The following is a 56,125-nucleotide window of genomic DNA, read 5'->3' on the forward strand; positions in this document are numbered from 1 at the left end:
GGTGCTAACATGAGCGGTTCACCTGACATCGTCATCATCGGCTCAGGCGTCGGCGGCGCCACGGTCGCGGCCGGCCTGGCCGTGATCGGTGCGCAGATATTGATCCTCGAAGCCGGTGATCAGATCGCCGACCTTCCGGTCAACCGCGACCAGCGCGCGATCTTCCAGCGGGGACATTTTCGACCGAAGGAAACCTGGTACGAGGCAAGCGGCAAGGGGTTCAATCCCGGCAACTACTACAATGTCGGCGGGAATTCGAAGTTCTACGGCGCCGTGTTGTCACGTTATCGCAAGCAAGATTTCGACGTCATCCAGCACCGGGAGGGCGTGTCGCCGGCATGGCCGTTTCCGTATGAAGCCTTAGAGCCGTGGTACTGCCAGGCCGAACGCATGTATCAGGTCCGCGGCAGCCTTGGCGAAGACCCCACAGAACCGCACCACTCGGCTGCCTACGAGTACCCGCCCGTCCCGGACGAGGCGCCGATTGCCGATATCAGGGCGCGTCTCAAGCGGAAAGGCCTGCATCCGTTTTCTCTACCGCTCGGCCTCGATCTTGACGCCTGGCTCTCCAAAGCACGCACGCCGTGGGATGCGCACCCCAACGCCCGCGACGGCAAGATGGACGCCGAGACCGCAGCCCTTTCAGTGGCGCTGAGCCACGAGAACGTCCGGCTCGAAACCAATGCGCGCGTGACGAGGCTTGACACGGGAGCGGGGAGCCGGATCGACCGGGTGACCTATGTCAAGAACGGGGAGACGCTGACTGTTTCACCTGAGATCGTGATCCTTGCTGCCGGCGCAGTGCAATCGTCCGTTCTTTTGCTGCGCTCGAAAAACGACCGCTTCCCAAAGGGTCTGGCGAATTCTTCCGACCAAGTGGGCCGCAACTTCATGAACCACAATGCCTCCGCGGTCATCGGGGTCTCGCCGCGGTTCAGGAACACCTCCATCTACCAGAAGACTTTTGCCTTCAACGATTTCTATCTCTCCGACGGGGAGGGAGGGCCGCCCCTCGGCAACGTGCAACTCCTCGGTCGCATCTCTGAAAAGGTTCTCAAGGGCTCTCTGCCCCAGGCTCCGGAATGGCTCCTGCGCTTCATCACCGGCCATGCCATCGACTTCTATGCGATGAGCGAGGACGTTCCTAATCCCGAAAGCCGGGTCATGGTGGATGGAGATCGGATTATTCTCCAATGGCAACGAACCAACTGGGACGCTCATCTCGCGCTTGTCGCCAGGCTGAAGGCAATCCTGAAGTCGATCGGGTTTCCGATCGTGCTGGCGAGGCCCTTCGACAAGCGCACGCCCTCCCATCAGTGCGGAACGATCCGCATCGGAAACGATCCCGCGGCCGCGCCGCTCGACGCCTATTGCCGGTCTTATGATCACGAAAATCTCTTCGTCCTCGACGCCAGTTTCCTCCCCACATCGGCCGCTGTGAATCCTGCGCTTACTATCGCCGCCCAGGCACTGAGAGTGGCAGATCACATCGCGTCGAAGGACTTGCAGGCACGAGACGCGCTGGCAGACCGAACGGACAAAATAGGACAGTAAGATGAGTTTCGACTATATCATCACCGGCGCCGGCCCTGCAGGATGCGTGCTTGCAAATCGGCTGAGCGAAGATCCAGATGTCAACATCCTCCTGCTCGAGGCGGGTGGAGGCGACTGGAATCCGCTTTTTCACATGCCCGCGGGCTTCGCCAAGATGACCAAAGGCGTCGCCAGCTGGGGATGGGAAACCGTTCCCCAGAAACACATGAAAGGCCGGGTGCTTCGTTATACGCAGGCGAAAGTCATTGGTGGCGGCTCGTCCATCAACGCACAGCTCTACACGCGTGGAAACGCGGTGGATTATGACCTCTGGGCTCGTGAAGACGGCTGCGAGGGCTGGGACTATCGTTCGATCCTTCCCTATTTCAAACGTGCGGAAGACAACCAGCGCTTCGCCGACGACTACCACTCCTATGGCGGTCCGCTCGGCGTCTCGATGCCGGCTGCGCCGCTGCCGATCTGCGACGCCTATATCCGTGCAGGGCAGGAGCTCGGCATTCCCTACAATCACGACTTCAACGGACGCCAACAGGCAGGCGTGGGATTTTATCAGCTGACGCAGCGCAACCGTCGCCGGTCGTCGGCATCGCTCGCGTATCTCTCGCCGATCAAGGACCGGAAGAACCTGACGGTGAGGACGGGCACGCGCGTCGCGCGTATTATCGTGGAGGGAGCCCGTGCGACAGGCGTCGAGATCGTGACCTCGCACGGCCAGGAGATCGTGCGCGCCGACCGCGAAGTATTGGTTTCCTCCGGCGCCATCGGATCACCGAAGCTGCTTTTGCAGTCCGGCATAGGACCGGCCGACTATCTCAAGTCGGTGGGCGTCAAGGTGCTCCACGATCTGCCGGGTGTCGGCGGCAACCTCCAGGATCACCTGGATCTTTTCGTCATTGCCGAATGCACGGGCGATCACACTTATGATGGCGTCGCAAAGTTCCACCGGACACTTTGGGCCGGCATCCAATATGTCCTGTTCCGCACCGGTCCTGTCGCCTCGTCGCTCTTCGAGACCGGCGGCTTCTGGTATGCCGATCCTGAAGCCCGTTCTCCTGATATCCAGTTTCACCTCGGCCTGGGTTCGGGCATCGAAGCCGGCGTCGAACGGCTCAAGAATGCGGGCGTGACGCTTAACTCCGCCTATCTGCATCCGCGCTCGCGGGGCACGGTACGTCTGTCATCCTCGGACCCAGCTGCCGCTCCATTGATCGACCCCAACTACTGGTCCGATCCCCACGACAGGACGATGTCCCTGGAAGGGCTGAAGCTCGCTCGCGAGATCATGCAGCAGGCGGCGCTGAAGCCCTATGTCATGGCCGAAAGGCTACCCGGACCGAAGATCATGACCGACGAACAGCTTTTCGACTACGGCTGCGCCAACGCAAAGACCGACCATCATCCGGTCGGCACCTGCAAGATGGGGAGAGGACCCGACGCGGTTGTCGGGCTTGATCTCAAAGTCCATGGCTTGGAAGGCCTCAGGGTCTGCGACTCATCCGTCATGCCGCGCGTGCCGTCATGCAATACCAACGCGCCGACGATCATGGTCGGCGAAAAAGGCTCGGACCTCATTCGGGGCTTGCCGGCACTTTCCCCCACCATCTTCGCCTACGAACGTAACGATGCGAGGCCTCGGGCCCGCGTCGAAATCCGGTAAGCCATATCGAGAGGAGAGACGACAATGTCTGAAGTCAGAGTTGCAGTGCTTGGCGCCTCGGGCTGGATGGGAAAGGTCCACACGATGGCCTATCAGACCTTTCCGCACTTCTTCGGAGTGTCGGACGGAACGGCACGGATCGTCGCTCTCGTCGAAGGCCCCTCGAAGGCAGGCGGGGATCTTTCCCACAGGGCGCCGGGTGCAAGAATTCTTCAGGATTGGAATCTCGCGGTCGCTGATCCGGATGTCGATCTGATCGATATCTGCCTGCCTGACCACCTTCACTATCAGGTGGCCAAGGCGGCCTTGCTGGCCGACAAACATGTCTATTGCGAGAAGCCATTGGCAAACACCGCCGCCGAGGCGCGGGAACTGGCCGACATCGCCCGGGCGAAGGGTGTCATTACCCGCGTCGGACACGCCTTTCCTCGAAATCCCGTCCATGATCTGGCGAAAGACATCATTCAATCCGGCGAAATCGGCGAGATCAAGCTGTTCCGCGGCTGCCAGCACGTCGACATGTATGGCGATCCGAGCGCGCCCTTCATGTGGCGCGCCGATGGAAAGCTTGCACCGACCGGGATCGTCGGTGATACCGGCTCGCACATCTTCAGCTTCATGGATTTCCTGGTCGGCCGCGTCAGTTCCCTGATCGCCGACAATCTCATTGTGACGCCGCGCCGGCCTGTCGTTGAGGGCCTTGCCTATGGCGAGCAGGTGAAACTGACAGGCAATGAGACCTGGGCTGATATTACCAATCCTGATGCAACCAATCTGCTGTGCCGGTTCGAGAACGGCGCCGGCGGGGTCGTCGATTTCAGCCGTGTCGCGACCGGCCGCAAGTTCATGCAGACCTACGAAATTTATGGAACGAAAGGCAGCATCGCCTATACCTATGACGAGATAAACCGGCTGCGCTTCTACTCCAACGAAGACCGGACGGGGCGGCGCGGCTTTCGCGAGATCGACGTGGGTCCTGAGAACCCCACCTTCCGGGCCTTCCTTCCTCTGCCGAATTTCGGCCTGGGCTACAATGAAAGCAAGATCATCGAGGTGGCCGAGGTGATCCGCTCGATCGTTGCAAACAGGCCGATGTGGCCGACATTCGATACAGGTCATCACATCTGCCAGATTGTCGACGCATGCATGGAGTCCTCCCGGCAAAGGCGCTGGGTCGACATCCCGCTGGGTTGAACGCCGATGACCATAGACGTTCCGCAGGAAATTCTTGACGCACTGACCGATGTCGACATGCCGCGGCTCCCAACCGAGCCCGGACCTTCGGACGTGGTCCGGCTCGCCGGCGTCGAGGCGCCGATCTATCGAGCCGGTTGCGTCGTCGTCGGATCCGGCGCGGCAGGTCTGCGTGCGGCGGTGGAAATGAAGCGGCGCGGCGACGACGTCGTCGTTGTCAGCCAAAGCGCGTGGGGTGGAACCTCGGCCTGTTCTGGATCGGACAAGCAGACCCTGCACACGGCAAATACGGCCGATCAGGGCGACAATTACAACGCAATGGCGCGCGCCATCCGCAGCGGCGGCGCCATGGACGAGGACACGGCCTATGTCGAGGCGGTAGGCTCGTCACGGATGATGGCATCGCTCCAGTTCTTAGGTCTGCCGCTGCCGCAGGATCCGCTTGGCGGGACGCTCAGATATCAGACCGACCATGACGAGGTCGGCCGCGCCACCAGTTGTGGCCCGCGCACCTCGCGCCTGATGGTTAAGGTGTTGGCCGAGGAGGCGATCCGGCTCGGAGTGCCGTTTTACAACCAGACCACCGCGGTAAAGATCCTCACCGAGGGCGCTGGCGCTGACCGCCACGTCGTCGGCATTCTCGCTATGCGCGCTACCGACCGTACGGAGGAGAACCCGCTGGGCATCGCGCTGTTCGTCACCGGCGTGATCGTGCTCGCCGCCGGCGGCCCGGGCGAACTCTATCGCGACAGCGTATATCCCAACGGTTGCTTCGGCTCTCTCGGATTGGCGCTCGAGGCAGGCGTCGAACTCGTCAACCTGACCGAAAGCCAGTTTGGCATCGGAACACGCAGAGAAGGGTTCCCCTGGAACCTGTCCGGCACCTATGTCCAGGCGATCCCGCATATCTACTCGCTCGATTCAGACGGCGCCGAACGCCATTTCCTGGCAGAATACTACCGCAGCACGCAGGAGCTGGCGTCGAACGTCTTCCGCAAGGGCTATCAATGGCCATTTCACGCGACGCGCATGCTCGACTTCGGCTCAAGCCTGGTCGACCTTGCCATCTCCCGCGAAACCGCCGCAGGGCGGCGCGTCTTCATGGACTTGAATCGCAATCCCCTATCCGTGCCGGGCGACCTGCCGTTCAGCCTGGAAAGACTGGATGAAGACGTCCGCGACTATCTCGGCAAGGCCGGCGCCGACCAGGACATGCCGATCGATCGATTGAAGCATATGAACCCGCTCGCGATCGAACTCTATCGCCGCTACAAGATCGACATTGCCGAGGAGCCGCTGGAATTCGCCGTCAGCAACCAGCACATGAACGGCGGCATCATGGTCGACACCTGGGGCCGCAGCAGTCTCGGCGGCTGTTACGCGGTCGGAGAGGCAGCGGGCACACACGGCGTGACGAGGCCGGGTGGAGCAGCGCTCAATGCCGGGCAGGTCTTCGGTACCCGCGCGGCAGAGCACATCAGCGCGACCTGCAGGGCAAAGCGGTACCCCACGGGGGACATAACCGGTACAGCAGAGGCAGGTATCGCCGACCTCCTTGCCGTCCTTCGGACCGAGAGCCCGCTCACCGTCAAATCGATCCGTTCGCAAGTGCAGGCACGAATGAGCGACAAGGCCGGCATCCTCTGCGATCAGGAAAGTGTCAGCGGTGCCCTGATTGAAGCACGCAAGCTGAATGCTGAAATTCGCGCTAACGGCGTCGCCTACGGTCGAGCAGCGGAGGCGGTTCGCGGCGTGCAATGGCGGCATATGGCGCTTGCTTCGGAAGCCGTGCTCAGCGCGCTTGATTTCTTCATTCGCAACGGCGGCGGCAGCCGTGGCGCGCGCGCGATATGTCATGCGGAGGGCGAATCTCTTCCGCTGGCGAACTCAGGGCCGTTACAGGACTATCGCTTCCGAAAGGAACGCCAAGCGCACCGGGAACAGCAGATTATCGTGCGGCTCGATGGCAATGAGATCACGCTTTCCACACGTCCGAACCGCAGCTTTGACGAGAGCGCCAGATCCTTCTTCGAGCGGGACTGGCCGGCCTGGTTGACCGGCCGTATCTACGACCGCGGCACGGATGGATAAGGCTCCGCATCGCCCTCGCGGCGTGTGTTGATCAATCGGGATTCGGCACCGGCGGCGGAACACGGATGCGTTCGGTCTCGTCAGAACCTTCGGCGACGGCTTCCTCGCTTTTGCGCACGTTCCGCGGCGGGTCCTTTCCTTCGACCGGCTTCGGCGACAACTGGTCGTCGGCCTGGATTTCGTCGGTGTTCAGGTAGTTCTTGCTTTCGCCCATAGCGGTTACTTCCGGTTGGAGAATTGCGGGGCAGGGATGCGGTCCTTCCGGTCGGCGCGGCCTGTTTCCGGATCGGTATCGGTGACACCGTCGCCCGCCTCGCGGCTGCTGCCCATGCTGATTGGCGGCTTACGCTGGTCATCGACATTGGCCTCGGGCAATTCGTCGTCCTGAGTGTCCTCATTCAGTGACTTCGGCGGAAGCTTTGCGGAATTGGGGATGGAATTCGTAGGCATTGGACAATCTCCTTTACCAGCTAACTCCGACCGACATTGCAGGTTCCCTGGTTCCTCTGAGATCGACATCGCGGCTTACAGATCTGCTCCAGCTGCGGAAAAGTCGAGCTCGATCATGACGGGCGCGTGGTCGCTCGTATGCGCCCAGCTGCGGGGCTTTCTCCTGACGGTTGCCGATCGAAGCAACGGCGCGACTGCCGGACTGAGCAGGAAGTGGTCGATCCGAAGCCCTGCATCCCGTTCGAAGCTGTTCCGCCAGTATTTCCAGAAGGTGTAGATGTGCTCTCCCGGATGCAGATGTCTGACGGCATCGGTCCAGCCCTGAGCGACGAGATGAGCATAGGCTTTGCGCACTTCCGGCCTGAAGAGGGCGTCGTCCAGCCAGCGCTCAGGCTTGTAGACGTCGATCTCCGTCGGCATGACGTTGAAATCGCCGGCCAGAATCGAAGGTACATCGAGCTCCAGGAGTTCGGCGGCGTACTCCTGCAGACGGCGGAACCAGCGCAGCTTGTAATCGAACTTTGCGCCCGGAAACGGATTGCCGTTGGGAAGATACAGGCATCCGATCAGGATGCCGTCGACGGCAGCTTCGACATACCGGCTGTGGGTATCGTCAGGATCACCAGGAAGACCGCGACGCGTCAGTATCGGTGTCTTACCCTTCGCCAGGATGGCCACCCCGTTCCAGGATCTCTGTCCGTGCCAGATGGCGCCGTAGCCGGCCTGTTCGATCTCCTTTCGCGGAAACCTGGCATCGTCTGTCTTCAGTTCCTGGAGGTAGACCACATCAGGGGCGTCCTCCTTGAGCCAGCGCAGCAGGATTTCCAGCCGCCCGTTGATGCCGTTGACATTGTAGGTTGCGATTTTCATGAGCCCCCCGGAAGCCCGGGCGATGCCGGGCAAGATCTAAAAGCGCTCCTGAGTTTCCTCCTCAGGGAGTCCCCGTCCGCAATCGGCCCATTTTAGGCGGCTCTCCACACCATAGTGTCCCGCCGGGTTGATTTTCTCCGGGCGGTCGAGCGAGCCGACGGTCACCCGGATCAGTTCGTCGCCATCGTACTGAAGATAGAGTGGTGTTCCGCACTTGCCGCAGAAGCCGCGCGTGGCGATCGGCGACGATCGGTACGATTTGGGCGTACCGGCCGTCCAGGCAAGGTCGTCGATCCTCGCCTGGACCAGGACCGCGAAAGGGCCTCCGGTCGCCTTCTTGCACATGTCACAGTGGCAGTAACCCGAATGCGGCGGATCACCGGCGAATTCGTACCGGCAGGATCCGCAAAGACAGCCGCCAGTCCATCGCGCTGCCATGGCTGGCTCCTCAACGCGTCGCGCCAAAGACGAAGGCGATACCGGCGACGATCGCCGCGGCCGTCAGCGGCTGCCGGCGTATGCGATCCTCGAGATCATGGACGAATGTGCGGGCTTCGGCCTTTGCCAGGCGAGCCGATCCGGACGCCAGTTCCGATGCGGACTCAGCGACGCGGCTTGCTTCTCTCTGAAGAGATCGCATTCCTTGGCGATCGACACCGGAGGCGTCGGAGGAGCGGGCAGTGTCGCCCGTCGAGTTCAGAGCTTGATCGACAAATGGATATTGCTCGTCCAGTCTAGCGGGATCCGGCTCCCGCTTCACACGCTCAGCCGCTTCGACGTCGCTGCGTCCGGCGGGAATAGAAGTGTGAGTGGCAGACACCGGGTCGGACGCAGGAAAAGTATCCTCAATTGCTTTGTCGAGTTCGCCTTTTCGCGCCTGCTTCCGCTGCTCTGCCTGTTCTTTTCGCATTGACTGGACTGCGGGGGATTCGTTCGGGTTTGCCATGGAAGTTTCCTCTGTTGCACCTTGAACAAACAAAGCGGCGAAAAGCGGAGAAGTTCCATAGAATGCTTCGGCGCTTAACAGCGATGCACGAACAGCCCCTCGCAGAGGTGCGCTTGAGGTGCCACCATGCGACATTTTTCCGATAACAAGCATTACAATCGGCGAGCGGCGGACCAAAGTCTTGCCGCACCTACTACCTAGGTCGGTTGCATTCTTTACTCGGAACAGCGAAAAGTCTCATACGTCGTATTGCATGGGAAGCGGCAACGAACGGACGAATGAGGCTATGGCATGAGTATCCGGAAACGCGATTTTCTGAGGCTGGGCGGCAGTGCGGCCGTCGCTCTCATCGCTGCTGTATCACCAGTCAGTTTGAATTTCGGCGGTTCCCTTCCTGTTCTGGCGGCGGACTTTGCGCAGGCAAAGGACGGCAACAACGGTAATGGTGGAGGGAATGGCAACGGCGGCGGTAATGGCAATGGCAACGGGGGAGGGAATGGCAATGGTGGCGGCAGCGGCAACGGCAATAGCGGTTCGGGAAACGGCAATGGTGGAAATTCCGCCGGTGGTGGAAGATCGTCTTCCTCTAGCACAGGATCGTCAGCAAGATCGGGCGCGAGAGCGACAGCGGCGTCCGATGGCTCCATCGACGTCCGTCATTCGAACGGCATCACTGAAACCCTGCAACGCGGTCGCTACATTATGAAGGACTCGAAGGGCCGGACGATCATCAGTCGACAAGCAACGGCAAACGATACCCGCCGGATGAGCCGCTTTCTTCGCTGACGCATGATAGGCGGGTGATAATCCGTCTCAGCGCCGTTCGCGCCACTGTAGAGCCGCTTCGGTCCGGTTTGAGGCGCCGAGCTTGCTCAGGATTTGGGTCATATGGTGTTTCACAGTCTTTTCCTGCAGGTTGAGACGCAAGCCGATATGCTTGTTTGATAGGCCTTGAGCGACAAGATCCATCACCTCGCGTTCCCGTGGCGTCAGGCTGCTTTTGTCGGAGGTTCCGCCATTCAAGGAATTTTCCATGACTTTCGCCGACATCGTCGGCGATATATATCGCGAGCCACGCAGGACGGTTTGGATTGCTTCGGCGAGGCCACGTGAACCAACACCTTTCAGAACATAGCCCATCGCGCCCCGTTGCAGAGCTCCCAGTAAGGTGTCCACCTCCTCGGATACCGTCAACATCAGCACTTTCGTTGCGGGGCTCCGCGCAAGGACGTCACTGATCGCAGAAAGCCCGCCGCCGGGCATCGAGACATCGAGGAGCATGATGTCGGGGCGGTTGTCCGAAGCGATCATCGCCGCATCATCGCTGCTGGCCCCCTCGCCAACGACGATAAAGCCGCTGATTTCGGATAGGCTGCGCGTTACACCCTCGCGAAAAAGCGGATGATCATCCACGACGCCGATGGTGATTGATGTCATTCCTACTCTCCCACTTCCATTGGCTCAAAGATCATGGTCACGGTCGTTCCTCCTTCGCCTGTCTTGATGTCGAAGGAACCTCCCAGGCTGTCGACGCGCTCGCGCAAACCCACGAGGCCGAGGCTCGTTGGCCTCACCTCGGTCGGATCGAAGCCGTCGCCGTGATCGCTGACCTCGACACGGACATGACCCTTGTGCGAGACGGCTCTGACAGCCTGCTGAACGCCGCCGCCGTGGCGATAGGCGTTGTTCAAGGCTTCCTGAACGAAGCGATAGATACAGATCTTCACGGCTGGAGGAAGTTCCGGTCCGTCCTCGTCGATAACAGTTTCGACAGGTGTTTCGGTCTTGTGTTGATGCGCTTCGACGACCCGCGTGACGATCTCGGTGATCGAGGATTTTTCGATGTGTGGAAGCACCAGGCCTCTGCAGATATTGCGGATCTCCGTCATCGCTTCGGCAAGGCTCGAGCGTATCCAGGCAAGCTCCTTCTCACGCGCTTCGGGCTGGGTGGACGCATTGATCAACACGTCGCTGTCCAGGCGCAATGAGGCATAGGCGATGTGCTGGGCCGGACCGTCATGCAGATCGGCACCGATGCTGCGCAGATATGTTTCGTTCAGCGCCGCCGCACGCTGGGAGGCGCGCTGCAGGCGCCGCTGAAGTCCGCGGTTTTCCGCCAGCAGCGCAGAGAGTTCGGTGACCCGGTCTTTGAGATCCTTGCGCTGCGCCTCGATCGTGCGGCTACCCCGGAACACCAGAACGGAGAGAACAAGGAAAAAGGTCGCCGTGAGGGCGGCGACGGCGCCCCAGCTCCGGAGCCTTGCACGCGCCAGACTATCGCCCAGGCCTTCGGCTGTCTCGTAGAACTCAAGAACGGCGACCGCCTGTCCGGACCACGGCTGAAGCACCGGGTTATAGATCTCCATCAGCGGCTTGCCGAGCGCGCGCTCTGTGTCGCTTTCCGGATCGTTGGCGATTTCATAACGCGCGACGAGAGACCCTGCGAATGCCCTCTGCAGCTTGTCGCTGACCGCAAACTTCCTGCCCACCAGCTCCTTCTCGTTCGAATAGAGGATGGTGCCGTCGCTCCGCCACAGCTTGAACGAAACAAGGCGTTTGCCGAGTGCACCCTGACCGAGCGTCTCATCCAGAGCCTGAGCACTCGCTTCATCAAGCAATGACTCGGTTTGCATATCGGGAAGGAGCGGCGCGATCACGCTGTCCACATAAAGCGCTGTCGCCGCGCCCGAATTGTGGATGACGGTCTCCTCTATGAGGTGGCTCACGAAAAAGCCCACCACGAACATGGCGGCAATCGAAATGAGCCCACCCGCGATGAAGAACTGGGAGGCGAGTGAGCGGGCATTCCAGCGGCGAAGCCAATTCATTTTGATACCGATAATAGACTTGCCGATGAACCTACCGCGTCTTCAGAGTTTTCCAAACAGCGTCAGGGCAAATTCCTCGTGTCGAACACCTCGGCGCCTCTTATGCTCTGGGTCAACCCGACGGTATCGCCGGACATGGCTGCGCCGAAAACGTAGAGAAGGGCAGCCAGAACGACAACAAGTGCGAAGACGGACGCGTTGCAAGCGTCATTCACTCGGGATCTATGACTCTGGGGCATGTCGGATCTCCTTGGTCTCTTTCGAAACGGAGCGATCCCGATGCGCGTTCCACTCCAGGGACTTCGGTCGGACAGGGCTGGGACCAAGGTCTGACGCCCATAGACATCAACGGATTCAGTCATATTTCACGATCGACAGACCAAGGTTTGGAGGCTTGTACGTGACGATTTCCGCAGATATCGAAGGCGGCATCAGCGCCGAATCTGCCGTTTTTCCCGCGCCGTTCGAGGAAGACGTTGCCGACTTTTACGAGGCCTTTCTCGTGCCCATACTCTTCGAGCCTTATGCGTCGGAGATGGCGATCGTCGCTGAACGATTGAAACCATGCAGCGTTCTCGAGGTTGCTGCGGGGACCGGCGCCTTGACACGCGCTTTGCGGGCGACACTCGATCATGCAACGGAACTCGTTGCCACCGACCTCAGCCAGGCGATGATCGACGTCGGCGCACCATCGTTGACGATGTCGCGGACTCACTGGATGCACGCCGACGCGCAAAATCTCCCTTTCGCGCCTTCGATGTTCGATCTCGTCGTCTGCCAGTTCGGGGTGATGTTCTTTCCGGATAAGCTGAAGGCCTATGGCGAGGCTGCAAGAGTGTTGCGGAGCGGCGGTCGTTTCCTGTTTGCGACCTGGGATTCGCTTTCTGCTAACGACTTCGCGAGATATGTGGACGAGTGCCTGGCAGGCCTATTTCGGTCCGACCCGCCGGACTTTCTAAGTCGCCTGCCATATTCCTATTTCGACCCTCATACGATCAAGGCGCATATGTCTTCGGCTGGATTTGATTCGGTTTCCTGCGATCGGATCGAGTTGACCTCCGTCGCGGCCGCCCACGACGTCGCTGCAGCCTTCTGTCAAGGCACTCCGCTCAGGGGAGAGATCGAAAAGCGGGCGCCGGGGCGCATTCTGGAGATCGTCGACGAAGTGGCCGAGCAACTGGAATCGCGCCACGGAGTGCGTCCGTGCGGCGGCATGAGTGCATTGGTTGTCGTCGGCCGTGTGTCATAATTCTCGTCAGCGTACGGCGGCAATCATGCGGTTCCTCCATATTTGAATGTCCAAAAGTTCCTGCCCACCGAGATATGACGGCTCACCGCGGTCAGCTTGTGCGTTGCGCGTAGGAAGGCTCGCGCATGGCTCGGATGACGTGCCGTTCTATCTCCGAGCAGGTCTTGTCATATTCCCGCACCAGGTTCGAATTGAACCGATGCCGTCGAACTGCGTCACGCGCTTCGACGGCCATCTGGTAGGCTTCGAAGAGCTCGAGCTGCCACGGGTCGCGGGTTTCCATGATCAGCTTGCGCATCTGCGGCAGGCGCATCGCCAGGCGCCTGCGTCCCGCCTCCCGACGGTTGGATCGTGCCATCTCCTTCAGTCTCCTCAATGCCCGCGACGACAGGGCCTTCGATCCGCAATTAGCGCCGGCGACCGATATTGAAATGGGTTTTAGGACCAAAGGCCGAGGCCATCGGACTGAGGTCCGGGGCGTGGAACGACCCTGCCTCCAGCTAGTTGGTTTTGCAGCGGTCACGAAGGCCGCCTCGAAACAGAAGGAGGAGAAAATGCTCTCCAAGCTTATCGTCGGTGCGGCCACTGCCGCGAGCCTCATGTCGGGCGTCGCATTCGCCCAGTCCTCGACCGTTAATGGTGCGGCGGGTGGCGCGGTTACCGGTGCGATCGTCGGTGGCCCCGTCGGTGCTGCTGTCGGTGGCGTTGCCGGCGCCGTTGTTGGCACGGCGATCGATCCGCCGCCGCAAAAGGTCGTCACCTATGTCCGCGAGGCTCCAGCACCATCGGCGCGCGTGGTCGTGAAGGAGAAGATTGTCGTCGGGCAGCCCCTGCCGGAGACGGTCGTCGTGACGCCTATTCCGGATGACCCGACCTATGCTTATGCGGTGGTCAATGATGAACGTGTCATCGTCGAACCGTCGTCCCGCAAGGTCATCCAGGTCATCAAGTGACCTGATGCGACGCAGCCACTGCCGCGTCATTGCTCCGCAAATCATCTTAAAACCTGAGAAGCGCCGCACGACAGACGGAAGCGCCGTCGTGCGGCCAAAAAAGCAGAGAGATTGTTATGAAGACCAAGACACTCGCAGTGCTGATGACGGCACTCTCGATCGGCGTTTCGCCGGTCGGTATCATGGCCGCCTCGGCGCAGGATGCACCAATCCTTCCCAAGAAGGGTGCTGCCCAAAACAACCAGTCCAGCGGTGGTGCGACCCAGCAACCGGATGCGGGGGGCGCCACCTCCTCGGGTGGCGCAGGAGCATCGAGTAGCCAGGATGCGCAGCAGCAACCTTCCGGCTCCGACGGAAACTCGTCGGGGGCGTCGACCGGAACCTCCACGGATGGCTCCTCGGGTCAGACGACAACTCAGCCCGGTGCCAAGACGCAGTCCGGAAGCTCGACCGAAACCGGCTCCGGTGCCGCAGGCACGGACACCTCCGACGGAAGCCCGGATGCTTCGAAGTCTCCCAAGTCGGGGCAGTCCTCGACGGAAAGCCAGAAGCCTGCCGGCAGCGAGGACACCGGCACATCGACCGGCTCCAGCGAGACCCAGAAGTCTGGCGACGCGAAGTCTTCCAGCGGCTCGACTGAGACCCAGTCGAACAGCAAGACCAACAACACATCCGTCGACAGCAGCACTCAGAAAACCACGAAGACCGAGACGAACAACACGACCAACGTGAACATCTCCGTCGAGCAGCAGACGGAAATCCGTACCGTTGTGAAAGAAGTTCACGTCGAGCCGGTTCGGGAGGTGGACTTCACGGTTTCGGTCGGCACGACCATTCCGAAGAAGATCAGGCTCGAGCCGCTGCCGCCGCGGATCGTGGAGATCGTACCGCAGTACAAGGCCTACCGCTTCTTCCTCCTCGCGGACGGCCGGATCGTCATCGTCGATCCCTCTGCATTCACGATCGTCTACATCATCTCGGCATAACGGCCGGTGCCCGGCGGCGACCGCCGCCGCCGGGGCCGAGGAGAGGGAACATGATCTATTCCGAAGAGAAATCCGCAGGTTTGGCCGTGCCGCTGATCGCCATCCTGCTGGCAATCGCCGGCATTGTCGCCGTGCTTGTCGCCACCGGCGGCCGGCATGATAGCACCGCCGGCCGCGTCTGGGTTCCGCAGGCTCAACAGCAGGGGTCAGGACAATGAAAGCCATCGCATCCGTCGTCTTTGGGATCTTAAGCTCGGTCGGGGCCTGCATGGCTGCCGCATCTGGCGCGTCCTACGTCGTCGCGAACTCGGAACCTCATGCCTTTAAAGACCTGACGTCGCGCGATCTGTGGACGACGGCACCGGTGAAAGTCGATATCCGGCAGCAGCAATACGAGCGAATTCCGCCTCTCTACTCCAGCTACGTCACTGAGGCGCCTGCTATCACCACCTCCAGGGCGAAGCCGGTTTCCGATCGCCCGTCAACAGCCGAACTCCAGACACCGCAGCCAAAGCTTTCTGCCGAGCACCTTGCTTGGTGCGCGCAACGCTACCGTTCCTTCGACCCTGCGACCAATAGCTATCGATCCTATAGCGGCGGGATCCGCGAGTGCTCTTCGCCGTTCCAGAAGATCGTCGCCGAAGCCGATGAGGGCGTCGCCACGAAGGTGAATGCACAGGCGGCGGCTCGGTGCGCTGCTCGCTACAGGTCGTATCGTCCGGAGGACAATACTTATCAACCACGGGAAGGACCAAGGCGCAGCTGCGGCACTTCAGATCTCGTCGCAACGAGCGACTAACCGATCGGCTGTGGTGGCGAAGAAAGTACTGAACCGCACCGATGTGGTCACTCAGACCAAAGTCCATGTTGGAAACGCTGTGGTTGTGATAACGGGTTGCATTCGAACGTCGGAGATCGGGGATGGCGACGACGCTGATAACGGAAATCCAGCAGGCGCAGACAAGGCTTCCGTTCTTGAGCAGGGCGGACCGTGGCGCTCTTATCGTTCGCATCCTGCGCGAGCTGAAGACGCATAGGCAGCAGGTCCTCGGTCATGTCCCGGCTGAGCGCTGCGTTTGGATCGACACGCTGATTGAGTCCGTGTCCTCGACGATATCGGAAATCGCCGCCATGCAGGACGCCGAGTTCAATCGAGTCTTGAGCGAGTTCGAAAAGCTTATGGCGACGCTCGATGGAATTTCGCATGCGGAGAAGCGGTCAAAGATAATTCATTGAGAGGGTCACCGATGGGCGTTCAATTTAGCGCCCCACCGAAAGCGATCCCTGCGCGTCAGCGTTCCCTGCTCAAAGGGCGCCCAAGAAAAGCAAGATGGCTATCAAGCTCGATGGCGCAGGGCGTCCACGAGCGCCACGAAAGCCGGAGAGGACTGCCTTCTGCTGGGGTAGTAGAGATGGTAGCCATCCCAATGTGGGGAAAAGGCCTCCAGCACGCGTCTGAGACGACCTTCCGCAATATGAGGTAGCGCGATGTCTTCCGGTACGTATGCCAGGCCAAGTCCGTCCAGCGCCGCTTCCACACTCTGATAGGCGTTGTTGAAGGCAAGCTGCCCCTCCACCCTGATCCTGATCTCTTTCCCATTGTCTTCGAACTCCCATGCCCAGAAGCCGCCATATGTGGGCAGGCGCTCGTTGATGCAGTTGTGGCGGACGAGATCCTGCGGATGCTCCGGAACCCCATTGCTGTCGAAATAAGAGGGCGTGCCGACGACGGCAAACGGGAAATCAGGGCCGATGCGTGTGGAGATCATGTCTTTCGCCACCTGCTCTCCCATCCGGACGCCGCCGTCGAAGCGCTCTGTCACGATGTCAGACAGCCCGTTCTCGCGTATCAGCTCCACCTTGATGTCAGGGTTGTTCGGTAGGAAGCGCTGGAGTTTCGGCCAGATGATCCATTTGATCGCGTGATCGGATGCCGTGATGCGAATGTTCCCCGCGGGCCTGTCCCGGAGCTCGGTGAGAGCGTCGAGTTGAGCATCGATCTCGTCGAAGTGCGGTCCCACGCCTTGGAACAACTGCTCCCCTGCGTCGGTGAGCGAAACGGCCCGCGTGGTACGGGTCAGAAGCCGGATTCCAAGCCGCGTCTCGAGCTGGCGGACAGTGTGGCTGAGCGCCGATTGAGATACGCCCAATTTCGCAGCCGCTCGCGTAAAGTTCTTCTCCCGGGCGACCGCCAGAAAGGCCATCAAGTCGTTGACGCTCTCGCGGGGCATTCACGATCTCCTTCGGATCAAAGGGCGGTTGTACTGAATTTGCAGAGACTGGACATTGAAATCATCGTGAACACCTGCCCGGCCGGTTCGCACTGGAACAAGTTGCGGCGCCGGCCATTTGTCGTCCATGAAAACAGCCCTGCCGATCTCGCTGCTCGCTCTGGCCTTCTCCGTTGGCGGTGCAGCCGCGCGGGAGCTCCGACCCGAAGACATCAATACCGCGTCGTTTGCGTCCATCGGGACTGAGAAGCTTGCGCCGGGAGATCCAGACCCTGCGATCGTCCGTCTTCAGGTCCTGCTCGACCGCGCAGGCTCGTCTCCCGGCGTGATCGATGGCCTCCCCGGCGAAAATGTCGACAAGGCCGTGGCCGGCTTCGAGGCGATGAACAATCTTCCTGTCGATGGGAGGCTGGATCCAGAGGTCGCCTCCCGCCTTGAAGGCAATGCTCCTGTCGTTGATAGCTATGTCGTCTCGCCAGAGGATGCGGCGGGTCTGGTTGAGAAGATCCCTGAAGACTATGGCGAGAAGGCAAAGATGCAGAGCTTGGGATATACGAGCGTTGCCGAGAAGTTATCAGAGCGGTTCCACATGGGTATCGATCTCGTGCATGCGCTCAACCCGGCTTCGCAGTTTGCTCCCGGCGACACTGTGTGGGTGGTGAACCCGGGTCCTCCAAGGGACGGAAAGGTCAAGAGGATCGAGGCTGACAGGAAGACGGGGCAGGTGCTCGCCTATGCGGCGGATGGATTGCTGCTTGCAGTCTATCCCGCAACAATCGGAAGCGAAGACAATCCGGCGCCGTCAGGCAAGCACAAGGTCAAGGGCGTCGCGAGGATGCCGGTCTACAGATATGACCCGAAGCGCAACTTCAAGCAGGGAAAGAACAACAAGGTCCTGACGATCCCGAAAGGGCCGAACGGTCCTGTTGGTACGGTCTGGATCGACCTGACCGAACCGACCTATGGAATACATGGGACACCTGAGCCGAAGCTCATCGACAAGGTTGGATCGCATGGTTGCGTGCGGCTGACGAACTGGGATGCCGAAGAGCTGGCTGGCATGGTCAAGCCAGGCGTCATGGTGGACTTCGTCAAAGGCAGTTCCGCCGCTCCGAAGTGAACGGAATATATTTCTATTCCGATCCCTTCTCGGGTTTGCTGCCGATAGGACGTCGGGCGCTTCCCGGCATCCCCGACCGCCTGTCAGGCTACAAACTAATGCAGGGATCCCACGCCGATATCGAGCTTCGCTGCCATGTTCACCAGATGCGGCAACGTTCGGGCGTTCATCTTCCTCATGACCTGACCGCGATGAGCCTTCACTGTGATCTCGCTAATGTTCAATTTGAACGCCACCTGCTTATTCAGTAGCCCTTCGGCGACGAACTTCATGACTTCCCGCTCTCGCGGCGTAAGCGTCCGGTAGTTTCCCTCGAGGCGACCTATCTCCACGGTGGCCAGAATGGCCGCATCAATCTTTTCCGTGAGAGCGTTCAAGTCGAAGGGCTGTGGTATGAAGCTGACATGAAATTTCGTTGCATTCACGGTCATCGCTTGACCGCCATGGCCGGTGAGGACGATCACCGGGCAACGGATAGCATGCGCGCATATTAGATGTGTCAGATCAGACGCGGTGAGATCAGGCAGCCTCGCGTCAAGAACAACGCAACCTAGAAAGTCCGCCCCTGGGCATGGCAGAAATTCCGTTCTAGATTTATAAAGGTGCGGCTGCCAACCGTTTAAGCAGATGTTTGCGTTTAAAGCCGAAGAGATAGTATCGTCGTCACTCAAGATGACGACGATTGCGTCTTCCGGTGAGAGTTTCTGCGCCTTGCGCGTTGTGGCATGCGGGTGGTTGCCGGTGTACATTGCCATTCTCCTTTAAATTGTGTCGAGAATCTGTGGGCAAAGATCTTAGAAATGAATTGTACTCGCGTCCGACTGTTGATTGTCGCGATCGCTGCTGGAATTTCTTTTAGTGGATAGCGATTCAAAATGGGACTTAAGTACTATGAGAGATTCTGAAAAAATCTGAATCGCTGCTTTGGTGCGCGGCCCGTGCCCTTGGAATAGGGGGCGTTTCTATGGTTTTATGGCCTAAATACCATTGCCTGGACGGATGAGAGAGTGCTTTGGGACAGATCGAGCTAGGCCTTTTCGAGTTCTGCGGTTGGGAGCTTGACCTCGCTAAGCGAGAGCTGCGTGCCATGGGAGCGCCAGTACCCATCGGCAGTCGGGCATTTGAAATTCTGGAAACACTCGTGGTTTCGGAAGGTGGTATTGTATCCAAAGACGACCTTATGAAGCGCGTTTGGCCCGGACTCGTCGTCGAAGACAATACAATTCAGGTTCACATATCGGCAATTCGTAAGGCGCTCGGAAAAGATAGGAATTTGCTGAAGACCATTTCTGGTCGAGGCTATCGTATCCTCGGCGCGTGGACGTGCCATCGTAAATCAGCACACGCGCCGGCGCCGACGCCTCCCATCCACCCGCGGTCAACTAGGAATTCGTTTTTTACGAATATTCCGGCCTCGATGTCTGATTTGGTGGGCCGCGAGACGACGATTACCCAAGTCCTGAACCTGACTTCTGCCTATCGAGTTGTTACGCTGACCGGCCCCGGCGGTATCGGAAAGACCGTGCTTGCGTCGGAAATCGCCCGCCGTTTGCTGCCATCGCTGGACGGCGACGCCTTCTTCGTAGAACTTGTATCCCTGTCGGATCCGAGCCTTGTTCCCACAACGCTGGCTCAAGCCCTCGATTTGCATCTTCAGGGAGACGACATTTCCGCAGAGCTGGTGGCGCGCGCCATCGGAACGAGGAAGATGTTGTTGGTGATCGACAATTGCGAACACGTCATCGACGCAGCCGCCGCAATGGTCGAGGCGATCGTGCGCGCTTGCCAAAACGTATCGGTGCTCGCGACAAGCCGAGAGCTTCTCCGTATCGAGGGCGAATTCGCTTACCGCGTGCCCCCGCTCGAGGTTCCGGCGAGCGAGGATCTCGGCAACGCTCTGGAACATAGTGCAGTCCAGCTCTTCATCGCTCGCACCCGGGCCTTGCTATGGGATTTTTCGCCAAGCGAGGAAAGGCTGTCTGCCATCGCGACGATATGTCGGCATCTCGATGGAATTCCGCTCGCCATCGAATTTGCCGCCGCCCGCGCTGCGACCCTCGGTCTCCAACAGATCGCCGGCCGACTGGACGATCGCTTTGTCCTGCTGACCGGCGGACGTAGGACGGCTCTGCCTCGCCATCAGACACTCCGCGCGGCGCTGGACTGGAGCTATGAATTGCTGCCGGAAGCCGAACGCCAGCTGCTTTGCAGTTTGGCGATCTTCCCGGCGGGCTTTACGCTGGATGCCGCCGTGGCGGTCAGTGGGGAGACCGAGGCGGAAACGGCTCTCGCTATTTCTAATCTCGTCTCGAAGTCTCTGGTGACATTCGAAGGAGCGGAAACAGGTCCTCGCTGGCGTCTCCTCGAAACCGTGCGGGTGTACGCGCGCGAAAAACTCGGCGTCCGTGATAGCTACCAACGCGCCATGCGTCGGCTGGCGAAGTACTTTCTGTCGTTCTTTCGGCCGTTTTCGGAGGAGCGCCATCTTCAGGCTGCGATCGAAGATATTGCTCGCTATCGCCGGGAGATCGACAATCTGCGTGCCGCGTTGAGATGGGCACTCTCGCCCGATGGGGACGGAATTCTGGGCGCAAGGCTCGCCGCCACCACGAGCGACTTCTGGACTGCCACGTCGCTCGTTTCCGAGGCGGGTGACTGGGCGGAAAAAGCGCTCGAACAGATCGGCGAGGAGAGCGGAAGTCGCACGGAGATGGTCTTGCGATGCGCTCTCGGATTCGCGCTGATTTACACCCAAGGCATGAGCCATCGCGGCAGGGACCTGCTGACCGGTGCCTTGTCGCTGGCAAAGGCATTCGATGACTTTGATTACCAGCAGCGCGTGACATGCGCACTTTGGCTGTTCTCCGCCCGATCGATGGAATTGGAAGACGCGCTGGTGTTTGCGCGTGAATACGAGCAAGTCGTCAAGGGACGAGACATACAGTCCCGGGCTACGGCCGCATGGCTCGTGGGAATCCCTCAAACCTATCAGGCGGAGCACCAGGAAGCTGGCGAGCGGCTTGATTGGGCGGCGAGGCATTTCCCCTTCGACAATCGGCGCAAAGATATACTGAGGCTGGGGGCCGACGTTCGGACGTCCTCCATGGCCCACAATACGGTAAACCTGATCTCACGCGGTCAGTTGGACGCGGCGGTTCGAACGGCTGAGGAGTCGATCCGGGAAGCACGCGAAACAAGGCAGCCATTCGTCTTATGTGTTGCTCTCGCATGGTCGGCTGCCTTCGTTTCACTAAGCCTTGACGAAGTGCATCGAGCCAAGGAATACGGCGAAGAGTTGCTCGACCACGCATTGCAGCATGGCCTGCGCCCTTTTCACGCGGTTGGCCTATGCGTGAAGGGAAGTCTGGCGGCTCGATCGGGCGATCCTATGAATGGAATCGACGCGCTTCAATCCGGCATTGGTGAAATGCGTGAAGCCGCGTACCTGCTTTTTTATCCTTTTTTCTTATGCGAGCTGGCGTCTGCGTTGCAGGCGGCCGGTCGTTTTAATGAGGCGCTTCAGGAAATAGGAAATGCTCTGCATTTCTCGGAGCAAAAAGGTTACCGGTGGATGGTGCCAGAGATTTTGAGAAGGAAGGGCGAGATATTAGCCATTCAGAACATCAGCGACGCCTCTGATGTCCAAAACTTGTACCAACAGGCAATGCAGCAAGCCTCCGCGCAAGGCGGAATTTACTGGCAGATTTCGGCAGGAATCAGCCTCGTCGAATTCCTTGATCGCAATGCTGGAGGCGGATCGGCTCGCAATATCCTCCTTCCGATCTACCAGCAGTTCACGGAAGGATTTTCCAGCGTCAAACTGTCACGAGCAAAGATGCTGATCGACGGTCTGGGCTGAAGCGAAGGCCGAAAATCGCTGCACGACAGTCCCTGCGTCGCAACCGAAATCAGATATGGACCCACGTCCATGTCACATGGAGCAAGGCCGCCGGAAAACCGGCGACCAGGCAGGCGGCCGAAACGCGTTTACGTTCTGACTGAACGGAACGCAGTGCGGAGCTCTTCGCAGAACACCGCCGTCTGCTCCCAAGCTGCGAAGTGCCCGCCCTTCGCGAGCCTGTTGTAGTGTATCAGGTTCGGGTAGGCCCGCTCCGTCCAGCTCCGGGGCGCCGCATAGATTTCGTCGGGAAATACGCTGACCGCCACCGGAATCTTGACATTCTTCACAGCGAAGAATTCAAGCTTATTCTCCCAGTAAAGGCGTGCCGACGAGACGGCCGTGTTCGTGAGCCAGTAGAGGGTCACATTGTCAAGGATATCCTCTCGTGTCAGGCCTTCCGTCTCGCCGTCGAAGACGCGGGCAATCAGCTCGTAGCTCCGGATGTCGTGATCGATCATCCACGCGGCAAGGCCAACGGGTGAATCCGCAATGCCGACCAAGGTCTGCGGGCGGTTTGCCATTTCGATCGCGTAGCCGAGGCCATGCTTGTAGAAGTCATCGAGCTGGTTGTAGGCGTGTTCCTCGTCGGCCGACAGTCCTGCAGGCTTGGTGCCTCCCGGCCGCAGCGCGGCGGCGATGTCGTCCGGAACGGTGGCCGGCATATTGACGTGGATCCCGGCCAGCTCCGGCGGGGCGATCAATGCCATCTGCTCAGTCACGGCGTCGCCCCAGTCGCCGCCCTGAGCGACATATTTCGAGTAGCCGAGGCGTTTCATGAGTTCGATCCAGGCATGCGCGATCCGGATGGGATCCCAGCCTTTCTCGGTTGGCTTTCCGGAGAAGCCATAGCCAGGGATCGAAGGAATGACGACGTCGAAAGCATCTGACGCCGAGCCGCCGTGTGCAGTCGGATTGGTAAGGGGTTCGATAATCTTCATCTGCTCGATGATCGACCCCGGCCATCCATGTGTCACGATGATGGGCAGGGCGCCGTCGCGCTCAGCCTTCACATGGATGAAATGGATCTCGACGCCGTCGATTGTCGTCGTAAACTGGGGCAGGGCGTTCAGCCTCGCCTCGACCTTTCGCCAGTCATAGTCCTTTGCCCAATACCTTGCGAGCTTTTCGATGGTCGCGGATTGAACGCCCTGGGTATTGTCATCGACGATCTCGCGATCCGGAAAGCGCGTTGCTTCGATGCGGCGGCGGAGATCGTCGAGTTGGGCATCAGTCGCCTTGTATTTGAAGGGACGAATTTCCTCGCCACCGGCTTTGGACAGGGCGATCGAGGCTGGAAGGACGCTGAGCGCGCCCGCGGCCGCGACGGTTGCCAAAAGCGTGCGGCGAGTGACTGAGGATGAGATGGATGACATGGGCTCTCCTGGGTTCAGAATTTCGACGCGCCAAAGCTCTCATGTGCGGAGACGAGGTTCTATTGCACCAAGGTGTCGCCGATACCATTGGATCGGCTCCGCATGTGGATGGCAAAAAGACCCTTAGAGCTTGTCGAGGCCGACATTGGCGGAGCAACGGGGCCGGCTCCATTGAAGCGGCAGGTTCTTTCCTGCTCAAGGTGCGAAGGTCGTGAGGGCGAGATCATTGATGTCGTGGCCAAAGCGGGGATCTCTTGCTCGTTCAGTCGGCTAAAATCCGATCGAACTGGGCGAGGCCGCGGCCGATGTTCCGTTGAAACGGGGGAGTTCGATCATGGCAAAAGAGGAGAAGGCCGCCATCATCGCAGATGGCGGCCCAATCCAGATTCGGTCGTAACACTTGCAGCGGCCTTTCCTGTGCGCAGCGCCGGAAGCTCTCTTCATGGCACATGCCGGCCGTGCAAAATGGAGCCGTCAATCGGGCAGCGGCCGTCCTGAGCGCTCGGCGATCATGTATTGCGCATACCAGTCTGGCCAGTTCTCATCATGATTGCCGCCGGTGCGTTTCTCATGTTCGCCATGGGCAGCAGCGGCGCGGCGCAAGGCGCTCGCAAGGTCGCTCTCCGATGAAAATGCCGCGCCGGTGGCGGCGATGCGGCCCGGCAGCCTGGCCGTCACCTCCTGGAAGAGCCAGCCGTTTCCATCGGGGTCGCTGAACGATGCAAAAGATGAGTAACTGCCGCGAGTTGGATGCGGTCCGGCAAGACGACCCTCGTCGTCCTGATGATGGAAAACGCCGCCGACATCATGAAAGATACCGCTCATTGCAGCGCCTCGGGCGGCCAGCGCCGCATGAGCCGTCTCAATGTCGGAAACGATGAGATGAAGGCCTTGCGCTGAACCCGGCTTGGCGGAGGTGACGCCACTGCCGAAGATGACAGAGCACGGGGAGCCAGGCGGTGTCACCTGAACCACCCGGAAACCGTTCGCGCCGGAAACGTCGGCGTCCAGCCTCCAGCCAAGCCCGGTGTAGAAGGCCTTTGCTCGATCGACGTCGGAAACCGGAATAACCACGACTTCGAGCTTCATGTCGACGTCATGCACCTTCTCTGCGGCAGTCCTATTGCGTTCCTGGATAGACATTTTCAATCTCCCGTAATGAGCGTGATGGGCATTGCCCGTGACGCTGCGGACGATGCGCCAGCCCCGTGCGGCCGTCCATTGTCCCATGGTGTCGGTTCGATTGTTGCGGCGATAATCCGCGATGGTCGATGAAGACCGCGCCGGACGCCTGTGACGCCCGCATGCAAAAACGCCTCCGTTTGTCCGACAGAGCAGACCAAGACCCTTTGTTCACCCCTAAGGCGTGCGCTCGCCCCCGGCGGAATGTGTCCGCCGAGGGCCGCTTTGGCGCCTCGCAACGCGCTTGTTACGCTGCAAGCGCTTCAACAAGATCGCTCGTATTCACGATGGCGCTGGCGTAATTGGGCATGTTGATTTCCAACGCCGCATGCATCATCTCGTCCGAGTAGTCCGCAACGGCGTCCCTCACCACCGTGACGTCGTAGCCGAGTTCGGCGGCAAAGCGGACCGTGGCTTCGATGCAGGTGTGAGCAACCAGTCCGATGACGATGATCCTCTCGATCCCGTGCCGCTTCAGCTGCAAATCGAGATCGGTGTTGGCAAATCCGCTTGAGCACCAGTGTTCGGACGCAACGATCTCGCCTTTGGCCGGAACGAATTCGGCACGGAATTCTCCGCCCCAGGTCCCGGATTCGAAACTTCGGCGGTGCCACGCCGCGCGCTGGATCGGCGCCACGAATTTCCAGTTCTCATAATCGCCTTCTCGGTACCGGTGATGCATGGCGAAAAAGATGGGAAGCTTTGCAGCGCGCGCTGCGGTCAAGACCTCCTGCATATGTGGCACGCAGTTGTTCGCTTCCGCCACCTCCTTGATCCGAGGCCAGATCTTTCCGCCCTCAGAGATAAAGTCGTTATAGGGGTCGACCACCACCAGGCCGGTGTTGTTTGGATCGTATGACAGGGATTTCATGGTGCTCTCCGTGCGGCAACTAGATTTAGACGGTCAGCTATTGCGGAGCGCGGCGCGCTCGATATTCGCGGCGAAGAGCGGCGTCTCGCCCTTATTGTGAGCGATGGACATCGGCTGGCGCTGCGTCCGGAAGATGTCGAATGGAATCCCCTGGCGGTCGAGGAAGGTGAGCATCTCGTCCGTCGCATAGGACCTGACGCGGTTGGTGAACTCGCATCTCGCCTCGTCGATCCGCTTGGCGCTCAACTCCCAGGTCACGTGGATGGTCGTGCGCCCCGACGGGGTGAAAACGTCCGAGTGGGAGTCGAGGATCAGGTGATCCTTCTCACCGAGCGTCTCGACGTAATGCTGGACCATCAGGCTGCCGCCGATGGTCTCGACATTGATCGACATCCGTCTGCCGTCCGGCGCCGTGGTGAAGCCGGCGGCGATGTGGGCTGGAGAGCATTCCTGGTAGTCCTTCTCGGGCAATGTGAAGCACCAACGGGGGATGTCGATCTTCTCGATCGGCGCATTGATGATGGCGGAAAAGCTTGAATCGACGATCTGGTTCTCAACGCTGTGCATGTCATCTCTCCATTGTTCATCGTGATGGGCGGGCTGGCACGACAAGGCGTGCAATCCCGCGTAGTGGATTCTGTGTCGTCACAGGGAAACCGTTACCGAATATTGCGGTAGGCGCCGTGCGACTTGCTGGTTCACACGGGGCGCCTCTTCAGCCTACTTATCGGCCAAAGTCTGCGTGTAATGGCCGAGCCTCGACTCGATGTCTGGGTTCGTCTGCAGGCCCATCTCCATCAACCGGCCGATGTTCTTTTGCGCCACGGGACGCTGGACCGAGGAAATGAAGGCGTCCCAGCCGGCACCGATTTCCGGGTCGGTCGGCAGGCTGGCGAAATCGACCAGCCGTTTCGTATCCGCGATGGCTCCCCGGTCAAATCCGGAGATGCGCGCTGCAAGCGAGTCGACGAAGGGATCGAGCTTGTCGTCTGCGAACGAACGGTTCACGTAACCATATTGCTCGGCCAGTTCGCCGTTGATGTCGTCGGATCCGAGCAGGACTTCAAGCGCGCGCCCTCGGCCCATCAGCCTGGGAAGCCGTGCCATAGGACCGCCGCCCGGCACGAAGCCGGCGCCGACCTCCCATTGTGACAGAATGGCCTTTTCCCGGCTCGCAAAACGCATGTCGCTTGCCAGGGCGAGCTCGCTTCCGACCCCGGTGGCGCGCCCACGGATCAAGGCGATCGATACGACCGGCGCCTTGCTCAATCGCACCAGCATGTCGGGAAGCGGATGAAGACCCGTGCGCCCTGAGGGAAGGCTCGTCGACTCCTCCAGAGGCGGCGTGAAATTGTAGTGAGTCAGAAAGAAGCCCGGCACGTTGCTGTCGAACACGACGACCCTGAGGTTCGGATCAGTCTCGATGTCGGCGATAATCTTCTCGAGCTGCGGAATGGTCTCCGGACCGAAAATATTGAACGGAGGGTTGTCGAATGTCACCCGCCAATAGGCCGGCGTCCGCTTGTCCACTTTGATCTGGGATTCGTGTGCCGTTTCGGACCCGGGCTTTGATTGTACCGTGCTGTCCGGCTTGACCGGCGACTGGCCGGAGAGCGCAAGTGCTGGCAGCATCGGGACCGCAGCGGCTGTCAGAAACGTGGATGACGCGGCGACGACGGCGAGAGCAAGCCGGGACCGCAACCTTTTCGATGATGTGGGTGTCATGATTGTCTCCATGTCTGGGCTTGGTCAGCGAAATCCTTCGCTAGGGCTCGATTTCAAGAATGAGTTCGATTTCGACGGGCATTCCGAGCGGGATGCTGGTGGCGCCCAGAACGATGCGCGGCGGAATCCTTTCCGCTCCGAAGATGTCGAGCAGAAGCTCGGAGGCGCCGTCTGCCACCTTCGGATGTTCGCGGAACGTGTCGGATGTCGCGATATAGACGCCGAGCTTGGAAATGCGACGAACGGAGTTCAACGATCCCAGCTGCGACCTCGCGGCCGCGATACCGCTGAGGCAGGCGGTGCGCGCGGCATCATAGCCTTCCAGGGTCGACAGCTCCTCGCCGACCCGCCCGAAGTAGACGGGATCATGGCCAATCACCGGAAGCATGCCGCTCAGGAACAGCAGCGGCCCTGACTGGATCGCCTCGACATAGGCGCCGAAAGGCGTCGGCGGGGGAGGCAGCACGATCCCCAGTTCCAGCAGGCGCTCCTCCGGGTCGCGGCCTACCATTTTCCCAAATGTGCGCCGTTGTCGACGTGCAGCACCTCCCCGGTGATATTCGCTGACTCGGTCAGATACACGACGCCGTCGACGATCTCCTGGACGGCCGTGATCTTTCCCATCGGCGAAAGCGACTTGAGATAATCTTTTGGGTTCGTCGCATGCAGCGGCGTATCGACCACACCTGGCGACACCGCATTGATCCGGATGTTATCCCTGGCGAATTCGAGCGCCAGGCTCTTGGTGATGGCATTGAGGCCGCCTTTCGTGATCATAGGCACGGACGCCGTCACACCGGCGATGGGATGATCCGTCAGCGACGACGTGATGGTGACGACGCTTCCTCCCGACTTCTGACGAAGCATCTGCCTGACAGCGCACTTGGTGAAGTGAAGGAAGCCTTCGACATTGGTGGCTGTGAGGCGCCGAAAGTCATCGATCGTGTAGTCGAGGAAGGGCTTGGTGACGAAGATGCCGGCGTTGTTGACCAGCGCGTCGATCGACCCGAATCGCTCGACGGCCCGCTGCGCCACACGCTCGGCGGTCTCCGGATCGGCGACATCGCCGTCGATCAACGCCAGCCTGTCATTGCGCTCGAACGCGGTCGTCTCGCTGACGCGTCTCGATGTCCCGACGACATTGTATCCCTTATCGAGGAAGGTCTTCACGAGGCCGGCGCCAATCCCTTGGGATGCGCCGGTGATCACCACTGTCTTGTGCAGGCTCATTTCCGCCTCCGTTATTGGTACGCACCGACCAGCCGCCCACCACCAATGGCCGGGCGCTACCTCGATCGCGAATTGTGTGTTGATCCGGCCTTCAGCCGGGAACGGTTTCGACATCTCCGTTGCCGTTCTGTCAGGAACATCTCGCCAAAAACGGTTGCCGCCTATTGTACGAAGGTGTCGCCGATACCTTTGGGTCGGATGGCGGGACCGAGCGTTGATCACCGGAGGAAGCCGAATCCGCGCGTTGGCGACACCATCGTCTAATGGAATCCGCTTTTTCCTTTCCGCATCCTCAGCAAGCCGGCTCGAGCCGGCGCTTCTTTAAAACCAAGCGGAAAGAGGTTCTGACATGCAGACGCATCTCCGAGAGATAACGGGAAACGAGGCGAAGACCGGCGACGGTCCTCTAGACGCGCTGATCGAGTTCTACAGGGCGTTCAACGCTGCCGACATGACGGCGCTGGAAGCCGTCTGGGTCGAGGGCGACGCTCCGAGCATGTACAATCCCATCGGCGGAATCCGACGTGGCTGGGGCGCGATTGCCGAGGGGTATTCCAGGCTTTTCGAAGGTCAGGCGAAGGTGCAGGTGGTATTCCACGACTTCACCAGCCAGGGCGGAGAAGACTGGCACCTCTTTGTCGGCCGCGAAAGAGGCCGATGCGAGACACCCGAGGAGAGGCTCGATGTAGCCTTTCGCACGACACGCTGGTTCGTTCGAACGAACGACGCCTGGCGACAACTCCACCACCACGGTTCCGTCGAAGACCCCGAGATGCTTGCAGACTACCAACGTTTGATTTTTGGGGGCAGGGCGAAAGGCAGCCAATACCAAGGTATCGCCGATACCAAGGTGTAACTGTGGTGCGAGCGGAAACTTGCCATACTTCTCCTCACGCAGCCGGTTCCGACTGCAGTCGAACAAGAAGGAGCGACAGATGAAGATCCTGATGGTGTTTACGTCCCATGACATTCTTGGCAGCACCGGCCGAAAGACGGGCTTCTGGCTCGAAGAAGGAGCTGCGCCCTATTATGTCTTTCGCGATGCCGGCGTTGAACTCGTCCTCGCCTCGCCCAAGGGCGGCCAGCCGCCGGTCGACCCGAAGAGCGATCTGCCGGAAAACCAGACGGAGGCGATGACGCGCTTCAAGCAGGACGCAGCGGCGCAGAAGGATTTCGCCAGCACCTTGAAGCTGGCGGACATGCGCTCGGAGGATTTCGACGCGGTGTTCTATCCGGGCGGCCACGGACCGATGTGGGATCTGGTCGACAACCCGGATTCGATCTCCCTGATCGAATCCTTCTACAATTCCGGCAAGCCGGTTGCCGCCGTCTGTCATGCACCTGCCGTGCTGCATCGGGTGACATATAAGGGCGCGCCGATCGTCAAGGGAAAACGCGTCACAGGGTTTGCGAACAGCGAAGAGGAAGAGGTTCAGCTCACCGACGTCGTGCCGTTCCTGGTCGAAGATGAATTGAAACGGCTCGGCGGACTTTATGAAAAAGCGCCGAACTGGCAGAGCTTTGCTATCACGGACGGGCGGTTGATCACCGGACAGAACCCGGCTTCTTCAACTGCCGGTGCGCAAGCCCTGGTCAAACTGCTTGCGGACCGGCCTGCTGTCGATTCGAGCGCCGCATAAGTCACAGCCGGGTGGCCAGCTGACAAACTCAGTATGCGTGGTCGCGAACGGGAGCGCCTGCGGATAGGCCGTGCCGCCCGCATGATCAGTTCGCTTGAGTCTTGTATGCGGCATCTTGCCGAACTGAAGCGACTCCCTTTACCGCACGAAGCGCATCGAGCGCGTCAGGATTGACACTACCGTTGACAATCATGAAGCGCTCGTGGCTTTGCACCTGTTCGAGGCCTTGCGACTTCAAGTCGCCGACGACCTCTCCCAAACTGCGGGCCTCGTTTTTGTCGATCCGAATGGTAACTTCAATCTTATCGGTCGTCATACCTCGCCGCTTCCTCTTGCCTGGAGCAGACCCTTGCCAACATCCCTAGCAGGCGAAGATAGAGGCTTTGTAAGCTGAATCAAGCGCGCCCATAGCGCCCATCCGCGAAACTTCGGATCGGACTGAGCAATAAGAGCCGCAACGCCGGCGACATGTGGGGTCGCCATGCTGGTACCATCCCATCGGTCATACTTGTCATCGGGCAAGCTCGAAAATATATCGACGCCAGGAGCGGCAATGTCCACTTCCTGACCAGGATTCAAACCGCCGCATGAGAACGACGCCGGCGCGAAGGAGCGATCCACGGCGCCAACTCCGAGGATCGTGGACGCGTTCGCCGGAGAACCAACTGGGTTAATCTGTTGAGGACGGGAACTTTCGTTCCCGGCAGCGGCAACAACTAAGGTTCCTGCGTCTAAACATACCTGCCCAATTTGCTCGTAGTCGTCACTCGGCGCATCTCCAATTTGCGTTGCAGCGCCTAACGACATCGAAATAACATGGCAACCTTCATCCAGCGCCCATTCCATGCCGGCAATGATCGACCGGTCAGTACCGAAGCCGTCGTCGCCCAGCACCTTTCCAGCGTAGATTTCCGCCTCATGGGCGATACCGTAGCGTGGGCCGCTGGTCGGTCGCAACGGACCGCATGCCGTGCCGATGCAATGCGTTCCGTGACCGTGAACGTCGCCATCGGAACTACGTGTCGCAAAGAGTTTCTTGGTGACGGAACGGCCGACAAAATCCTGATGAGTTTCGTCAAATCCGGTATCCAATACCGCCACCTTGATGCCGGCCCCGCTCAGCTCACCTTCGATAGCCCTGACAGCCTGCAGTCCCCAGGTGTTGCTGGTCTCTTCAAAGGCTGCCCGGGCCACAAGCCCCTCTGCTCCCTGCCTGCCCAATAAGCGATCGACCAGTTCGTTCACAGCGTCACGATAGCCGAGCAGGTAGTCACGGTCCAAATGGGTTGCAACGCCGCCCACCGTTGCCTGTGCGAGGTCTGGCCGCTTCGTCAGCGGGCCGCCGAGGGCGCGATAGGATCGCTCCGGCCGAGCAGCGCTGACGACCTTCCGCTGCATGGCATTTTGCAACATGGGCTTCAGTCTCTCGCCGTCCCGGCGCACAATTGCGATTCCGAAACGTTCAAAGTACTGAACATCAGCGCCATCGAAATCATTTGGCACCGCCACGGCGCTGCGAAAATCCTTGGACGACGCGACGCGGAAGCCGCCTTTTTCGAGTTGCTGTACACCCTCGCTCCTTGCTTTGGGTGTAAATCGCACCACCATGCCAAGACCCGATGTGCCGTCGCCCGGTGCGTTGACCCTGCCTCGCGTTGATTTCGCCATGATACCAACTCTCCCCCATCTTTCACGGTTTCAAAGCAATACAAAAGCCGCAAGATTGACGCGGCATACCCGTTAATCGAGCCGACACTCGCGTTCGGGACAGGTAGATCAATGCGGATTGACCAGATGTTTTTTCCGCTGTTTTGCCGCGAGAACACAAAGCTTCGCCGATTGAAAATTGGAGCGTTCGGCAAGCAAGCATAATAAATTGTACCTTGTAGGTCGATTTCGGGATGTACTTCCCCTGGCCGAAATCTCGGCGGCAAATATACATCTTATTGTTGAGTTGGCAAATGAAAATTCTAGTGGTCGTTCGTCAGTGTTTCATTGCTTTTCAGGTGGCCTATACTTCTGCATCTCCTCCCCATTGGTTTTCTTCGTTATTTTTGTGCCTGACAATACGAGGTGCGCTGAATCCGCACAGATATCGACTGGGTTTACGGGTAATTTACCAACTTTAAGATGAATAATAGCCCAATATGATTAGTTGACTTCGCGTTCTAGGTGTATGAATTATCCCGCGGGCTGGAAAACGGAGGGTGTTGCTAATGGCAATCGTTTTTCAATCGCACGGGGGTGCGGAGAAAAAACGTGCGGCTCCAGGGCCGAGCGTTCGGGCCGGGCGGCCAGCGACGGGTGACGTCGCGGTCGATGAAGAAGCTGACTTCGGTTATTTCGTACCGCCATTGGATGCGCCAGAGAATTACCTTCCCAACACGGCGGAGACGCTTGGGGAGCTCGATGAACTCGGCGAAATGATGATCGATGTTGTCGCGACGCCGACGAGCGAGGATCCGACGGAAGATTCCACGCTCCCGCCTGTGTTCACATATTGGGGACAATTCCTGGATCACGAGCTGACGGCCCGAACTGATCGCGAAGGGGCGATCTCGAGCATGGTCAACGCTCACCCGCCTGTCGCCTCGTCGACAGTGGAGAGCCAATTCAGGAATGCTCGCTCGCCCCGCTTCGATCTGGATAGTGTCTACGGCGGATCGGCCGTCGGCGAGGGGATCGATGCAGATGTTGTCAAAGTGATCTCCGGCCTTCGCCACCCCACGCTGAAAAACAAGATGCGGGTCGGGACAGCCGTCGATCCGGGGCCGCTTCCAGACAACCTCGACGAACATCGCGACCTTCCTCGTTATGGCCAGGTCCAGTCGTCTGTCCGAGAGGCGGCTTTACGTCTGGCTGAGGCCGCCATGACTCCCGAGGCGTTTCAGAAATTCTCTGATACCTTGCCCCAACGAGCGATAATCGGGGACAATCGCAACGATGAAAATCTCGTCGTCGCGCAGTTCCATCTGAGCTTTCTCCGGTTTCACAACAAGGCCGTCGACTATCTCGCATCGCATGACACCGGCTGGATCGCCGATTTCAGCTCAGCGCAGGCTCTGACAAGACTTCACTATCAATGGTTGATTGTAGAAGGATACCTCAAAGGCGTTTGCGATCCGGTTGTGGTGGACCGCGTCGTCGAGGATCGGGCATCTCATTTCTTCAAATTCAGAGCCGAGTTTGATGCCCGGAGGCAGAATACCCGGCTCGGAAATGCTCTGCCATTGGAGTTCTCCACCGCAGCCTATCGGTTCGGTCATTCCATGGTCAGAGCCTTCTATGACTACAACAAGAACTTTGGGCGGCCGGGCACCGGTTTTCTGAAGCGCGCCACCTTGCAGTTGCTATTCGAATTCACGGGCGGCGGCGGCAGGCTGGATGACGAGAAGAAGTTGCCTAAGAACTGGATAATCGACTGGACGCGCTTTACGGGAGCTGATCCCCATGATGCGGGCGATGGGGAGCCGGCCCGTCTTGCCAGGAGGATCGATACGGAACTTGCTCCGCCATTGCATACGCTGTTCAAGGAGGGGGAGGACCAGGCCGACCAACAGCTCAAGGAGTTGTTCAAGAACCTGGCAAGGCGGAACCTTCGTCGGGGCTACAATCTCAGGCTCCCGACGGGTCAGGCTTTGCACAAGCATCTCAAGCAAACTGGCGCGGTGCAGTCCTCGCCGATCCAAGATGTCTCAGCGCTGTTTGCCGCGAAGCCCAATCTGAAGAACTTCCTCGCCGGTACTGCATCGCGTTTCCACGAACGTACGCCGCTCTGGTTCTACATTCTGGCCGAAGCCGAGGCTGCAGGCGGAAACCGGTTGGGCGAAGTCGGGAGCTGTCTCGTGGCGTCGACCTTCGTGGGCGTGCTGCTGGCGGATCCGGACTCGGCTCTTTCGCGTGGGTTCACGCCCAGTCAGAGCCCTCTCAAGATGCCGGACAACTCGCCGATCGACTCGATCGTCAAGTGGATGCGGTTCGCGGCGGTGATGCAGTAGTACTCGCAAGACTGTTGCCTCGCCGCACCGCGGCGAGGCAAACCACCCTATCATCGGCGATTTACGAAGCCTTGGCTTCGAAAGCGGGGGCGAAATCACCCAGCGATTTTGCCTTGACGATCGTGGCCTCGATATCCTGCTCCACGATCGCTTCAAGATCGGCGAAGCTGTCGATGACATAGTAGATCGGCTGGAGGATATCGATCCGGTAGGGCGTCCGGAGCACGCTCAGCAGATCGAACGGCCGGAATTCGCAAGCCTTGCCTTCCATTGCCGCCTTCGCTTCGCTGGGCGATGAGACGATGCCCGCGCCGAAGCAGCGGCGTCCCTGCGGCGTATTGATCAGGCCGAATTCGACGGTGAACCAGAAGATCCGGAACAGGTGCCAGGAATAGCCCTTGCCGAGGCGGACGGCGGTTTCGCCGAAATGCCGGACGAAATTGGCATAGCTCTGGTTGGTGAGCATGGGGCAATGGCCGAAGACCTCGTGGAACAGGTCCGGTTCCTCGATATAGTCGATATGCTCGCGACGGCGCAGGAAGGTTGCGAGCGGGAATTTGCCTTGCGACAGAAGTTCATAAAAGCGCGAGGGCGGAATGAGCGCCGGCACGCCTTCGACGCCAAAGCCGGTGGTCTCGTTCAGGCGTCTGTTTACATCGACAAGCTGAGGCACCTTGTCGGGCTTGAGCCCCAGCATTTTGACGCCGTCCAGATACTCGCGGCAGGCGGTATCGGAAAGCAGCGTCATCTGACGCCGGTAGAGTTCGCCCCAGATCGCATCTTCATCCGGGGTGTAGTCGTACAAACCATCCGGGCCGGGCAGTTTGGCGGTGTAGCTGCTTTCCTTGGTCATAGGCTGATCCTCCCGAGAGCGGCGCTTTTCCTGCCATTATGATCCGAGTTTGGAGGATTTTCTTTTCTTTCATGCTGGCTATCGCCATAATGGTGGCAAATATTCCCGAAAGTGACGCCAAAAATGAAAGAACCTGGGAATTTTCGCCGCAAGCTTCTGCAACTCGTCCAGGCCGACGGCAGCCTTTCGCTGGCAGACCTGGCGGAAAAGGCCGGCATGTCGCAGAGCTCGGCATGGCGGAAGATCCAGGAACTGGAAGCCGACGGCGTCATCCGCAAGCGGGTGACGCTGCTTGATCCTGGCAAACTCGATCTCAAGCTCTGCGTCATCGCGCATGTGACGCTGGAGGATCACCACGAAGAGGCCGTGGCCTCTTTCGCTGCGGTGGTGCTGGAGCGGCCGGAGATCATGGAATGCTACGCCTTGTCCGGCGCCTTCGACTACATGCTGAAGATAAGGGCAAGCGACGTGGAAAGCTACGAAGCCTTCATGACCCGCTATCTCATGCGCAACCCACATGTGCGCACGGTTGTCTCGAGCTTCGTGCTACGTGAGCTGAAATTCTCGACCGAACTGCCGCTCTGATTTAGATATTTACGCAGGGCGATGCCGTCGACATCAATGTTGTGCTGTCGCCATGTCAATGGCCCGGTATCAGCACAGGAAAGCCCTCGAATGTCTTCAGCGTGTCGAGGACAATCGACGTCTTCACGTGCTGCACCGACTCATGGGGCAACAGAACGTCGTTGACGAATTTGGAGAGGTCGGCGAGCCCGCGGGTCGCCACCGTCAGGTGATAGTCCATTTCACCGGTCAGCGCATAGGCTTCGAGCACTTCCGGCAGTCCATTGATCAGTTGCGAAAAGCGGCGGGCATTGTCCCTGTTGTGGGTCGCCAGCGTCACGGAAATGACCACCAGCATATCGAGGCCCAGCTTCTGCCGATCGAGGTAAGCGCGATAGCTGCGGATATATCCTTCAGCCTCCAGTCTCGTCCGCCGGCGCGAGCATTGCGACGGCGAAAGCGCAATCCGCTCGCCCAACTCGTTGTTCGTCAACCTGCCATCCTTTTGAAGTTCCTGGAGCAGGCGCAAATCCAATTTGTCGAGCGGCTCATCCATTGCACGAAATCTCCAATACACTCACGGATCGTGCATAATCTCTTCCCGGAGCATGAAGAATGCAAGAACTTTGCACGCGTTTTGGGCCACACTTTGCATATCAAATGCAATCTCCTCTGGAGGAAAGAAAATGGGTCCTTTCCCGCATGATGCGCCGCCTTCGGAAATTACCGCCGACAATCCGGCTGGCACCGACGGCTTCGAATTCGTCGAGTTCGCCCATCCTGAGCCCGAGACGCTGCGCGAACTCTTCACGCGCATGGGCTATGTTGCGGTCGCCAGGCACAAGACGAAAGACATCACCGTCTGGCGCCAGGGTGACATCAACTATGTCCTCAACGCCGAACCCGGCAGCCACGCCGCGCGTTTCGTCGCAAATCACGGTCCCTGCGCCCCATCGATGGCCTGGCGCGTCGTCGACGCCAAACACGCGTTTGACCACGCGGTGTCAAAAGGCGCTGTTCCCTATGAAGGGGACGACAAGGCGCTCGACGTCCCGGCGATTGTCGGCATTGGCGGCTCGCTGCTCTATTTCGTCGAGACCTATGGTGCCAAGGGGTCGGCCTACGAGGCCGAGTTCGATTGGCTCGGCGAGCGCAACCCGCATCCCCAGGGGATCGGCTTCTATTATCTCGATCATCTGACGCACAACGTCTTCCGCGGCAACATGGACAAGTGGTGGGATTTTTACCGCAACCTGTTCAATTTCCAGCAGATCCACTTCTTCGATATCGATGGGCGCATCACCGGGCTGGTCAGCCGCGCCATCACCTCGCCCTGCGGCAAGATCCGCATTCCGCTGAATGAATCGAAGGACGACACCAGCCAGATCGAGGAATATCTGAGGAAGTATAAGGGCGAGGGCATTCAGCACATCGCCGTTGGAACGGAGGATATTTACGACGCCACCGACAGGCTGGCCGACAACGGCCTGCGCTTCATGCCGGGTCCGCCGGAGACCTATTACGACATGTCCTATGAGCGCGTGAACGGCCATAGCGAACCTGTCGAACGCATGAAGAAACACGGCATCCTCATCGATGGCGAAGGTGTGGTGAATGGCGGCATGACGAAAATCCTGCTGCAGATCTTCTCCAAGACCGTCATCGGCCCGATCTTCTTCGAGTTCATCCAGCGCAAGGGCGACGAAGGCTTCGGCGAAGGCAATTTCCGGGCGCTTTTCGAGTCGATCGAGGCCGATCAGATCAAGCGTGGTGTCATCGGGACGGCAGCGGAGTAAACTCACGAGCGCCGCGCATCTTTCAGACGCGCGGCGCTGGAGTGTTCGGGGAGGAGTGAGCATGGACCAGACATCGATCCAGACATCGGATGGTGAAGCCGCGACAGCAAACACGCTGAAATATATGCCGGGCTTCGGCAACGACTTTGAAACCGAGTCGCTTTCCGGCGCCTTGCCGCAAGGCCAGAACAGCCCGCAGAAGTGCAATTACGGTCTTTATGCGGAGCAGCTTTCCGGCTCGCCGTTCACCGCGCCACGCGGGACCAACGAAAGGTCCTGGCTTTATCGCATCCGCCCGAGCGTGCGTCATACCCGCCGCTTCTCCAATGCGTCCTATCCGCTCTGGAAAACCGCGCCTTGCCTCGACGAACATTCGCTTCCTCTCGGCCAGCTTCGCTGGGATCCGATCCCCGCACCCTCGGAAAGACTGACGTTCCTCGAAGGGGTGCGGACCATCACCACGGCAGGCGACGCCACCACCCAGGTGGGCATGTCCGCCCATGCCTACGTCTTCAATGAGGACATGGTCGACGATTACTTCTTCAATGCCGATGGTGAATTGCTGATCGTGCCGCAGCTCGGGGCGATCAGGGTGTTCACCGAGATGGGGATCATGGATGTCGAACCCCTGGAAATATGCCTGATCCCGCGCGGCATGATGTTCAAGATTCTGAAGGGTGGTGAGCAGACAGTCTGGCGTGGCTACATCTGCGAGAACTACGGCGCGAAATTCACGCTGCCGGACCGCGGACCGATCGGCGCCAACTGCCTGGCAAACCCGCGCGACTTCAAGACGCCCGTTGCCGCTTTCGAAGACAAGGAAACGCCGTGCCGCGTCCATGTGAAGTGGTGCGGAAAATTCTATGTCACCGATATCGGCCATTCGCCGCTGGATGTGGTGGCCTGGCACGGCAACTACGCCCCGTTCAAATACGACCTGCGGACATTTTCTCCTGTCGGCGCCATTCGCTTCGATCATCCCGATCCGTCGATCTTTTCGGTGCTGACCGCGCCGACCGAAGATGCGGGTACGGCGAATGTCGATTTCGTGATCTTTCCGCCGCGATGGCTGGTCGCCGAGCACACGTTTCGTCCGCCCTGGTACCACCGCAACATCATGAGCGAATTCATGGGGCTGATTCATGGCCAGTATGATGCCAAGGAGGAGGGCTTCGTGCCGGGCGGCATGAGCCTGCACAACATGATGCTTCCCCACGGGCCGGACGCGCTCGCCTTCGAAAAGGCATCCAATACCGAGCTCAAACCCGTGAAGCTCGATCACACTATGGCCTTCATGTTCGAGACCCGGTACCCGCAGCAACTGACGATATACGCAGCCGAGCTCGAGACGCTGCAGGATAATTACCTGGAATGCTGGGACGGCCTGGAACGCAAGTTCGACGGAACCCCCGGTCTCAAGTGATGCATCAAGCAAAGACATCCTCCGGCAGTGGAATTCGGACATGAAACTTGCGACGTTAAAAGACTCCACGCGGGACGGCCGGCTTGTCGTCGTTTCCCGCGACCTGACCCGCTGTTCCGAGGTCGGTCACATCGCCCGCACTCTGCAGGCCGCACTCGACGATTGGGAGCATGTGGCTCCGAGGCTCGCACTGATTGCCGAAGGCGTCGAGACCGGCGCCCAGCCGACGATCCGGTTTCACGAACATGACGCGACGTCACCTCTGCCGCGCGCCTACCAATGGGCCGACGGTTCCGCTTACGTCAACCATGTCGAACTGGTGCGCAAGGCGCGCGGTGCCGAGATGCCGGCAAGCTTCTGGACCGATCCGCTGATCTATCAGGGCGGTTCGGACGCTTTCTTGGCGCCGCGTGACCCGATCGCGATGGCCGACGAGGCTTATGGGATCGATATGGAGGGCGAGGTCGCTGTCATCACCGGCGACGTTGCCATGGGTTGCAGCCCAGAGGCCGCACGCGACGCCATCCGCCTGGTGATGCTCGTCAACGACGTGTCGCTGCGCGGTCTGATCCCGGGCGAATTGGCGAAGGGATTTGGTTTTTTCCAGTCCAAGCCGGCATCGGCATTTTCTCCGGTCGCGGTGACGCCGGACGAGCTTGGAGACGCCTGGGACGGCGGCAAGCTGCATCTTCCGCTGCTGGTGAGCTTGAACGGCAAGCCATTCGGCAAGGCGAACGCCGGGATCGACATGACGTTCGATTTTGGCCAACTGATCGCCCATGCTGCCAAAACCCGCAATCTCGCGGCCGGCACGATCATCGGCTCGGGAACGGTTTCTAACAAGCTGGACGGCGGCCCGGGCAAGCCGGTGGAAGAGGGAGGGGACGGCTACTCCTGCATCGCCGAAATCAGGATGATCGAGGCCATCGAGGCCGGGTCGCCGAAGACGCCGTTCATGAAGTTCGGGGACCAGGTCCGCATCGAGATGAAGGATCATGCCGGCCATTCGATCTTCGGCGCGATCGAGCAGACGGTCGAAAAATACCAAGGGGCCGTGCCGCAATGAGCGAGGTCGTTCTTTACGACTACTGGCGATCATCGGCGAGCTATCGCGTCCGCATCGCGCTCAATCTCCTGGGCATCGATTGTAAGACCGTTACCATCAACCTTTTGGACGGCGCACACAAGACGCCGGAATATCTGGCCCTCAACCCGCAGGGGCTGGTGCCGACATTGGTGATCGACGGGAAAACACTGACGCAGTCGCTGGCGATCGTCGAATACCTGGCCGAGACCCGGCCGGAATGCGGATTGCTGCCATCGGATATTGCCGATCGCCAGAAAGTCCGCGCCCTGGCCTATGCGGTCGCCATGGACATCCATCCGATCTGCAACCTGCATGTCGTGTCGCATCTCATGATCATGACCGAGAAGGCCGATGCTCGCGAGGAATGGATGAAGCATTTCATCAGCGACGGACTGCGCAAACTGGAAGCCATGATCGGCAAAGCCAATGGCGCGTTCAGCTTTGGAAATACGCCGACAATGGCGGACCTCTGTCTTGTTCCCCAGGTCTACAACGCCCGCCGCTGGGGAGTGGAGTTGACCGCTTTCAAGCGCATCGTCGACATCGATAGCAAATGCGCCGAATTGCCGGCCTTCCAGGCGGCGCATCCTGACCGCGTCAGACCGTAGCGGCAGACCAGCCGGGACAAAATCCGAAGACTCACTGCCTTTCCTGCAACTCTCGCATCAATTGTCGGCACGTATCGGATCGCGTGGACGGGGGCTCACGATCGCGGCGAGGAGCCGCCGTTTACCTTGTATCATCACTTCTGATTGTGCCGCTTGCCAGAAGATTGGTCCTTGTGCATTGATTATATGCTGTTGGGGTAGGTCTGAAATGTTCTCGTCAAAGCTGTCGATCTTCAAACTCGTGATCGACACGGGTTTGGTCGCATTGAAAGCTGACGGTCTCATCGCAAGGATTCGATGATCGCCCGGCAATAGGTGGGCAAGATATGCTGCGAGTGACGACAGGAGAGATATACGTGCTCGAAGGCTGGAGAAGAATGCGGAAATCCGTCTCGTTCATATCGATGCTGCTAGCGTTCGTCGCCCTTGCCGCGGAGGCACATGCGGCCATTTCCTACCAACGTCTGGACGGCGCGCCGGGAGAGCGCGCCCTGGCGATAAAAGGCGTGTTCGAGAGTTCCGACGATCCGATGACGCTTGTCGACGAATATACGCAGTACCAGCCGAACTATGTCACCTTTGACTCGCCCGGCGGAAACGTGGTCGCCGCGATCAGGTTCGGCCGGGCCCTCCGCCTGCTGAATGCAAGAACGTTCCAGATCAGAGCCGCCGAGTGCGCATCGGCTTGCGCCTTCGCCTTCGTCGGTGGCGTTGAAAGGTTTGCCGAGCCGGGCTCCATCGGCGTGCATCGGGTTTCGCTATCCGACGATGCCGGCATGGACAACAAATTGGTAGTCTCGTCGGTTCAATCGCTGACCGGCGAGATCATCGGATATCTCACCGATATGGGGGTAAGCCCCAATCTGCTGCAGCTCAGCCTGTCGATCGACAGTGACGATATACGATATCTTACCTCTGCGGAAATGCGGGACTGGAACATCATCACGCCCGAGAACATGCCCTCGCCACCGGCAATCGCGCCGCCATCGCCGGACGCCGCGCCGGAGCTGAGCGCAGCACCCGCCGTCACGCCATCGGACCCAAGCGCTTCCGAGGAGGCCACCGCATCCGCACCCGGCGACCTGACCACGGAGGCGCTTGATTTCGCCAACCGATACAATGACGAATGGTCGAAAGACAGTGCCTCGGCGTTGACCTTTATGAAGGGCGTCTATGCCGACGAGGTCTCCTTCTTCGGAAACTCGGTCGACAAAGACGCCGTCCTGAAGGAAAAGGCAGCCTTCGCCCAACGCTGGCCGGAGCGCATCTACAGCGTCAAGCCGGGCTCCGTGACGGCCAGCTGCGCCGGAAAATGCGAAATGTCGGGAATCGTCGAGTGGTTTGCCGGAAACAGGGACACTGGTAAGACGTCCGCCGGGATGGCGGAATTCTCTTTCGTGTGGAACACGGCCTCCCTGCAGATCGAGTCCGAGACCGGAAAGGTGATCGCCACGGACAAGGGGGCCAAGGCGCCGGATCGTTTGATCCATCAGTGGATAGGACTGGACGACATCTGCCGCGGCAGCACCGATCGCTACGGCATCGAGACGGAGCGGGCCTGCAAACGGCGCGATCAGATCGGTCCGCTGCTCAATCGCGTTGACTGGTGTTATGGCCATAACGATGAACCCGAGAGCGATAAGATGTGGCACAAATGCGATGCCAATTCCTATAGGTATGGAGAGTAAGCATCGCCGGTCCGCGGCCGAGGTGCGGTAGTTTGTCTAGCAGCCGTCAAGCACCTTGATCCTCGAGACCAGAGTCTTGCCAAACACATAGGTGGTCTGGACATCGGCGCGCCCCCGGCAGCGACGGCCGTCATTGGTGACGTATTCGTAGGAAACCCGGACATCATCATTGCCGCGCAGCGCCGTGCCTGAGTTTGAGCGGCTGCGACATTGCGCCGAAGAAGGTGTGGATCGACGCTTCGTTGAAGGGGCCGCGCTTCTCCGGAACGACCAGCGCCGAGGCGGTTTCACCATCGGCTGTGGCGAGCGCGGAGTAGAAGGCCGTCACCGTGCCCATGGGATCGTGCGGAAACGTCTTGCCCGCCTCGGACGCCGGATCAGGTCCGTCCAGTGATGCCCACGGACTGCGCCTTGGCCGCCGTCAGCCACGCGATGCCTTCAGGTGGTGCCGACGTCACGTAGGCGATGGCAGTCTCGGGCAACCCAAGCTGGTTGAGATAAGCTCCGACCAGTGCGTTGGCGACACCACTCTCGCTGGCCTTGCCGTCGACCACGCGATAGGCGGCATGGAAACCGATATTGGATTCGGGCTGAAGAAACCGCTGCGAACCGGCAAGCCAGGTCAGGGCGCAAGCCGACGCGCACAAGGTCCCCGGCGGTGTGGCCGTCGCAAAGCCTCGAAGGCGGATGGCGCGCCCGATCTCAATCCCGGCTTTGAGATCCCCGCCCTCGCTGTTTAGAAAAACAAGGGCCTTGCTGGAGGCAGCGGCCAGGTTTCTCGGCCAAATAAAAGACCGCCGGCAGCTGACTGTCGGCGGCTTTCACTATCGATCAGTTTGTGTCGGACGTCTTTCAACGAGACGCGTTAGACAACAAGCCCGCTCAGCTGCACCCGCTCGTAGCACCGCAAGTGTCGCACTTCTCACAAGTGCCATTCCGCACCATCGTGAAGTTCTGGCACTCCGAGCACATGTTGCCGGTATAGCCCTGCATGATCGAGCGCTGGCGGCGTTCGGCTTCGCGCTTCTTGGCTTCGGATTTCGCCGTTGCCGCGTCGGCTGCCGCCTTGTCGGAGAACAATGCCGTTGCGTCGCTGGTGAGTTCTTCGGTCACCTCTTCGGCGATCTCTTCCGCCAGTTCCTTGGCGCGCTCTTCGTAGTCGCGCTTGAAGGCGACGATTTCGGAGGTGGCGATGGCAACCGTCGGCTCCAGCTTCCGGGCAGCCGCGCCTGCAAAGGCGGTCACGGTGCCGGTGGAGGCAGCGCGGGCAGGGGCGGCGGTGGCCGCACCCTTGGGTTCGCCTGCCTGGCGTTCGCCGCCGGTGCCGGACACCAGCGTCGGCTTGTAGCCGCGGGTCCAGCCGGTGGAGAGCAGGTTGGTCTTGCCTTCCTGGATGCCCTTGCCGAGTGCCGTGTTCGAAAAATCCGACGTATCGACATGCGCGAGGTCATGGCGGCCGAGATAAGAGACGGCAAGTTCGCGGAAGACATAGTCGAGGATCGACGTGGCGTTCTTGATCGCGTCATTGCCGATGACCATGCCGGCCGGCTCGAACTTGGTGAAGGTGAAGGCCTCGACATATTCCTCGAGCGGCACGCCATATTGCAGGCCGAGCGAGATGGCGATGGCGAAATTGTTCATCATCGCACGGAAGGCGGCGCCTTCCTTGTGCATGTCGATGAAGATCTCGCCGATGCGGCCGTCGCCGAATTCGCCGGTGCGCAGATAGACCTTATGTCCGCCGACGGCGGCCTTCTGGGTATAGCCCTGGCGGCGGTTCGGCAGCTTCTCGCGTTCGCGCGAAACTCGTTCGATCACCCGCTCGATGATCTTCTCGGTGACGGTGACGGCCTGGGCGGCCAGGGGCGCCTGCAGCAGTTCCTCCAGCGCATCCTCATCGTCCTCGTCTTCGATCAGCGAGGAATTGAGCGGCTGCGACAGCTTCGAGCCGTCGCGATAGAGCGCGTTGGCCTTGAGGCCAAGCTTCCAGGAGAGCATGTAGGCGTTCTTGCAATCCTCGACGGTCGCCTCGTTCGGCATGTTGATCGTCTTGGAAATCGCACCCGAGATGAAAGGCTGGGCCGCCGCCATCATGCGGATATGGCTTTCCACCGAGAGGTAACGCTTGCCGATCTTGCCGCAGGGATTGGCGCAATCGAAGACCGGCAGGTGTTCCGCCTTCAGGAAGGGCGCGCCTTCCAGCGTCATCGCACCGCAGACATGGATGTTGGCGGCCTCGATGTCCTTCTTCGAGAAGCCAATATGGTCGAGCAGGCTGAAGCTCATGTCGGCGAGCTGTTCGTCGGAAACCTTCAGCGTCTCCTTCAGGAAGTCGGCACCGAGCGTCCACTGGTTGAAGACGAACTTGATGTCGAAGGCGCTCTTCAGCGCGGCGTTGACAGCTTCCACCTTTTCGTCGGTGAAGCCCTTGGTCTTCAGCGACGACGGATTGACAGCCGGCGCCTGGTTCAAGTTGCCGTGGCCGACGGCATAGGCCTCGATTTCGGCGATCTGGCTTTCCGAATAGCCGAGCGTGCGCAGCGCGTCGGGCACGGCGCGGTTGATGATCTTGAAGTAGCCGCCGCCGGCGAGCTTCTTGAACTTGACGAGGGCGAAGTCGGGCTCGATGCCCGTCGTGTCGCAATCCATGACGAGACCGATCGTGCCTGTCGGCGCGATGACCGAGACCTGCGCATTGCGGTAGCCATGCTGTTCACCAAGCTCGAGCGCCTTGTCCCAGGCCGATTTGGCATGGGCGACAAGATCCTGGTCCGGGTTTTCCGAATGGATCAGCGCGACCGGGTTGATCGACAGCGCTTCATAGCCGGAGCTCTCGCCATGCGCGGCACGGCGATGGTTGCGAATGACCTTGAGCATGCTCTCGCGGTTTGGCGCGAAGTTCGGGAAGGGCCCAAGCTCGGCGGCCATTTCGGCCGAGGTCGCATAGCAGATGCCGGTCATGATCGCGGTCAGCGAGCCTGCGATGGCGCGGGCTTCAGCGGAGTCGTAGGGAATGCCTGTTGACATCAGCAGGCCGCCGATATTGGCGTAGCCGAGGCCAAGCGTGCGGTATTCGTAGGAGAGTTCGGCAATGCGCTTCGACGGGAACTGCGCCATCATCACCGAGACTTCGAGTACGACGGTCCAGAGGCGAACCGCATGTTCGTAATCGGCGATGTTGATACGCTTGGTGGCCTTGTCCTTGAACTGCAGCAGGTTCAGCGAGGCAAGGTTGCAGGCGGTGTCGTCGAGGAACATGTATTCCGAGCACGGGTTCGAGCCGCGGATCGGGCCGCCGGCCGGCGAGGTGTGCCAGTCGTTCATCGTCGTGTTGAAGTGGATGCCCGGATCGGCCGAGGCCCAGGCAGCATAGGAAATGGTTTCCCAGAGATCGCGGGCCTTCAGCGTCTTCATCACCCGGCCGTCCTTGCGGGCGGTCAGGTTCCATTCGCCATCATTCTCGACGGCGCGCAGGAAGTCGTCCTTGATCGAGACGGAGTTGTTGGAGTTCTGGCCGGATACCGTCAGGTAGGCTTCCGAATCCCAATCCGTGTCGTAGGTCTTGAATTGGAGGTCCTTGTAGCCCTGGCGGGCGAACTGGATGACGCGCTGGACATAGTTCTCCGGAACCTGGTCCTTCTTGGCGGCGCGGATTTCGCGCTTCAGGGCAGGGTTCTTGTTGGGGTCGTAGCAATCGCCGTTATCGCCGCCTTCGCAGTTGAAGCAGGCCTTCATGATCGCCTTCAGATGCTTGGCGACGACCTTGGAGCCGGTGACGAGAGCCGCGACCTTCTGCTCTTCCTTGACCTTCCAGTTGATATATTCCTCGATATCGGGATGGTCGATATCGACGACCACCATCTTGGCGGCGCGGCGCGTCGTGCCGCCCGATTTGATGGCGCCGGCGGCGCGATCGCCGATCTTCAGGAAGCTCATCAGGCCGGAGGAGCGGCCGCCGCCGGAAAGCTTTTCGCCTTCGCCGCGCAGCATCGAAAAGTTGGAGCCGGTGCCGGAACCGTATTTGAACAGGCGCGCCTCACGCACCCAGAGGTCCATGATGCCGCCTTCGTTGACGAGATCGTCCTCGACAGACTGGATGAAGCAGGCATGCGGCTGCGGGTGTTCGTAGGCCGACTTTGACTTGGTCAGCTTGCCGGTGAATGGGTCGACGTAGAAGTGCCCCTGGCCGGGACCGTCGATGCCATAGGCCCAATGCAGGCCGGTGTTGAACCACTGCGGCGAGTTCGGGGCGACGCGCTGGGTGGCGAGCATATAGGCAAGCTCGTCCTTGAAGGCCGAAGCATCTTCCTCGGAGGAGAAATAGCCGCCCTTCCAGCCCCAATAGGTCCAGGTGCCGGCAAGACGATCGAAGACCTGGCGCGCATCGATTTCGGAGCCGGTCTGCTCGTCCTTCGAAAGGTTCTTCAGCGCAGCATCGTCGGGAACGGAGCGCCACAGGAAGGAAGGAACATCGTTTTCCTCGATCTTCTTCAGCCGTGTGGGAACGCCGGCCTTGCGGAAATACTTCTGCGCCAGAACGTCGGTGGCGACCTGGGAGAACTGCGCGGGAACGTCGATATTCTCGAGGCGGAACACGACCGAACCATCGGGGTTCTTGATCTCGCTCGTCGCCTTACGGAATTCGATATCCGCATAGGCGCCCTGGCCGGCCTTCGTGAAACGACGTTCGATGCGCATAGTCTTGACCTCGCGTTGGCGCCCGGTCCCCACGACCTCAGGCGCAAAATTCCTATCCGGCGGCACTTTGTCGTCGTGCAGCCAGTCTCGTTTCCGTATTGTGACAGGGGTGTCATCCGGAGATGTCCTTCCTGTATCTTGTGGTGATGGTGGCTGCAAACGCTAAATATAGTATTAACAGCTTATTATCGCCAGTCCCAATGTCACTTTTTTTGGAGGCTGAAAACCGCGCAGAAATCCTGTCTGGCCTGAACCGTTTCCGGTCCATCGCCCTGATTCCGCGTCCTAATTTTCAAAAGGGAACCGGGCTCGTTACCTCCGGTCCTGTCGCCGCCGCAACATCAGAAGCAGTAAAGTTTGAAACAGCTGATTCCGTCAAGGGCTGGCTTTTAATTGATTGCTAACCACAACATGTTGTGGATGCGCCTGTGGAGATTGGGGAAAGCCGGGGAGCGCTGATATTACAATGGCTTGCAGGCGTTGCCGGCTAAGGAAAACCTTAGAATGGCAAAAAAGCATCCTGCGGCAAATCTTGTGATGGCATTTCCGGCGCAAATGGGCATGCCGATTCGCCGGTGAAATCCGCGCTCCTAAAGCGCGTCGTTATCGCAAAACCGCAAACTTTTGCGCGACATGCCGTTAGAGCGCATCGATGGCGATGGTGACGATGGCGACGCCAATCGGCCTGTTCTCTTCGTCCATGACGACAAAGCTCGCCTGCGTCTCGAGATTATGGCTGGATTCATTGCGTTCCGCCCGGTCGATGAAGATCTCCCGGGAGCCGTTGGCGAAGGTTCTGAGGTATTTCTCCTCGTCGCCCTGCCAGTAGTCGGCGGTGATGGAGCTCTGCCCGACATTCAGCCCGTGGCTGTCGGTGATGAAAAATTCGATGATCGCGCCCTGCGAGGCGTCCTGCTTGGCTTTGAGGTAATGCGATAGGGATTTGTCGAGCAGCAGCTTGACCATCTGCAGGTGGTGCTGATTGATCTCCGACCGGTAGGTCTCATCGAGCACCCGCATATCCATTTCGCTGACATCGCCGAATTCAGCGTTCTGCTCAGCAATGGCTTTCAGCACCAATGGCGTTTCCACGATGGGCCGGATTCGCTTCTCGACATAATCGCGCACGAGAGGAATATAGGCAGGCTCGGCGCGGACGGGTGTCAGGGGAAACAGAAACAGACATGCCGCCAGCCAGACGGTTACAACCGTTCCACTATGCCCCCACCGCGCCATCCTGCTTCCTTATATCACATCGTTCGTTGCACGCTGTAAGCGCAACCTGAGATGATTCGCACGTCGCCAAGTCTATTAGGACAAGATAAAATAGATGTGCAGATCCCGATAGCGGATTCAGGCAAGCTCGCTGACAAAATCTGGAACAATTTCAAGTAGTAAAAGCGACGGTTGCGCGCTGCGATCGGTGGCGATCAGCCCGCGCCCTTGGCGATCGGCTCCTGATAGGTGAAGCCCATGTCCCAGGGGAAGTAGATCCAGGTATCCTGGCTGACCTCGGTGATAAAGGTGTCGACGGTCGGCACGCCTTTCGGCTTGGCGTAGACGCAGGCGAAATGTGCCCTCGGCAGCATGGTGCGCACCTGTGCGGCGGTCTTGCCGGTATCTGTCAGGTCGTCGACGACCAGCACGGTTTCGCCGCCATTCTCCATAAGTTCGGGCGCTATTCCCTTGAGCAGCACCATGTCGCCCTGGTTCACATAGTCATGATAGGAAGCGACGCAGACGGTCTCGATCAGCCGGATGTTCAGTTCGCGCGAGATGATCGCGGCTGGAACGAGGCCGCCGCGGGTGATGCAGACGATCGCCTTGAACGTCTGATTCAAGCCGGCAAGCCGCCAGGCAAGAGCGCGCGCATCGCGGTGGAACTGATCCCAGGAAACGGGAAAGGCTTTATCGGGAAGGGACATCGGGCTGCTCCGCGGCATGAAAAAACGACTCGCCGTTTGCCGGCGACCGGATGTGGCTTGAAGCGGCGATTGGCAAAACGCAAATCGCGCAGCCGGAACTGCGCGAGATGGGCCGAGGCTCGAAGCTGTCATCGGTCGCCGCAATTAGCGGGATTTGCCGGCAAAAGGCAAGAGCAGCCAATCAACGCGACAACAGCGTCAGCGCCGTCATCGATTGCAGCAGGGTCTTCGTCGTGCCGCCGAAGATCATCTGCCAGAGCCAGGAATGCGTATAGGCGCCCATGACGAGAAGATCGATGCTGCTGTCCGAAAGCCGGTTCTCGATGACATGCGATGCGCTCTTATCCACACTCTGGGCCGTCGAAAGCGTCGCCTTCACGCCATGACGTGCAAGCGTCGCGGCGATGTCGGCGCCGGCGGTCAGCGGCGATTGCAGCGCCGTGTCGGCCGGATCGACCGAAAAGATCTCCACTTCATCAGCGGCTTTGAGGATCGGCAGTGCGTCGAAGGTTGCGCGCGCCACCTCTTTCGATCCGTTCCAGGCGATCAGCACGCGCTTGATCGGCTTCGGCTGGCGAATGATATAGGGGATCATCAGCACCGGCCGGCCGGTTTCGAAAAGGAAACTGTCGACGTCGACGTGGCTGTCAGAAGGTCTGGCCGGGTCGGCCTGCGAGGCGATCAAGAGGTCGGCGCTGCGGGCACTTTCGATCAGCGGTGCGGAACCGTATCCGGTTGATGTGGCAAAGCTGCGCCATTCGGAGGAGGCGCCAGCCGCCTCCGCTTTCGCCCTGAAGATACGCTCGACTGCAATCGTTTCGCTATGCGCCATATCCTGCAGCGCCTGCACGGCAACGGGATCGGGGATTTCCATTGGCGCCACCAGCGGCACGGCGGAAATGATTTCGGCATGCAGGCCGATCACATGGGCGCTGCTTTCAGCCGCAATGGCAAAGGCGAAATCGGCAACCGCGCCGCTATTGTCCGATGTATCGAGAATGGCGAGAATGGTTTTGTAAGACATATCAATTCTCCTTGCGCTGAAATGGCTTGCGCGAGAGAAGGAATGCGCCGGACCGTTCTCCTGTTCCTTGATAGGGATCAAGGATGGGCTTTGAGTTCCGGCGTTGCCCTCAAGCCTCGGCGGAATGGTTTTCGGTGAGGTCCTTCCTTTGGCGGATGGCGTCGATCATCGCCTGCACCTCGGCGCCGGCCGCATCGATTGCCGCCTGGGAGCGGCCGCGTACGACGATCTCGGTCGAAAATTTCTGGCCGATATAGCGTGGGTAGGAACCGATGCTGGTTTCCGGATGTGCCTTCTGGATCGCGGTCAGCGGCGTGCCGATCTCTCCTTCGCCGTAAGGGCAGGCGATAGCGAGCGAGAGCACCGGCGTGCCGGTTCGAAGCGTCGGCAGCACATTGTCGACCATCGCCTGGAAGACCTGCGGCACGCCGGCCATGACATAGACATTGCCGATGATGAAGCCGGGCGCGGTCGAGACCGGATTGGCGATATGCACAGCCCCTCGCGGCATGCGCGCCATGCGCTGGCGCGCCTCGGTGAATTCCATCTCGCGGCGCCGGTACATCTCGGCAAGCAGCGTCATTGCCGCTTCGTCATATTCGCAGGGCACGCCGAAAGCCTTGGAGATGGCATCGGCGGTGATGTCGTCATGCGTCGGCCCGATACCGCCCGAGGTGAAGACGTAGTCATATTTGCCGCGAAGCGCGTTCAGCGCCTCGACGATCGCCTCCTCGTCGTCGGCGACGATGCGCACCTCCTTGAGGTCGATGCCGGAAAGCGTCAGCAAATCGGCGAGGTGGCCGATATTTTTATCCTTGGTGCGGCCGGAGAGAAGTTCGTCGCCGATGGCGAGCATGGCGGCGGTGACGACGATGTCTTGGCTCATGGGATGTTCCGTGATGTGAGGCTGGGGAATAGGTAGCGCCGTTCGCTCGCTTTGCAAACACCAGAGCATGATGCCGAAAAGTGCAGGCGGTTTTCGGACGACATCATGCGCCAACTCTTTAACTCGGGCGATGCGTCATTTTGCCGAAATGAAAACCGCAAGCGAATTTTCGTCTCCGGGTGGTGAACACTGAGTTCTTGAGGGCAGGGCTGTGTTCGCCCTGGCGCGCTGATAGAAATCGCGTCGGGCACGAAATTCAACCCGATATTTCAAGGAAGATAGAAGATGGCGAAGGTTCTCGTTCTTTATTATTCGGCTTACGGCCATATCGAAACCATGGCCTATGCGGTCGCCGAAGGCGCGAAGTCGGCCGGCGCCGAGGTCACCGTCAAGCGCGTTCCGGAACTGGTTCCGGAAGACGTCGCCAAGGCTTCCTATTACAAGGTCGACCAGGCCGCTCCCATCGCCACCGTCGACGAACTGGCGGACTATGACGCGATCATCGTCGGCGCCGGCACCCGCTTCGGCACGGTCGCCTCGCAGATGCGCAATTTCTGGGATCAGACGGGCGGCCTCTGGTTCGCCGGCAAACTCGTCGGCAAGCTCGGTTCGGTCTTCACCTCTTCGGCAACCCAGCACGGCGGCCAGGAATCGACCATCCTCGGCTTCATCCCGACCTTCCTGCACCAGGGCATGGTCGTTGCCGGTCTTCCCTACGCTTTCCAGGGCCAGATGGGCACCGAGGAAGTCAAGGGCGGCTCGCCCTACGGCGCCTCCACCATCACCAACGGCGACGGCTCGCGCCAGCCTTCCGAGATCGAGCTGGAAGGCGCGAAATACCAAGGCGCCCACGTTGCCAAGCTTGCTGCCAAGCTCGCCTGATCTTCGATACTGAAATCATGAAGGTGCGGCGGGCATGGGCTCGCCGCGCTTTTTTGTTGCCGCCCCGACTGGCCGGGCGACCGGCTGCTCTCTTCGGCTCGCCGAGCCGAAGCTTACAGAGCGTAGGCTGGTGCGGACGGCGGGGGTCGAACCCGCATAGCCTAGGCCGAGGGATTTTCTTACCGCTACGGCTTTCACCGCCGCCTTCCGGCGTTTGTGGTCTGGACTATACCTTCACCCTAGCTTTGCCTTAGGTGCTGCCCGTCTAGTCTCTACACCTTCCCCTGGCGGGGCTTGGCTCGGGATTGCCATTTGACAGGTTTCCCCGACTTTGAGCAGTTCTACAGCCGGCGTTTCCGCCGGTGCACTCAATTTTGTTTTAAGTCCCTTGTGTCTACCGATTCCACCACGTCCGCGTGGTTCCCTCTGCTAACAAAGAGAGACGGTATTCTCAACTGATATCCATCGGTTGTCGGAGGTATTTACGGCATGATCAGGGAAGTAGCCCGTCCAACGATCTCGGCACAGCCCATCACGCAAATTGCCGTAGGTCCCGGGTGTATTCGTCACCATCGCTTCTGATGCGGATGTCATCGCAATTTCTCTGGTGTCAGGTATGATTTTATCATACTTTATAAGCAATCAAGGAAAGTGTACGACGATGCGAAATGCGGAAAAGGTGACCATTACCCTCACGGCCGATATGTTGCGGAGCGTTCGCGATACGGTCGAGGCCGGTGAGTTTGCGACCACGAGTGAGGCGATGCGTGATGCGGTGCGGGTGTGGCAACGCCAGCGGCTCGAGGATGCCGAACGCCTCAACGCGATGCGAGCTCGTATTCGCCGTTCCCTTGATGATCCACGCCCGAGTTTGACAGCAGAAGAGGCGGAAGTGGAAATGGACCGCTTCATGAAAGGTCAGGAAAAAGCGTCCCGCAATGCGGCGCGCTAAGGTCATCAATCGGCCTGAGGCACTGAGCGACCTTCGCCAAATTTATATCGACATTGCCGATATGAGTCGAAGCCACGTCATTGCCAATGGCTTCGTGAAGCGCCTCATGGCGAGGTGCCACAAAATCGGCGATGCACCGAACGGCGGTCGTCCTCGGGATGATCTGGCGCCCGGCTTGCGAACGGTACCGTTTGAGCATTGCGCCGTGATCGCCTATCACGTCACCGACGCGGTTGAGATCGTCAATGTGTTCTACGGCGGCAGAGACTATGAGGCCCTGTTTCGGGCGCGCGATGACGAGGATGAATCCTAACGGGCTTTGGAACGATCTCGGCTCGAGCCATTCTTCCAGCGCCTTGGCGTCGGTATCAGAGAAGTCGAAAGGTTGCCCCTGCACGATGCGGTAGTGGCGGTGGCTTTAAAATTTCGGCCTTGGCTGTACGGGTTCGCCCCCGGTCGCCCGCACCACTTTCATAATCCTGTTTGAATATGCCTGTATTGAATCTGCTTGTATATTGTGCACAAAAGTAAGTTATCGCTTGACAAGCGAATTTCCGGCGTAACGATGGCGCCGCGACAGTTGAGTAAGGGTTGTCTTGTGGGAGTAAGACGATGGTTTACGATTGGAGTGGGACTAAGGTTCGGCGCATCCGCATCTTCAAGACCAGTGTCGCACTTGTTCTGGGGACTGCGATAGCCGCGATACCGCTGTTCTTCTGGGCAATGCATTTGCAGGGTTTCTAGAGCGTCCTTAGCGCGTCTAAGAAGACGCGCTAAGGACGCTCTATTTACTTTCGATCTGGACAGATCCCGAATTCGATTTTTGGGATTAGTGCTGTCTGTTCCTGATAGTGATCAGCGTTCTGTGAGCGGAAGCGCATTTGGCGCTTTGGTCTCGCGCCACCTGTTGATCAGCCAGCCAGCCAGCAGCCCGAGGGCTGCGCCCGCGGCCTTGATGCCGGCATCGTGCAAGCGTGGATGGCGTGTTGGTGTGAGATACTGCAGATATTCGATGGCGACTGCACCGGCAATCAGCAGCACCGCCACCATCTTCCACTGTTTCGGATAGGCGAGCGCGAAGGCGAGGCCGACGAGAACATAGGCGCCCCCGCGGTCGGTATCGACCGTCGTGACCGTTTCCGGCCTCAGCCCGATCGGCGAAACCGTGACGAAGAGGATGAGGGCGAGCAGCAGCCAGGCGAGCGGCCTTGCAAATTTGAAGATCATCATGGCTTGATATTAGTGGCCTGCATTTTCATTGACAGTAAAATTCAGTTTATCTGCCGTCAATTTTACGATTGGCTTAAGAAAGACTTTCCCGGTCGGGAACCGGAAATGGCCGAAACGGGCTTTCTTTTGCCGGTCGGCCTATGCCATAGCGGCGATGGCTAATCATGAGAATGGACCACGCCCGTGACGAGACTTGATGTCGAAAGCGCCGAAGAGGCAATGCGCAGCCTGTTTCCGGCAACGCCGCTGCAGCTCAATGATCATCTGTCGGCGCGCTACGGGGCCGATATCTGGCTGAAGCGCGAGGATCTGTCGCCGGTGCGTTCCTACAAGATCCGCGGCGCCTTCAATTTCTTCCGCAAGGCGATCGGGCAGGGTGCTGCCGGTAAGACCTTCGTCTGCGCCTCGGCTGGCAATCACGCCCAGGGCTTTGCCTTCGTCTGCCGCCATTTCGGCGTGCCGGGCGTCGTCTTCATGCCGGTGACGACACCGCAGCAGAAGATCGACAAAACCCGCATGTTCGGCGCCGAATTCATCACCATCCGGCTGTTCGGCGACTTCTTCGACCAGTGCTACCAGGCCGCCCGCGAACATGTGGAGGCGGTCGGTGGCGTCATGGTGCCGCCCTTCGACCACGCCGACATCATCGAGGGCCAGGCAACCGTCGCCGCCGAAATCATGCAGCAGTTGCCGGAAGGAACCGTGCCCGACATGGTCGTCCTGCCGGTTGGCGGCGGCGGCCTTGCCGCCGGCATTACCGGTTATCTCGACGGCACCGTGCCGAAATCTGCTTTCGTCTTCACCGAACCAGCCGGCGCGCCGAGCCTTAAGCGCAGCCTTGAGGCGGGCAAGGTCACGACGCTTGCCAAGGTCGACAATTTCGTCGATGGCGCTGCCGTCGCCCGCATCGGCGACCTGAATTTTGCGGCTCTTCGCGATTTCCCGGCAAGCCAAGTGCAACTGATGCCGGAGAACGCCATCTGCGTCACCATTCAGGAGATGCTGAATGTCGAGGGCGTCGTGCTGGAGCCGGCGGGTGCCTTGTCGTTGACGGCGATCGCCGCGATGGACGGCCAGGCGATCCGCGGCAAGACTATCGTCGCCGTCGTCTCCGGCGGCAATTTCGATTTCGAGCGTCTGCCTGACGTAAAGGAAAGAGCCATGCGTTACGCAGGGCTGAAGAAATACTTCATCCTGCGGCTCGCCCAGCGCCCGGGCGCGCTTCGGGATTTCCTCAATCTGCTCGGCCCCGACGACGATATCGCCCGTTTCGAATATCTGAAGAAATCGGCGCGTAACTTCGGCTCGATCCTGATTGGCATCGAAACCAAGGCGCCGGAGAATTTCGCCCGGCTGATCGGAAATTTCGAAGCAGCCGGCATGGGTTACGAGGATATCACCGAAAACGAGATCCTCGCCAATCTGATCATTTGACTTGGCGACAGCGATATCGCCGTGCTAAAGGCGGAGCATGGCTTCGTTCATTTCAAATATCTTTTCGATGTTCTCTGGCGGCGGCAAACCGGCTGCGGAGGCGGCAGGCCCTTCCGGCGAGCCGCAGCTTTACGGCGATTGCACGATCTATGCCGAGCCGCGCAAGGAAGGCGGTCAGTATCGTCTTGCCGGCCGGATCGAAAAGAAGATTGGCGACGAGGTGCTGGTGCGCAATTTCATCCGCGCCGATCTGTTTTCCTCCTCCGATGACGCGATCGAATGCACCGTGCGCAAAGCGCAGCAGATTATCGATCAGCATGGTTCGTCGCTCTTTGGCGACGGCGAGAAGCTTCGTCAGGTCTGAATCGGGATCGGGGCATAGGTCCTTGATACCGGCTGCAACTATTCCTGTGTGTGACCCGTGTGCCCTCCGGTGCGAGCCTTCTCACTCACGCAATCTTAAAGGATTGCGGTGAAAGGTATCGCCTGCAGGATTTGCAGGACACCCCCGTGTTTGACTGTTTCGGACGATTGACCAAAGGATTCGCTGTCGCGATCGCCGCGCCAGCAGGAGGCCGAACGTCCGGAGCCGAGGTCTCATAATGGAGACACTCAACCTCGCTCTCTTCGTCGTCGAAGCCATCGCCTATTTCGTGCTGATGGTGACGCTTCTGCATTTCCGTCACCGGCTTGGTCTCGGGGTTTTCCTGACGGCGCTCGGCGTCATGCATTTCATGGAGACCTATCTGGCGGCGGTCTTCTATGTCTCGCTGCCGTTCGGGGATGTGTCGCCGGGCTCATCCGTCTTCTTCTCCGGCAAGCTGATGATGATCCTGATGCTTTACCTGCAGGAGGATGCCGCGACAGTGCGCCAGCCGATCTACGGCCTGTTTCTCGGCAACCTGCTCACCGTCGGCATCGCCTGGGTGCTGCAGCTGCACCAGCCGCTGCAGATGTCGACGAACCACACGCCCGACGTCGATTTCCTCAAGGAGATGGGCTGGCTGATGGTCTGGGGCACGGCGC

The 56,125-nt window shown here is 59.6% G+C and carries 58 protein-coding genes (1 of these 58 cut by a window edge); 29 read left to right on the top strand and 29 right to left on the bottom strand.

Annotated features, from left to right (window positions below; translation table 11 throughout):
• The first annotated feature begins 9 nt into the window (after positions 1–9).
• Genes RWK44_RS28540 through RWK44_RS28555 form a run of 4 tightly spaced genes read left to right on the top strand, consistent with a single transcriptional unit; the run spans position 10 to position 6,496 of the window.
• Entirely contained in the window at positions 10–1,554 is a 1,545-nt protein-coding gene (locus tag RWK44_RS28540) for a GMC oxidoreductase (protein WP_132615159.1), read from the top strand.
• Between the two features lies 1 nt (position 1,555).
• Positions 1,556–3,211 carry a GMC family oxidoreductase gene (locus RWK44_RS28545; RefSeq protein WP_316029773.1) on the top strand — a complete coding sequence of 552 codons (1,656 nt, stop codon included), beginning with the start codon at positions 1,556–1,558 and terminating at the stop codon, positions 3,209–3,211.
• Between the two features lie 24 nt (positions 3,212–3,235).
• Positions 3,236–4,405, top strand: coding sequence for a Gfo/Idh/MocA family protein (locus RWK44_RS28550; RefSeq protein ID WP_222061441.1), 1,170 nt, complete (start codon positions 3,236–3,238; stop codon positions 4,403–4,405).
• Between the two features lie 6 nt (positions 4,406–4,411).
• Positions 4,412–6,496 carry an FAD-dependent oxidoreductase gene (locus RWK44_RS28555; protein WP_222061446.1) on the top strand — a complete coding sequence of 695 codons (2,085 nt, stop codon included), beginning with the start codon at positions 4,412–4,414 and terminating at the stop codon, positions 6,494–6,496.
• 31 nt (positions 6,497–6,527) lie between these two features.
• Here the strand turns inward: RWK44_RS28555 and RWK44_RS28560 are convergent, their stop codons facing one another.
• From RWK44_RS28560 to RWK44_RS28580, 5 genes are all read right to left on the bottom strand, one after another.
• Entirely contained in the window at positions 6,528–6,710 is a 183-nt protein-coding gene (locus RWK44_RS28560) for a hypothetical protein (RefSeq protein WP_131640303.1), read from the bottom strand.
• A gap of 5 nt (positions 6,711–6,715) precedes the next feature.
• On the bottom strand, positions 6,716–6,946 hold the full coding sequence (locus RWK44_RS28565; RefSeq protein WP_077981258.1) for a hypothetical protein: 231 nt from the start codon (positions 6,944–6,946) through the stop codon (positions 6,716–6,718).
• Between the two features lie 75 nt (positions 6,947–7,021).
• Positions 7,022–7,816, bottom strand: coding sequence for an exodeoxyribonuclease III (gene xth, locus RWK44_RS28570; RefSeq protein ID WP_316029774.1), 795 nt, complete (start codon positions 7,814–7,816; stop codon positions 7,022–7,024).
• A gap of 36 nt (positions 7,817–7,852) precedes the next feature.
• Positions 7,853–8,254 (bottom strand): GFA family protein, encoded by a 402-nt coding sequence (locus tag RWK44_RS28575; RefSeq protein WP_077981257.1) that lies wholly within the window; start codon positions 8,252–8,254, stop codon positions 7,853–7,855.
• Positions 8,255–8,264: 10 nt separating this feature from the next.
• Positions 8,265–8,762 (bottom strand): hypothetical protein, encoded by a 498-nt coding sequence (locus tag RWK44_RS28580; RefSeq protein WP_025394173.1) that lies wholly within the window; start codon positions 8,760–8,762, stop codon positions 8,265–8,267.
• A gap of 291 nt (positions 8,763–9,053) precedes the next feature.
• Here RWK44_RS28580 and RWK44_RS28585 point away from each other — a divergent pair, with 291 nt between their 5' ends.
• Entirely contained in the window at positions 9,054–9,548 is a 495-nt protein-coding gene (locus tag RWK44_RS28585; RefSeq protein WP_316029775.1) for a hypothetical protein, read from the top strand.
• Between the two features lie 27 nt (positions 9,549–9,575).
• Here the strand turns inward: RWK44_RS28585 and RWK44_RS28590 are convergent, their stop codons facing one another.
• On the bottom strand, positions 9,576–10,199 hold the full coding sequence (locus tag RWK44_RS28590) for a response regulator (protein WP_020049578.1): 624 nt from the start codon (positions 10,197–10,199) through the stop codon (positions 9,576–9,578).
• 2 nt (positions 10,200–10,201) lie between these two features.
• The gene (locus RWK44_RS28595) at positions 10,202–11,590 is read right to left on the bottom strand and encodes a sensor histidine kinase (RefSeq protein ID WP_222061449.1); all 1,389 of its coding nucleotides are present in this window, start codon (positions 11,588–11,590) and stop codon (positions 10,202–10,204) included.
• 400 nt (positions 11,591–11,990) lie between these two features.
• On the opposite strand from RWK44_RS28595, the gene RWK44_RS28600 reads away from it, so the two are divergent.
• Positions 11,991–12,839 (top strand): class I SAM-dependent methyltransferase, encoded by an 849-nt coding sequence (locus tag RWK44_RS28600; RefSeq protein ID WP_131663981.1) that lies wholly within the window; start codon positions 11,991–11,993, stop codon positions 12,837–12,839.
• 91 nt (positions 12,840–12,930) lie between these two features.
• On the opposite strand, the gene RWK44_RS28605 is transcribed toward RWK44_RS28600, so the two are convergent.
• Positions 12,931–13,197: a hypothetical protein gene (locus tag RWK44_RS28605; protein WP_316029776.1), complete on the bottom strand. Its 267-nt coding sequence runs from the start codon at positions 13,195–13,197 to the stop codon at positions 12,931–12,933.
• A gap of 196 nt (positions 13,198–13,393) precedes the next feature.
• Here RWK44_RS28605 and RWK44_RS28610 point away from each other — a divergent pair, with 196 nt between their 5' ends.
• The 5 genes from RWK44_RS28610 (at position 13,394) to RWK44_RS28630 (ending at position 16,014) form a co-directional block, all read left to right on the top strand.
• Positions 13,394–13,792, top strand: coding sequence for a DUF1236 domain-containing protein (locus RWK44_RS28610; protein ID WP_025394179.1), 399 nt, complete (start codon positions 13,394–13,396; stop codon positions 13,790–13,792).
• A 116-nt stretch (positions 13,793–13,908) separates the two neighbouring features.
• Positions 13,909–14,778: a DUF1236 domain-containing protein gene (locus RWK44_RS28615; RefSeq protein WP_131640299.1), complete on the top strand. Its 870-nt coding sequence runs from the start codon at positions 13,909–13,911 to the stop codon at positions 14,776–14,778.
• A gap of 50 nt (positions 14,779–14,828) precedes the next feature.
• Positions 14,829–14,996, top strand: a complete 168-nt coding sequence (locus tag RWK44_RS28620; RefSeq protein WP_165503774.1) for a hypothetical protein — start codon at positions 14,829–14,831, stop codon at positions 14,994–14,996.
• Positions 14,993–15,577 (top strand): BA14K family protein, encoded by a 585-nt coding sequence (locus RWK44_RS28625; RefSeq protein WP_316029777.1) that lies wholly within the window; start codon positions 14,993–14,995, stop codon positions 15,575–15,577. The genes RWK44_RS28620 and RWK44_RS28625 overlap by 4 nt, the downstream gene beginning before the upstream one ends.
• 122 nt (positions 15,578–15,699) lie before the next feature.
• Positions 15,700–16,014 (top strand): hypothetical protein, encoded by a 315-nt coding sequence (locus tag RWK44_RS28630; protein ID WP_025394182.1) that lies wholly within the window; start codon positions 15,700–15,702, stop codon positions 16,012–16,014.
• A gap of 101 nt (positions 16,015–16,115) precedes the next feature.
• Here RWK44_RS28630 and RWK44_RS28635 read toward each other — a convergent pair whose 3' ends face one another.
• Positions 16,116–17,009 (bottom strand): LysR family transcriptional regulator, encoded by an 894-nt coding sequence (locus tag RWK44_RS28635; RefSeq protein ID WP_316029778.1) that lies wholly within the window; start codon positions 17,007–17,009, stop codon positions 16,116–16,118.
• Positions 17,010–17,127: 118 nt separating this feature from the next.
• Between RWK44_RS28635 and RWK44_RS28640 the strand changes: the two genes are divergently transcribed.
• Positions 17,128–18,129, top strand: coding sequence for a L,D-transpeptidase family protein (locus RWK44_RS28640; protein ID WP_168281627.1), 1,002 nt, complete (start codon positions 17,128–17,130; stop codon positions 18,127–18,129).
• 95 nt (positions 18,130–18,224) lie between these two features.
• Here the strand turns inward: RWK44_RS28640 and RWK44_RS28645 are convergent, their stop codons facing one another.
• Entirely contained in the window at positions 18,225–18,878 is a 654-nt protein-coding gene (locus RWK44_RS28645; protein WP_168281628.1) for a response regulator transcription factor, read from the bottom strand.
• Between the two features lie 263 nt (positions 18,879–19,141).
• Between RWK44_RS28645 and RWK44_RS28650 the strand changes: the two genes are divergently transcribed.
• On the top strand, positions 19,142–21,988 hold the full coding sequence (locus RWK44_RS28650; RefSeq protein WP_168281630.1) for an ATP-binding protein: 2,847 nt from the start codon (positions 19,142–19,144) through the stop codon (positions 21,986–21,988).
• Between the two features lie 128 nt (positions 21,989–22,116).
• On the opposite strand, the gene RWK44_RS28655 is transcribed toward RWK44_RS28650, so the two are convergent.
• From RWK44_RS28655 to RWK44_RS28685, 7 genes are all read right to left on the bottom strand, one after another.
• Complete coding sequence (locus RWK44_RS28655) at positions 22,117–23,403, bottom strand: epoxide hydrolase family protein (RefSeq protein WP_168281632.1); 1,287 nt, start codon at positions 23,401–23,403, stop codon at positions 22,117–22,119.
• Positions 23,404–23,877: 474 nt separating this feature from the next.
• On the bottom strand, positions 23,878–24,546 hold the full coding sequence (locus RWK44_RS28660) for a VOC family protein (protein WP_077981247.1): 669 nt from the start codon (positions 24,544–24,546) through the stop codon (positions 23,878–23,880).
• A gap of 286 nt (positions 24,547–24,832) precedes the next feature.
• Positions 24,833–25,456, bottom strand: a complete 624-nt coding sequence (locus RWK44_RS28665; protein ID WP_025394189.1) for an isochorismatase family cysteine hydrolase — start codon at positions 25,454–25,456, stop codon at positions 24,833–24,835.
• Between the two features lie 33 nt (positions 25,457–25,489).
• Entirely contained in the window at positions 25,490–26,023 is a 534-nt protein-coding gene (locus tag RWK44_RS28670) for a hypothetical protein (protein WP_132609789.1), read from the bottom strand.
• A 153-nt stretch (positions 26,024–26,176) separates the two neighbouring features.
• Positions 26,177–27,181, bottom strand: a complete 1,005-nt coding sequence (locus RWK44_RS28675; protein WP_077981245.1) for an enoyl-CoA hydratase/isomerase family protein — start codon at positions 27,179–27,181, stop codon at positions 26,177–26,179.
• Positions 27,182–27,221: 40 nt separating this feature from the next.
• Positions 27,222–27,692, bottom strand: coding sequence for a RidA family protein (locus RWK44_RS28680; protein ID WP_222039440.1), 471 nt, complete (start codon positions 27,690–27,692; stop codon positions 27,222–27,224).
• Positions 27,686–28,411 (bottom strand): SDR family NAD(P)-dependent oxidoreductase, encoded by a 726-nt coding sequence (locus RWK44_RS28685; protein ID WP_077981243.1) that lies wholly within the window; start codon positions 28,409–28,411, stop codon positions 27,686–27,688. The genes RWK44_RS28680 and RWK44_RS28685 overlap by 7 nt, the downstream gene beginning before the upstream one ends.
• A gap of 349 nt (positions 28,412–28,760) precedes the next feature.
• Between RWK44_RS28685 and RWK44_RS28690 the strand changes: the two genes are divergently transcribed.
• The gene (locus tag RWK44_RS28690; protein ID WP_316029779.1) at positions 28,761–29,267 is read left to right on the top strand and encodes a YybH family protein; all 507 of its coding nucleotides are present in this window, start codon (positions 28,761–28,763) and stop codon (positions 29,265–29,267) included.
• Positions 29,268–29,346: 79 nt separating this feature from the next.
• Complete coding sequence (locus tag RWK44_RS28695) at positions 29,347–30,051, top strand: type 1 glutamine amidotransferase domain-containing protein (RefSeq protein WP_077981241.1); 705 nt, start codon at positions 29,347–29,349, stop codon at positions 30,049–30,051.
• Positions 30,052–30,136: 85 nt separating this feature from the next.
• Here the strand turns inward: RWK44_RS28695 and RWK44_RS28700 are convergent, their stop codons facing one another.
• Positions 30,137–30,367: a hypothetical protein gene (locus RWK44_RS28700; RefSeq protein WP_003547661.1), complete on the bottom strand. Its 231-nt coding sequence runs from the start codon at positions 30,365–30,367 to the stop codon at positions 30,137–30,139.
• Complete coding sequence (locus RWK44_RS28705; RefSeq protein WP_131663812.1) at positions 30,364–31,719, bottom strand: S8 family peptidase; 1,356 nt, start codon at positions 31,717–31,719, stop codon at positions 30,364–30,366. Before RWK44_RS28705 ends, RWK44_RS28700 begins: the two co-directional genes overlap by 4 nt.
• A gap of 548 nt (positions 31,720–32,267) precedes the next feature.
• Between RWK44_RS28705 and RWK44_RS28710 the strand changes: the two genes are divergently transcribed.
• Positions 32,268–34,049: a peroxidase family protein gene (locus tag RWK44_RS28710; protein WP_316029780.1), complete on the top strand. Its 1,782-nt coding sequence runs from the start codon at positions 32,268–32,270 to the stop codon at positions 34,047–34,049.
• 61 nt (positions 34,050–34,110) lie between these two features.
• Here RWK44_RS28710 and RWK44_RS28715 read toward each other — a convergent pair whose 3' ends face one another.
• A complete protein-coding gene (locus RWK44_RS28715) occupies positions 34,111–34,902 on the bottom strand; it encodes a phenylalanine 4-monooxygenase (RefSeq protein WP_316029781.1) in 792 nt (263 codons plus the stop codon).
• Between the two features lie 123 nt (positions 34,903–35,025).
• Here RWK44_RS28715 and RWK44_RS28720 point away from each other — a divergent pair, with 123 nt between their 5' ends.
• Positions 35,026–35,487, top strand: a complete 462-nt coding sequence (locus RWK44_RS28720) for an Lrp/AsnC family transcriptional regulator (protein ID WP_129420633.1) — start codon at positions 35,026–35,028, stop codon at positions 35,485–35,487.
• 55 nt (positions 35,488–35,542) lie between these two features.
• Here the strand turns inward: RWK44_RS28720 and RWK44_RS28725 are convergent, their stop codons facing one another.
• Positions 35,543–36,022: an Lrp/AsnC family transcriptional regulator gene (locus RWK44_RS28725; protein WP_132609783.1), complete on the bottom strand. Its 480-nt coding sequence runs from the start codon at positions 36,020–36,022 to the stop codon at positions 35,543–35,545.
• Positions 36,023–36,152: 130 nt separating this feature from the next.
• Between RWK44_RS28725 and hppD the strand changes: the two genes are divergently transcribed.
• The 5 genes from hppD to RWK44_RS28750 all read left to right on the top strand — a co-directional run bounded on the left by hppD (position 36,153) and on the right by RWK44_RS28750 (position 42,068).
• The gene (hppD, locus tag RWK44_RS28730; protein ID WP_132609782.1) at positions 36,153–37,262 is read left to right on the top strand and encodes a 4-hydroxyphenylpyruvate dioxygenase; all 1,110 of its coding nucleotides are present in this window, start codon (positions 36,153–36,155) and stop codon (positions 37,260–37,262) included.
• Positions 37,263–37,323: 61 nt separating this feature from the next.
• Positions 37,324–38,685: a homogentisate 1,2-dioxygenase gene (gene hmgA / locus RWK44_RS28735; protein ID WP_316029782.1), complete on the top strand. Its 1,362-nt coding sequence runs from the start codon at positions 37,324–37,326 to the stop codon at positions 38,683–38,685.
• Positions 38,686–38,725: 40 nt separating this feature from the next.
• Positions 38,726–39,751 (top strand): fumarylacetoacetate hydrolase family protein, encoded by a 1,026-nt coding sequence (locus RWK44_RS28740; protein ID WP_221945832.1) that lies wholly within the window; start codon positions 38,726–38,728, stop codon positions 39,749–39,751.
• Positions 39,748–40,380 (top strand): maleylacetoacetate isomerase, encoded by a 633-nt coding sequence (gene maiA / locus RWK44_RS28745; protein WP_168281639.1) that lies wholly within the window; start codon positions 39,748–39,750, stop codon positions 40,378–40,380. The genes RWK44_RS28740 and maiA overlap by 4 nt, the downstream gene beginning before the upstream one ends.
• A gap of 356 nt (positions 40,381–40,736) precedes the next feature.
• Positions 40,737–42,068, top strand: a complete 1,332-nt coding sequence (locus RWK44_RS28750; protein ID WP_168281641.1) for a hypothetical protein — start codon at positions 40,737–40,739, stop codon at positions 42,066–42,068.
• A 166-nt stretch (positions 42,069–42,234) separates the two neighbouring features.
• On the opposite strand, the gene RWK44_RS28755 is transcribed toward RWK44_RS28750, so the two are convergent.
• The 3 genes from RWK44_RS28755 to RWK44_RS28765 all read right to left on the bottom strand — a co-directional run bounded on the left by RWK44_RS28755 (position 42,235) and on the right by RWK44_RS28765 (position 46,766).
• Positions 42,235–42,405 (bottom strand): hypothetical protein, encoded by a 171-nt coding sequence (locus tag RWK44_RS28755; RefSeq protein ID WP_316029783.1) that lies wholly within the window; start codon positions 42,403–42,405, stop codon positions 42,235–42,237.
• A gap of 40 nt (positions 42,406–42,445) precedes the next feature.
• Positions 42,446–42,856 (bottom strand): ATP-dependent Clp protease proteolytic subunit, encoded by a 411-nt coding sequence (locus RWK44_RS28760; RefSeq protein ID WP_312890053.1) that lies wholly within the window; start codon positions 42,854–42,856, stop codon positions 42,446–42,448.
• Positions 42,857–42,950: 94 nt separating this feature from the next.
• Positions 42,951–46,766: a vitamin B12-dependent ribonucleotide reductase gene (locus RWK44_RS28765; RefSeq protein WP_221945836.1), complete on the bottom strand. Its 3,816-nt coding sequence runs from the start codon at positions 46,764–46,766 to the stop codon at positions 42,951–42,953.
• A gap of 122 nt (positions 46,767–46,888) precedes the next feature.
• Between RWK44_RS28765 and RWK44_RS28770 the strand changes: the two genes are divergently transcribed.
• Positions 46,889–47,170 (top strand): hypothetical protein, encoded by a 282-nt coding sequence (locus tag RWK44_RS28770; RefSeq protein ID WP_221945838.1) that lies wholly within the window; start codon positions 46,889–46,891, stop codon positions 47,168–47,170.
• A gap of 235 nt (positions 47,171–47,405) precedes the next feature.
• Here the strand turns inward: RWK44_RS28770 and RWK44_RS28775 are convergent, their stop codons facing one another.
• The 4 genes from RWK44_RS28775 to RWK44_RS28790 all read right to left on the bottom strand — a co-directional run bounded on the left by RWK44_RS28775 (position 47,406) and on the right by RWK44_RS28790 (position 50,601).
• Positions 47,406–48,002, bottom strand: coding sequence for a hypothetical protein (locus tag RWK44_RS28775; protein ID WP_316029784.1), 597 nt, complete (start codon positions 48,000–48,002; stop codon positions 47,406–47,408).
• 194 nt (positions 48,003–48,196) lie between these two features.
• A complete protein-coding gene (gpt, locus tag RWK44_RS28780) occupies positions 48,197–48,691 on the bottom strand; it encodes a xanthine phosphoribosyltransferase (RefSeq protein ID WP_011651569.1) in 495 nt (164 codons plus the stop codon).
• Positions 48,692–48,872: 181 nt separating this feature from the next.
• Positions 48,873–49,715: a universal stress protein gene (locus RWK44_RS28785; RefSeq protein WP_316029785.1), complete on the bottom strand. Its 843-nt coding sequence runs from the start codon at positions 49,713–49,715 to the stop codon at positions 48,873–48,875.
• 109 nt (positions 49,716–49,824) lie between these two features.
• Positions 49,825–50,601 (bottom strand): competence/damage-inducible protein A, encoded by a 777-nt coding sequence (locus RWK44_RS28790; RefSeq protein ID WP_316029786.1) that lies wholly within the window; start codon positions 50,599–50,601, stop codon positions 49,825–49,827.
• Positions 50,602–50,886: 285 nt separating this feature from the next.
• Between RWK44_RS28790 and wrbA the strand changes: the two genes are divergently transcribed.
• The 3 genes from wrbA to RWK44_RS28805 all read left to right on the top strand — a co-directional run bounded on the left by wrbA (position 50,887) and on the right by RWK44_RS28805 (position 52,748).
• Complete coding sequence (gene wrbA, locus RWK44_RS28795) at positions 50,887–51,483, top strand: NAD(P)H:quinone oxidoreductase type IV (protein WP_003538774.1); 597 nt, start codon at positions 50,887–50,889, stop codon at positions 51,481–51,483.
• 661 nt (positions 51,484–52,144) lie between these two features.
• A complete protein-coding gene (locus tag RWK44_RS28800) occupies positions 52,145–52,435 on the top strand; it encodes a ribbon-helix-helix domain-containing protein (protein WP_026265193.1) in 291 nt (96 codons plus the stop codon).
• Positions 52,422–52,748 (top strand): type II toxin-antitoxin system RelE/ParE family toxin, encoded by a 327-nt coding sequence (locus RWK44_RS28805; RefSeq protein ID WP_316029787.1) that lies wholly within the window; start codon positions 52,422–52,424, stop codon positions 52,746–52,748. Before RWK44_RS28800 ends, RWK44_RS28805 begins: the two co-directional genes overlap by 14 nt.
• Positions 52,749–53,290: 542 nt before the next feature.
• On the opposite strand, the gene RWK44_RS28810 is transcribed toward RWK44_RS28805, so the two are convergent.
• Entirely contained in the window at positions 53,291–53,665 is a 375-nt protein-coding gene (locus tag RWK44_RS28810) for a VanZ family protein (RefSeq protein ID WP_065279668.1), read from the bottom strand.
• Between the two features lie 183 nt (positions 53,666–53,848).
• Here RWK44_RS28810 and ilvA point away from each other — a divergent pair, with 183 nt between their 5' ends.
• The 3 genes from ilvA to RWK44_RS28825 all read left to right on the top strand — a co-directional run.
• Complete coding sequence (gene ilvA, locus RWK44_RS28815; RefSeq protein ID WP_131663825.1) at positions 53,849–55,099, top strand: threonine ammonia-lyase; 1,251 nt, start codon at positions 53,849–53,851, stop codon at positions 55,097–55,099.
• Between the two features lie 37 nt (positions 55,100–55,136).
• Positions 55,137–55,463 (top strand): HlyU family transcriptional regulator, encoded by a 327-nt coding sequence (locus RWK44_RS28820; protein WP_077981226.1) that lies wholly within the window; start codon positions 55,137–55,139, stop codon positions 55,461–55,463.
• Between the two features lie 235 nt (positions 55,464–55,698).
• Positions 55,699–56,125 carry the 5' end (the start) of a GGDEF domain-containing protein gene (locus RWK44_RS28825; protein ID WP_316029804.1) on the top strand. The gene runs 845 nt beyond the window's last position, so the window shows 427 of its 1,272 coding nt (coding positions 1–427); its start codon is at positions 55,699–55,701; its stop codon lies off the right edge, out of view.

Origin of the sequence: Rhizobium sp. 25PS6, from assembly GCF_032464655.1 — a bacterium.
GTDB classification, from domain to species: domain Bacteria; phylum Pseudomonadota; class Alphaproteobacteria; order Rhizobiales; family Rhizobiaceae; genus Rhizobium; species Rhizobium laguerreae.

Coding starts and splice junctions, on each gene's coding strand:
- RWK44_RS28615 (WP_131640299.1), top strand. CDS start 13,909: ATGAAGACCAAGACACTCGCAGTGCTGATGACGGCACTCTCGATCGGC.
- RWK44_RS28770 (WP_221945838.1), top strand. CDS start 46,889: ATGTCCTTCCTGTATCTTGTGGTGATGGTGGCTGCAAACGCTAAATAT.
- RWK44_RS28590 (WP_020049578.1), bottom strand. CDS start 10,199: ATGACATCAATCACCATCGGCGTCGTGGATGATCATCCGCTTTTTCGC.
- RWK44_RS28810 (WP_065279668.1), bottom strand. CDS start 53,665: ATGATGATCTTCAAATTTGCAAGGCCGCTCGCCTGGCTGCTGCTCGCC.
- RWK44_RS28645 (WP_168281628.1), bottom strand. CDS start 18,878: ATGTACACCGGCAACCACCCGCATGCCACAACGCGCAAGGCGCAGAAA.
- RWK44_RS28800 (WP_026265193.1), top strand. CDS start 52,145: ATGCGAAATGCGGAAAAGGTGACCATTACCCTCACGGCCGATATGTTG.
- RWK44_RS28680 (WP_222039440.1), bottom strand. CDS start 27,692: ATGGTAGGCCGCGACCCGGAGGAGCGCCTGCTGGAACTGGGGATCGTG.
- RWK44_RS28740 (WP_221945832.1), top strand. CDS start 38,726: ATGAAACTTGCGACGTTAAAAGACTCCACGCGGGACGGCCGGCTTGTC.
- RWK44_RS28775 (WP_316029784.1), bottom strand. CDS start 48,002: ATGGCGCGGTGGGGGCATAGTGGAACGGTTGTAACCGTCTGGCTGGCG.
- hppD (WP_132609782.1), top strand. CDS start 36,153: ATGGGTCCTTTCCCGCATGATGCGCCGCCTTCGGAAATTACCGCCGAC.
- RWK44_RS28605 (WP_316029776.1), bottom strand. CDS start 13,197: ATGGCACGATCCAACCGTCGGGAGGCGGGACGCAGGCGCCTGGCGATG.
- hmgA (WP_316029782.1), top strand. CDS start 37,324: ATGGACCAGACATCGATCCAGACATCGGATGGTGAAGCCGCGACAGCA.
- RWK44_RS28675 (WP_077981245.1), bottom strand. CDS start 27,181: ATGACACCCACATCATCGAAAAGGTTGCGGTCCCGGCTTGCTCTCGCC.
- RWK44_RS28660 (WP_077981247.1), bottom strand. CDS start 24,546: ATGTCTATCCAGGAACGCAATAGGACTGCCGCAGAGAAGGTGCATGAC.
- wrbA (WP_003538774.1), top strand. CDS start 50,887: ATGGCGAAGGTTCTCGTTCTTTATTATTCGGCTTACGGCCATATCGAA.
- RWK44_RS28765 (WP_221945836.1), bottom strand. CDS start 46,766: ATGCGCATCGAACGTCGTTTCACGAAGGCCGGCCAGGGCGCCTATGCG.
- RWK44_RS28670 (WP_132609789.1), bottom strand. CDS start 26,023: ATGCACAGCGTTGAGAACCAGATCGTCGATTCAAGCTTTTCCGCCATC.
- maiA (WP_168281639.1), top strand. CDS start 39,748: ATGAGCGAGGTCGTTCTTTACGACTACTGGCGATCATCGGCGAGCTAT.
- xth (WP_316029774.1), bottom strand. CDS start 7,816: ATGAAAATCGCAACCTACAATGTCAACGGCATCAACGGGCGGCTGGAA.
- RWK44_RS28805 (WP_316029787.1), top strand. CDS start 52,422: ATGCGGCGCGCTAAGGTCATCAATCGGCCTGAGGCACTGAGCGACCTT.
- RWK44_RS28720 (WP_129420633.1), top strand. CDS start 35,026: ATGAAAGAACCTGGGAATTTTCGCCGCAAGCTTCTGCAACTCGTCCAG.
- RWK44_RS28790 (WP_316029786.1), bottom strand. CDS start 50,601: ATGAGCCAAGACATCGTCGTCACCGCCGCCATGCTCGCCATCGGCGAC.
- RWK44_RS28610 (WP_025394179.1), top strand. CDS start 13,394: ATGCTCTCCAAGCTTATCGTCGGTGCGGCCACTGCCGCGAGCCTCATG.
- RWK44_RS28655 (WP_168281632.1), bottom strand. CDS start 23,403: ATGTCATCCATCTCATCCTCAGTCACTCGCCGCACGCTTTTGGCAACC.
- RWK44_RS28565 (WP_077981258.1), bottom strand. CDS start 6,946: ATGCCTACGAATTCCATCCCCAATTCCGCAAAGCTTCCGCCGAAGTCA.
- RWK44_RS28540 (WP_132615159.1), top strand. CDS start 10: ATGAGCGGTTCACCTGACATCGTCATCATCGGCTCAGGCGTCGGCGGC.
- RWK44_RS28725 (WP_132609783.1), bottom strand. CDS start 36,022: ATGGATGAGCCGCTCGACAAATTGGATTTGCGCCTGCTCCAGGAACTT.
- RWK44_RS28595 (WP_222061449.1), bottom strand. CDS start 11,590: ATGAATTGGCTTCGCCGCTGGAATGCCCGCTCACTCGCCTCCCAGTTC.
- RWK44_RS28695 (WP_077981241.1), top strand. CDS start 29,347: ATGAAGATCCTGATGGTGTTTACGTCCCATGACATTCTTGGCAGCACC.
- RWK44_RS28710 (WP_316029780.1), top strand. CDS start 32,268: ATGGCAATCGTTTTTCAATCGCACGGGGGTGCGGAGAAAAAACGTGCG.
- RWK44_RS28690 (WP_316029779.1), top strand. CDS start 28,761: ATGCAGACGCATCTCCGAGAGATAACGGGAAACGAGGCGAAGACCGGC.
- RWK44_RS28585 (WP_316029775.1), top strand. CDS start 9,054: ATGAGTATCCGGAAACGCGATTTTCTGAGGCTGGGCGGCAGTGCGGCC.
- RWK44_RS28685 (WP_077981243.1), bottom strand. CDS start 28,411: ATGAGCCTGCACAAGACAGTGGTGATCACCGGCGCATCCCAAGGGATT.
- RWK44_RS28620 (WP_165503774.1), top strand. CDS start 14,829: ATGATCTATTCCGAAGAGAAATCCGCAGGTTTGGCCGTGCCGCTGATC.
- RWK44_RS28715 (WP_316029781.1), bottom strand. CDS start 34,902: ATGACCAAGGAAAGCAGCTACACCGCCAAACTGCCCGGCCCGGATGGT.
- RWK44_RS28665 (WP_025394189.1), bottom strand. CDS start 25,456: ATGAAATCCCTGTCATACGATCCAAACAACACCGGCCTGGTGGTGGTC.
- RWK44_RS28755 (WP_316029783.1), bottom strand. CDS start 42,405: ATGGGCACGGTGACGGCCTTCTACTCCGCGCTCGCCACAGCCGATGGT.
- RWK44_RS28580 (WP_025394173.1), bottom strand. CDS start 8,762: ATGGCAAACCCGAACGAATCCCCCGCAGTCCAGTCAATGCGAAAAGAA.
- RWK44_RS28705 (WP_131663812.1), bottom strand. CDS start 31,719: ATGGCGAAATCAACGCGAGGCAGGGTCAACGCACCGGGCGACGGCACA.
- RWK44_RS28575 (WP_077981257.1), bottom strand. CDS start 8,254: ATGGCAGCGCGATGGACTGGCGGCTGTCTTTGCGGATCCTGCCGGTAC.
- RWK44_RS28545 (WP_316029773.1), top strand. CDS start 1,556: ATGAGTTTCGACTATATCATCACCGGCGCCGGCCCTGCAGGATGCGTG.
- RWK44_RS28625 (WP_316029777.1), top strand. CDS start 14,993: ATGAAAGCCATCGCATCCGTCGTCTTTGGGATCTTAAGCTCGGTCGGG.
- RWK44_RS28700 (WP_003547661.1), bottom strand. CDS start 30,367: ATGACGACCGATAAGATTGAAGTTACCATTCGGATCGACAAAAACGAG.
- RWK44_RS28550 (WP_222061441.1), top strand. CDS start 3,236: ATGTCTGAAGTCAGAGTTGCAGTGCTTGGCGCCTCGGGCTGGATGGGA.
- gpt (WP_011651569.1), bottom strand. CDS start 48,691: ATGTCCCTTCCCGATAAAGCCTTTCCCGTTTCCTGGGATCAGTTCCAC.
- RWK44_RS28635 (WP_316029778.1), bottom strand. CDS start 17,009: ATGCCCCGCGAGAGCGTCAACGACTTGATGGCCTTTCTGGCGGTCGCC.
- RWK44_RS28560 (WP_131640303.1), bottom strand. CDS start 6,710: ATGGGCGAAAGCAAGAACTACCTGAACACCGACGAAATCCAGGCCGAC.
- RWK44_RS28820 (WP_077981226.1), top strand. CDS start 55,137: ATGGCTTCGTTCATTTCAAATATCTTTTCGATGTTCTCTGGCGGCGGC.
- RWK44_RS28555 (WP_222061446.1), top strand. CDS start 4,412: ATGACCATAGACGTTCCGCAGGAAATTCTTGACGCACTGACCGATGTC.
- RWK44_RS28630 (WP_025394182.1), top strand. CDS start 15,700: ATGGCGACGACGCTGATAACGGAAATCCAGCAGGCGCAGACAAGGCTT.
- RWK44_RS28785 (WP_316029785.1), bottom strand. CDS start 49,715: ATGTCTTACAAAACCATTCTCGCCATTCTCGATACATCGGACAATAGC.